The organism is Bradyrhizobium sp. TM102 (genome assembly GCF_009176685.1).
Lineage (GTDB): Bacteria > Pseudomonadota > Alphaproteobacteria > Rhizobiales > Xanthobacteraceae > Bradyrhizobium > Bradyrhizobium ottawaense.
The window spans coordinates 2,560,834-2,618,504 of record NZ_AP021855.1; the positions used below are offsets into that span (position 1 = coordinate 2,560,834).

Annotated in this window: 43 protein-coding genes (1 of these 43 running past the window's edge); 21 read left to right on the forward strand and 22 right to left on the reverse strand. The window is 65.7% G+C overall.

What is annotated here, in order from left to right; translation table 11 throughout:
- Nucleotides 1-52: 52 nt before the first annotated feature.
- The 4 genes from GDN70_RS12025 to GDN70_RS12040 form a co-directional block, all read right to left on the reverse strand.
- Nucleotides 53-685: a hypothetical protein gene (locus tag GDN70_RS12025; protein WP_028143754.1), complete on the reverse strand. Its 633-nt coding sequence runs from the start codon at nt 683-685 to the stop codon at nt 53-55.
- 8 nt (nt 686-693) lie between these two features.
- Nucleotides 694-2,943, reverse strand: coding sequence for a xanthine dehydrogenase family protein molybdopterin-binding subunit (locus GDN70_RS12030; protein ID WP_244625877.1), 2,250 nt, complete (start codon nt 2,941-2,943; stop codon nt 694-696).
- 10 nt (nt 2,944-2,953) lie between these two features.
- The gene (locus GDN70_RS12035) at nt 2,954-3,418 is read right to left on the reverse strand and encodes a (2Fe-2S)-binding protein (protein WP_152102560.1); all 465 of its coding nucleotides are present in this window, start codon (nt 3,416-3,418) and stop codon (nt 2,954-2,956) included.
- 82 nt (nt 3,419-3,500) lie between these two features.
- Nucleotides 3,501-4,433, reverse strand: coding sequence for a helix-turn-helix domain-containing protein (locus tag GDN70_RS12040; protein WP_028143751.1), 933 nt, complete (start codon nt 4,431-4,433; stop codon nt 3,501-3,503).
- Between the two features lie 338 nt (nt 4,434-4,771).
- On the opposite strand from GDN70_RS12040, the gene GDN70_RS12045 reads away from it, so the two are divergent.
- The 6 genes from GDN70_RS12045 to GDN70_RS12070 all read left to right on the forward strand — a co-directional run bounded on the left by GDN70_RS12045 (nt 4,772) and on the right by GDN70_RS12070 (nt 13,547).
- Nucleotides 4,772-5,527, forward strand: coding sequence for an alpha/beta fold hydrolase (locus GDN70_RS12045; protein ID WP_240536509.1), 756 nt, complete (start codon nt 4,772-4,774; stop codon nt 5,525-5,527).
- 57 nt (nt 5,528-5,584) lie between these two features.
- The gene (locus tag GDN70_RS12050) at nt 5,585-6,598 is read left to right on the forward strand and encodes an aldo/keto reductase (RefSeq protein WP_028143749.1); all 1,014 of its coding nucleotides are present in this window, start codon (nt 5,585-5,587) and stop codon (nt 6,596-6,598) included.
- A 93-nt stretch (nt 6,599-6,691) separates the two neighbouring features.
- Nucleotides 6,692-7,546 (forward strand): VOC family protein, encoded by an 855-nt coding sequence (locus GDN70_RS12055; protein WP_028143748.1) that lies wholly within the window; start codon nt 6,692-6,694, stop codon nt 7,544-7,546.
- A 94-nt stretch (nt 7,547-7,640) separates the two neighbouring features.
- A complete protein-coding gene (locus tag GDN70_RS12060; RefSeq protein ID WP_038974495.1) occupies nt 7,641-8,063 on the forward strand; it encodes a putative quinol monooxygenase in 423 nt (140 codons plus the stop codon).
- 146 nt (nt 8,064-8,209) lie between these two features.
- Complete coding sequence (locus GDN70_RS12065) at nt 8,210-11,089, forward strand: winged helix-turn-helix domain-containing protein (protein ID WP_028143746.1); 2,880 nt, start codon at nt 8,210-8,212, stop codon at nt 11,087-11,089.
- A 136-nt stretch (nt 11,090-11,225) separates the two neighbouring features.
- Nucleotides 11,226-13,547, forward strand: coding sequence for a molybdopterin guanine dinucleotide-containing S/N-oxide reductase (locus tag GDN70_RS12070; RefSeq protein ID WP_038973236.1), 2,322 nt, complete (start codon nt 11,226-11,228; stop codon nt 13,545-13,547).
- Nucleotides 13,548-13,571: 24 nt separating this feature from the next.
- Here GDN70_RS12070 and GDN70_RS12075 read toward each other — a convergent pair whose 3' ends face one another.
- Complete coding sequence (locus tag GDN70_RS12075) at nt 13,572-14,558, reverse strand: helix-turn-helix domain-containing protein (RefSeq protein ID WP_038949646.1); 987 nt, start codon at nt 14,556-14,558, stop codon at nt 13,572-13,574.
- 355 nt (nt 14,559-14,913) lie between these two features.
- Here GDN70_RS12075 and GDN70_RS12080 point away from each other — a divergent pair, with 355 nt between their 5' ends.
- Nucleotides 14,914-17,796 carry a winged helix-turn-helix domain-containing protein gene (locus GDN70_RS12080; protein ID WP_152102561.1) on the forward strand — a complete coding sequence of 961 codons (2,883 nt, stop codon included), beginning with the start codon at nt 14,914-14,916 and terminating at the stop codon, nt 17,794-17,796.
- Between the two features lie 52 nt (nt 17,797-17,848).
- Here GDN70_RS12080 and GDN70_RS12085 read toward each other — a convergent pair whose 3' ends face one another.
- The 3 genes from GDN70_RS12085 to GDN70_RS12095 all read right to left on the reverse strand — a co-directional run bounded on the left by GDN70_RS12085 (nt 17,849) and on the right by GDN70_RS12095 (nt 22,680).
- The gene (locus GDN70_RS12085; protein ID WP_038949644.1) at nt 17,849-18,805 is read right to left on the reverse strand and encodes an alpha/beta fold hydrolase; all 957 of its coding nucleotides are present in this window, start codon (nt 18,803-18,805) and stop codon (nt 17,849-17,851) included.
- Between the two features lie 190 nt (nt 18,806-18,995).
- The gene (locus GDN70_RS12090) at nt 18,996-19,703 is read right to left on the reverse strand and encodes a hypothetical protein (protein WP_038949643.1); all 708 of its coding nucleotides are present in this window, start codon (nt 19,701-19,703) and stop codon (nt 18,996-18,998) included.
- A gap of 118 nt (nt 19,704-19,821) precedes the next feature.
- On the reverse strand, nt 19,822-22,680 hold the full coding sequence (locus GDN70_RS12095) for a winged helix-turn-helix domain-containing protein (RefSeq protein ID WP_028143740.1): 2,859 nt from the start codon (nt 22,678-22,680) through the stop codon (nt 19,822-19,824).
- A 327-nt stretch (nt 22,681-23,007) separates the two neighbouring features.
- On the opposite strand from GDN70_RS12095, the gene GDN70_RS12100 reads away from it, so the two are divergent.
- From GDN70_RS12100 to msrA, 7 genes are all read left to right on the forward strand, one after another.
- A complete protein-coding gene (locus GDN70_RS12100) occupies nt 23,008-23,679 on the forward strand; it encodes a sensor histidine kinase (RefSeq protein WP_028143739.1) in 672 nt (223 codons plus the stop codon).
- A gap of 145 nt (nt 23,680-23,824) precedes the next feature.
- Entirely contained in the window at nt 23,825-24,514 is a 690-nt protein-coding gene (locus tag GDN70_RS12105; protein WP_028143738.1) for a VOC family protein, read from the forward strand.
- A gap of 244 nt (nt 24,515-24,758) precedes the next feature.
- Nucleotides 24,759-26,072: an epoxide hydrolase family protein gene (locus tag GDN70_RS12110; RefSeq protein ID WP_095427004.1), complete on the forward strand. Its 1,314-nt coding sequence runs from the start codon at nt 24,759-24,761 to the stop codon at nt 26,070-26,072.
- A gap of 31 nt (nt 26,073-26,103) precedes the next feature.
- Nucleotides 26,104-26,952 (forward strand): enoyl-CoA hydratase/isomerase family protein, encoded by an 849-nt coding sequence (locus GDN70_RS12115; protein ID WP_038949638.1) that lies wholly within the window; start codon nt 26,104-26,106, stop codon nt 26,950-26,952.
- Nucleotides 26,953-27,061: 109 nt separating this feature from the next.
- The gene (locus GDN70_RS12120) at nt 27,062-27,484 is read left to right on the forward strand and encodes an OsmC family protein (RefSeq protein ID WP_028143735.1); all 423 of its coding nucleotides are present in this window, start codon (nt 27,062-27,064) and stop codon (nt 27,482-27,484) included.
- Nucleotides 27,485-27,505: 21 nt separating this feature from the next.
- Nucleotides 27,506-27,961: a cupin domain-containing protein gene (locus GDN70_RS12125; protein WP_028143734.1), complete on the forward strand. Its 456-nt coding sequence runs from the start codon at nt 27,506-27,508 to the stop codon at nt 27,959-27,961.
- A 29-nt stretch (nt 27,962-27,990) separates the two neighbouring features.
- Nucleotides 27,991-28,506, forward strand: coding sequence for a peptide-methionine (S)-S-oxide reductase MsrA (gene msrA, locus GDN70_RS12130; protein WP_038973227.1), 516 nt, complete (start codon nt 27,991-27,993; stop codon nt 28,504-28,506).
- Between the two features lie 17 nt (nt 28,507-28,523).
- Here the strand turns inward: msrA and GDN70_RS12135 are convergent, their stop codons facing one another.
- The 7 genes from GDN70_RS12135 to GDN70_RS12165 all read right to left on the reverse strand — a co-directional run bounded on the left by GDN70_RS12135 (nt 28,524) and on the right by GDN70_RS12165 (nt 39,521).
- Nucleotides 28,524-31,370 carry a winged helix-turn-helix domain-containing protein gene (locus tag GDN70_RS12135; protein WP_152102562.1) on the reverse strand — a complete coding sequence of 949 codons (2,847 nt, stop codon included), beginning with the start codon at nt 31,368-31,370 and terminating at the stop codon, nt 28,524-28,526.
- A 160-nt stretch (nt 31,371-31,530) separates the two neighbouring features.
- Entirely contained in the window at nt 31,531-32,685 is a 1,155-nt protein-coding gene (locus GDN70_RS12140) for an MFS transporter (protein WP_028143731.1), read from the reverse strand.
- 57 nt (nt 32,686-32,742) lie between these two features.
- Complete coding sequence (locus tag GDN70_RS12145) at nt 32,743-34,074, reverse strand: ATP-binding protein (protein ID WP_050995732.1); 1,332 nt, start codon at nt 34,072-34,074, stop codon at nt 32,743-32,745.
- The gene (locus GDN70_RS12150; RefSeq protein ID WP_152102563.1) at nt 34,071-34,781 is read right to left on the reverse strand and encodes a response regulator; all 711 of its coding nucleotides are present in this window, start codon (nt 34,779-34,781) and stop codon (nt 34,071-34,073) included. The genes GDN70_RS12145 and GDN70_RS12150 overlap by 4 nt, the downstream gene beginning before the upstream one ends.
- A 90-nt stretch (nt 34,782-34,871) precedes the next feature.
- The gene (locus GDN70_RS12155) at nt 34,872-36,833 is read right to left on the reverse strand and encodes a MacB family efflux pump subunit (protein ID WP_038973232.1); all 1,962 of its coding nucleotides are present in this window, start codon (nt 36,831-36,833) and stop codon (nt 34,872-34,874) included.
- A gap of 13 nt (nt 36,834-36,846) precedes the next feature.
- Nucleotides 36,847-38,082: an efflux RND transporter periplasmic adaptor subunit gene (locus GDN70_RS12160; RefSeq protein WP_028143727.1), complete on the reverse strand. Its 1,236-nt coding sequence runs from the start codon at nt 38,080-38,082 to the stop codon at nt 36,847-36,849.
- On the reverse strand, nt 38,079-39,521 hold the full coding sequence (locus tag GDN70_RS12165; RefSeq protein ID WP_240536507.1) for an efflux transporter outer membrane subunit: 1,443 nt from the start codon (nt 39,519-39,521) through the stop codon (nt 38,079-38,081). The genes GDN70_RS12160 and GDN70_RS12165 overlap by 4 nt, the downstream gene beginning before the upstream one ends.
- Before the next feature lie 1,449 nt (nt 39,522-40,970).
- Between GDN70_RS12165 and bamA the strand changes: the two genes are divergently transcribed.
- Nucleotides 40,971-43,484 carry an outer membrane protein assembly factor BamA gene (gene bamA, locus GDN70_RS12180; protein ID WP_038973430.1) on the forward strand — a complete coding sequence of 838 codons (2,514 nt, stop codon included), beginning with the start codon at nt 40,971-40,973 and terminating at the stop codon, nt 43,482-43,484.
- A gap of 58 nt (nt 43,485-43,542) precedes the next feature.
- On the opposite strand, the gene GDN70_RS12185 is transcribed toward bamA, so the two are convergent.
- The 6 genes from GDN70_RS12185 to GDN70_RS12210 all read right to left on the reverse strand — a co-directional run bounded on the left by GDN70_RS12185 (nt 43,543) and on the right by GDN70_RS12210 (nt 49,530).
- Nucleotides 43,543-44,775, reverse strand: a complete 1,233-nt coding sequence (locus GDN70_RS12185; RefSeq protein ID WP_028142740.1) for a Zn-dependent hydrolase — start codon at nt 44,773-44,775, stop codon at nt 43,543-43,545.
- Nucleotides 44,768-45,553 (reverse strand): ABC transporter ATP-binding protein, encoded by a 786-nt coding sequence (locus GDN70_RS12190; RefSeq protein WP_028142739.1) that lies wholly within the window; start codon nt 45,551-45,553, stop codon nt 44,768-44,770. Before GDN70_RS12190 ends, GDN70_RS12185 begins: the two co-directional genes overlap by 8 nt.
- Nucleotides 45,550-46,323: an ABC transporter permease gene (locus tag GDN70_RS12195; RefSeq protein WP_028142738.1), complete on the reverse strand. Its 774-nt coding sequence runs from the start codon at nt 46,321-46,323 to the stop codon at nt 45,550-45,552. The genes GDN70_RS12190 and GDN70_RS12195 overlap by 4 nt, the downstream gene beginning before the upstream one ends.
- A gap of 73 nt (nt 46,324-46,396) precedes the next feature.
- Nucleotides 46,397-47,341 carry an ABC transporter substrate-binding protein gene (locus GDN70_RS12200; protein WP_095427040.1) on the reverse strand — a complete coding sequence of 315 codons (945 nt, stop codon included), beginning with the start codon at nt 47,339-47,341 and terminating at the stop codon, nt 46,397-46,399.
- A 105-nt stretch (nt 47,342-47,446) separates the two neighbouring features.
- Entirely contained in the window at nt 47,447-48,175 is a 729-nt protein-coding gene (gene hutC / locus GDN70_RS12205; protein WP_028142736.1) for a histidine utilization repressor, read from the reverse strand.
- Complete coding sequence (locus tag GDN70_RS12210) at nt 48,172-49,530, reverse strand: formimidoylglutamate deiminase (protein ID WP_038973428.1); 1,359 nt, start codon at nt 49,528-49,530, stop codon at nt 48,172-48,174. Before GDN70_RS12210 ends, hutC begins: the two co-directional genes overlap by 4 nt.
- Before the next feature lie 84 nt (nt 49,531-49,614).
- Between GDN70_RS12210 and hutI the strand changes: the two genes are divergently transcribed.
- From hutI to hutU, 3 genes are read left to right on the forward strand one after another with little or no spacing between them, the layout of a single operon-like run.
- Nucleotides 49,615-50,829, forward strand: a complete 1,215-nt coding sequence (gene hutI, locus GDN70_RS12215) for an imidazolonepropionase (protein WP_152102564.1) — start codon at nt 49,615-49,617, stop codon at nt 50,827-50,829.
- The gene (gene hutH, locus GDN70_RS12220) at nt 50,826-52,385 is read left to right on the forward strand and encodes a histidine ammonia-lyase (protein WP_152102565.1); all 1,560 of its coding nucleotides are present in this window, start codon (nt 50,826-50,828) and stop codon (nt 52,383-52,385) included. The genes hutI and hutH overlap by 4 nt, the downstream gene beginning before the upstream one ends.
- A gap of 12 nt (nt 52,386-52,397) precedes the next feature.
- On the forward strand, nt 52,398-54,068 hold the full coding sequence (gene hutU / locus GDN70_RS12225; RefSeq protein ID WP_152102566.1) for a urocanate hydratase: 1,671 nt from the start codon (nt 52,398-52,400) through the stop codon (nt 54,066-54,068).
- Here the strand turns inward: hutU and GDN70_RS12230 are convergent, their stop codons facing one another.
- On the reverse strand, nt 54,069-54,689 hold the full coding sequence (locus GDN70_RS12230; protein WP_038949244.1) for a TetR/AcrR family transcriptional regulator: 621 nt from the start codon (nt 54,687-54,689) through the stop codon (nt 54,069-54,071).
- A 254-nt stretch (nt 54,690-54,943) separates the two neighbouring features.
- On the opposite strand from GDN70_RS12230, the gene GDN70_RS12235 reads away from it, so the two are divergent.
- The 3 genes in view from GDN70_RS12235 to GDN70_RS12245 are tightly spaced (each overlapping or abutting the next) and all read left to right on the forward strand, a layout consistent with a single transcriptional unit that may run on beyond the window.
- Entirely contained in the window at nt 54,944-55,804 is an 861-nt protein-coding gene (locus GDN70_RS12235; RefSeq protein ID WP_038949243.1) for a xanthine dehydrogenase family protein subunit M, read from the forward strand.
- Nucleotides 55,801-56,325, forward strand: a complete 525-nt coding sequence (locus GDN70_RS12240; protein ID WP_038949242.1) for a (2Fe-2S)-binding protein — start codon at nt 55,801-55,803, stop codon at nt 56,323-56,325. The genes GDN70_RS12235 and GDN70_RS12240 overlap by 4 nt, the downstream gene beginning before the upstream one ends.
- On the forward strand, nt 56,322-57,671 hold the 5' portion of the coding sequence (locus GDN70_RS12245; RefSeq protein WP_152102567.1) for a xanthine dehydrogenase family protein molybdopterin-binding subunit. Its footprint extends 1,026 nt past the window's final position; the window shows 1,350 of its 2,376 coding nt (coding positions 1-1,350); its start codon is at nt 56,322-56,324; its stop codon lies beyond the right edge, outside the window. The genes GDN70_RS12240 and GDN70_RS12245 overlap by 4 nt, the downstream gene beginning before the upstream one ends.

The window sequence follows — 57,671 nt, forward strand, 5'->3', positions numbered from 1 at the left end:
CTCCTCCGGCGTCATCACGCTCGCGTCATCGATGCCGCAAGCAACGAAACCGTCAATTCGGACAGGGTTGCCCCGCCGCTCCCCACATCGCCATGTCCTTGACGTGGTCCTCGAAGGTGCCGGGCGGCGTCGAGCGGCCGGCTCCCGGTGCCCAGCCACGAGGAATGAAACCGTTCAACGAAGCGTCGTGCCGCAAATGGTCGACGAGGCCGGCGGCGTCGCGACCGCCGTTGCGCTTGGGATCCTTCATTTGCGCGCAAATCTCAGCGCCACTCTTGCCGAACCAGATGAAGGCCACTGGGGCGAGCTGCCAGTCGATGCCGGCGCGCGGCGGCGCCGGGGCCGGTTCGTTCGCCTGGGTGGAGGTCATGTGACAGGTCGAGCAGGGGATCGCCTCCGTGCCGATGCGGCTCGCTCCGCCGTGGATGTTCATCCCGTGCACGCGCGGCTTGGTTTCGCCCGCCGGCGTCCATATCGGGATCGCCTTGGCATCGACGTGGCAGTTGGCGCAACGCGGATGGGTCACCACGGCTTCGATCCGCTTCCAGGCCGCCAGTCCCTCGGCGCGGCTGACGCTGCCGGTCGGCAGCGCAGGCCTGGCGGTCTCGTCCTTGGCCGCGACGATCCCGGTGAGGACGGCGATTGATGAGGCGGCGAGAACGACGGCGATCAGAGACCTGTTCATGGCTTGCCTCACACGAAATCGATGAACTTGTTGAACGGCATTTCGCGGATGCGCTTTCCGGTCGCTGCGAAGATCGCATTGGCGAGCGCGGGGGCGGCAGGTGGAACGGGTGGCTCGCCGACACCTCTCACTTTGGGATCGTTCTCGAGCCCGCGGACCTCGATGACGGGACATTGGTAGATCCGCATGGCTTCGTGATGGTTGTAATTGGTCTGCTGCACCGCGCCCTTTGCGTAAGTGAGCTCGCAATTGATGGCATGGCCGAGCCCCCAGACGACGCCGCCTTGCACCTGGTTCTCGAAATTAACGGGATCGATGACCTTGCCGACGTCGACGGCGACCCAGACCCTGTCGATCTTGATGCCTCGGTCCGTCGCCGTCACCTCGACGACTTCGGCCGCCGGCGTCCCGAAGGACTCGACGAATGCGACGCCCCGGCCTCTGCCCTTGCCGAGCGGTCCCTTCCAATCCGACATCTCCGCGACCCTCTCCAGCAGCTTGCGGTAAGTCGGCACGGCGCACATCGCGATCCGCGCTTTCATCGGATCGAGGCCCGCGGCATGGATCAACTCGTCGATGAAGCTCTCGGTGAAGAAGCCGGCGGTAGAGGCGCCGACCGACCGCCACGTCGTGCTCGGCGACAGTCCTTGCGCCTCGTAAGTCGTGGCCCGGAAATTAGGGATGTCGTAGTAGACGTTCCAGAGGCCGGCCGCCAATTGAGCGTCGGGATCCTTCGAGGGGGCACCCGAACGTTCGAGCAGTCCCTTGAGCGGTGCCGTCGAGGCCAATTGCAGATCGGCCGCGACGATCTTGCCCTTGTCGATGCTCCCTCTGTGCCGGGCGATCGCAATCTGCCGCGGAATGTCCTGGAGGAAATCCTCCTCGCGCGAGAACACCAGCTTGATCGGCGTGCCGCGCATCTGGTTCGCGATCTCGGCAAGCACACGGACGTTCTCGTATTCGAGGCGGTGGCCAAAACTCCCACCGGTCCACTGATTGTGGAAGGTGACCTGTTCCGGCTGCTTCAGGCCGATCGCGGTCGCCGCGACATACTGTACGAATTGAGGGCTCTGGTGGCCGACCCAGATCTCCATCCCCTTGTCGGTGACGAGGCCGATCCCGTTGAGCGGCTCGAGCGGCTGATGCGCGACATAGGGCGCGCGATACTCGGCCTCGATGCGCTTTCCCGTCCTCAGGCCAGCTTCGACATCGCCGATCTTGCGCCATTCCTTGCCCAGGAACTCCGGCTTGAACGAGGATTCCAGAACCTTCCAATGGTCGGCCTGCTCGGCGGGATAGACCGAGGGCGCCCACTCGCACGCGATGGCATCGACTGCCTTCATCGCGTACCAGCTGTTCGTGGCAATCACCGCAACGCCATTCTTGATTTCGAGGATCTTCTTGACCCCCGGCATCGATTGCGCCTTGGCCGCGTCATGAGATTTCAGCGGTTGCCCCTTGTTGGGGTTCAGCTTGACGGAGGCGTACAGCATGCCCTCCATCTTCATGTCGATGCCGAACCTCAGCTCGCCCAGAACCTTGGCGCGCACATCAAGGCGCATCATTGGCTTGCCAATCATGCGCCAGGTGGAGGGATCGCGCGTCTGCGCATCGAGCACCGGGGGAATCTTGGCGGCGTCTGCCGCGAGCTCGACGTAGGGAATTTTCGTGCCATCGGGGAGGATCACGTGCCCGGATTGGGTACGGATGTCGGCCACCGCGACGCCCGAACGTTTGGCGGCCGCGGCCTTCAACGTTTCGCGCGCGACCGCGCCGGCCATGCGCAGCTTCTCATAGGTGTCAGGGATCGTGCTCGAGCCGCCCGTCATCTGCAGGCCGGACTTCCGAAGACCTTCGAGCGCCGCGGCGCGACCCGCTTCGGCCGCGGGGCTCTGATCCGAGGCGAGGAACGGCGCCAGCTCTTCCTTGAACCCGGTGTTGAAATAGGCGGGACTGGGACCAGCGAAGCGAACTTCGAACTGCCCGGGATCGAGGTCCATCTCCTCGGCGATCATGATCGGCTGCACCGAGCCGACGCCCTGACCGATGTCGGCGTGCTGGGCGATCAGCGTGATCTTGTCCGGACTGATCTCCACCCAGGGATTGAAGGTCACGGCGTTCGGGCCGAGGCCGGCAGCCAACGGATTGCCATCGGCAGCCGGCGCCGCAGCTTCGGCATTGCTGTAAGCACCGAAGGCGATGCCGCCGGCGAGCGCGGCGGAGCCGAAAACGAAGGCGCGACGCGAAAGGCTCTGCATGTGGCCCATCTCACTTCTCCGCCATCTTGTGCGCGGCAGCCGCGTGGATCGCAGCGCGAATGCGCGGATAGGTGCCGCAGCGGCAGAGATTGCCGGACATCACCTGATTGATCTGCTCGTCCGTCGGTTTGGGGATCTTCGAGAGCAGCGAGATCGCCTGCATGATCTGCCCGGTCTGGCAGTAGCCGCATTGCGGGACCTGATGTTCGATCCAGGCCTGCAACACCGGGTGCTGGTCCCTGTTGGCCAACCCTTCGAGCGTGACGATCGACCTGCCGGCGATCTCGCCGATATGCGACTGGCAGGACCGCACGGCCTTTCCGTCGATGTGGACGGTGCAGGCACCGCATTGCGCGACCCCGCAGCCATATTTGGGACTCGTGATGCCGAGCTCGTCGCGCAACACCCAGAGCAGCGGCATCTCGGGAACGACGTCAACCTGGCGCTTGATCCCGTTCACTGTGAGCTCGATCATGTCGATATGTCCCTCTGGCGGATCTGGTCGGCACGGCAGCATCGCCTCATGGCGAGGCGCAGTATTTCCGAATCCTGCGGCATCATGCGCAATCCCTGCGGAATGGATCGGCGCGATCGGCTTTCATGTCGGGCTGGCCGCAGCACAATTCACGATATTGTCCCGGCGTGAGACTCGCGGCCTTGCGGAACACGCGCGTGAAATTGGCCTGCGAGCCGAAGCCGAACTCCAGTGCAATCTCGACCAGGGCCAAACGGTTGCGCGCGAGCTCCTGCCGGGCGGCCTGGACGCGGCGATCGGTGACGTAGCGATGCGGGGACAGTCCGGTCGCCTCGCGAAACAGCCGGGAAAAATGATAGGGGCTGAGGCAGGCCTGCGCCGCCAGCTCCTCGAGCCTGATGTCGAGGCCCAGGGAGGTCTCGATATAATCCAGCACGCGCTGCAGCCGTCGTGGATCGAGCGAGGGCGACTTTTCCGGCGGGCGCCAGCGGTCGATCGTATAATGTCCGAGAAGATGAGCCGCGAGCGCCACCTGAATTCCTTCCACGAACAGCGCATCGGTCCGCTGGCGGGGACGATGGAGCAGGTCACGCAGCGGCGAGCAGATGTGGAAGAGCACCTGGTCTGCCAGACCGTGAGCATAGGCAATTTCGACCTTTGCCGGATCGATGTCGAAGTCGGCGAGGGCACTCTGGTCCAGCAGCGCCGGCGGCAGGTAGAGATGCAGACATTCCATCCGGTCCGAAAGCTCGAGATGGCTTTCCTGCGTTCCGACGGGCACCAGGTAGCTCATGCCCGGCCGGGCGAGGCTCTTCTGGACTTCGCCATTGCCGGCCCGGCACACCATGCCGCCGCCCGACACGAGCATGACGAGCTCGGTGCAAACGGGAACGGGCGTTTGCTGCCGTCCCGCCTCGAATTTCCGATGTTCGATGCTCAGTGCGGACCAGTTGCTGGTCTCCGCGAGCTTCTCGCTGTTCTGGTATTTCTGATCTCCATGCGTCACGAGCGCCATCAGGACCTCCGCTTCGTTACGACGACTCCCGGCCCCGTATCGCAAGCGAGCGATCATTCCATCCGGTGTAGAGCTGCAGCCCCGGCTGCTGCCACGCCGATGGGAATTTCTCACAAGCGGTAAGAGCGAAGTCCAGAGGCAGCCCGGTTAAAAGAGGTAAAAGGCAAGCAGCGCAAAGACTTGGCGATACGCCCCACGAGCCTCCTAAATTCGATCATGCCGTGAATGAGCAAGATGCGTCCGTCATCGCGCAGGAATCGGAAATACCGCAGTGCTCGCCTGCTCTAGTGAAAGGCTCGTCAACGGCAATGCCGCCGTATCGAGGATCGGAGCCTGTTATGAAGTCGCTTATCTTTACGCTTGCTGCAATGTCGATCGCAACGGCCTCTGCCGCGGTCGCGGCCGAGAGGCCCGTCTCCATCGTCCTCGTCCATGGCGCCTTCGTCGACGGATCGGGCTGGAAGGACACCTACGACATCCTCTCGAAGGCCGGCTATGAAGTGCTCGTCGTCCAGCAGCCGACGATCTCGCTGCGAGACGATGTCGCGGAGACCGAACGCGTGATCGCCAAGGCGCGGCATCCGGTCATTCTCGTCGGTCACTCCTATGGTGGAATGGTCATCACCGAAGCCGGCGACAATCCGAAGGTTCGCAGCCTGGTCTATCTCGCGGCATATGCTCCCGATGTCGGGGAGTCGGTCAGCACGCTGTCGGAAGCACCCGTGCCGCCCGGCGAGCACAAGGGTCCCTTGGTCACTGAAGGCAATTATCTCTTCGTCGAGCGCGATAAATTCCCGACCTCCTTCGCCGCCGGTGTCGACCCGGCCACGACCAGCTTCATGGCTGCGGCGCAATTGCCGTTTGGATTGCAGGCGGTGCAGACCAAGGTCGAGCGCGTGGCCTGGAAGACGAAGCCGACCTATTACATGGTGACGATGGAGGATCACATTATCCCTCCGAGCTTACTGCGCACCATGGCCAAGCGCTCGGGTGCGAAGGTGACGGAGATCAAAAGCAGCCACGCGGTGATGCTGTCGCATCCGCGCGAGGTCGCGGCCTTCATCAGAAGCGCGGATACGTCCGCAGCCGACTGAGATCGACCGCGCCGCGCACGGACTGGTCTTGCCTGTCACACACAAAGGACTCGCAACATGACCCTGAAGGATATTTTGCCGGGAAAACTGGGTTTCGGCGCGGCGCCGCTCGGCAACATGTTTCGCGATATCCCGGAGCAGGAAGCGCTGGCGACGGTGAACGCGGCCTGGGACGACGGCATCCGATATTTCGACACTGCGCCTTTCTATGGCGCAGGGCTCGCGGAGATCCGTATGGGTGCCGCGCTCGCCGCTCGGCCGCGTGGCGACTATGTGATCAGCACCAAGGTCGGCCGCCTCATCCTCGACGAAACCGAGGACGCCGGCGTCCGCGAGCTCGGCGAAAAGGCCGGCGTCTTCCAACATGGACGCCCGAACAAAATCGTGAACGACTATTCCGGCGACGCGACGTTGCGCTCCATCGAAGACAGCCTGAAGCGGCTGGGCACCGACCATGTCGATATCGTCTTCGTGCATGATGTCGCGCAGGATTTCTACGGCGACGAGTGGCTGGCGGTGTTCGAAGGCGCGCGCAAGGGTGCGTTCAGGACGCTTGACCGGTTGCGCGACGAGGGCGTGATCAAGGCCTGGGGGCTCGGCGTCAACCGGGTCGAACCGGTCGAGCTGCTGCTCGCGCTCGAAGATCCGCGCCCCGACGGCTTCCTGCTCGCGGGCCGCTACACACTTCTCGACCATGCCCGCGCGCTGCAGCGGGTGATGCCGATGGTTGCGGAACATGAACTCGCGATCATCGTCGGCGGCCCCTACAGTTCGGGCGCGCTCGTCGGCGGGCCGAATTTCGAATATGCGCCGGCGCCTCCACAGATTCTCGGCAAGGTGGCGCGGATCAAGGCAATCGCCGATCGCTACGGGATCAGCATGAAGGCGGCCGGCTTGCAGTTCGCGCTGGCAAATCCAGTCGTCGCTGCCGTCATTCCAGGTGCGAGCCGTCCGAGCCGCATCGCTGAAGATCGCGCCGCCGTCGAGGAAGCCATACCCGCCGATTTCTGGCGCGAGCTCCGCTCGGCGGGGCTCGTCAATCCCGCAGCTCCGCTTCCGGCGGCCGATTGAGCCGCTTGAGGGCGCGGCAGGTTCATCCGGTCGAGCGAGGCCTCGACCGAAGGATGACACACGCCAAGTCAACCAGCGACCAAGGAGAAAGACATGACAGATCAAGCACACAACGCCGCCGGCATGGGCCGCCGCACCATGCTTCGGACTGCCGGAGCAGCCGTCGTCACGGGCCTCGTGGTCGGCGGTACGGCGACGGATGCGGCTGCAGCGACAGGAGGCGCCGACAGCATGTCCTCAGCCGAGCGCAACGAGGCGCCGCTTGGCGTGCGGCTCCAGGGCGTCCAGCACTTCGGGCTGACGGTCCAGAACATGGAGCGGGCCTACGAGTTCTACACGGGCGTGCTGGGCGGCACAGAGGTTTTCCGTCATGGCGACTTCCAGGGCGACGGGGTGCAGAACACGCTGCTGGCCGACCAGGAGATCGAGGCGAATGCGCGCGGGGTCAATCCACGGACGATCGGCGTCCCGGATCTGCGCAGCGGAGCTCAGAGGCTCGACGTCCGCTTCATCCAGTTCGACAACATGGTGCTCGAGCTGCTGCAATATCGCGAGGCCGACCAGCCCATGGGCAGTTCGAAGAGCTTTGCCGAACCGCTGGAGCACATGAGCCCCGCCTTTCCGCGCATGATGCACATCTGCTTCTATGTTCGCGACGACGTCGACTTCAACAAATTCATCGCCGATCTCGAAGCCGAATCTGCGCGACGCGGCATGACGCAGGTGAGGGCGAACCGCACGGTCCGGGTCATGACCGAGGCTGCACGCAAAGCCGCACCTCAGAGCGCCAACACCAACCGAGTGACCGAGGAGCCCTCGAACGGCTGGGAGCTGATCTATTGCAAGGGTCCCGAAGGCGAGCAGCTCGAGTTCGTCAAGGCGCTCGGCCCCGTCAAGAAGCGTTTCAGCGAGGCCCTGGCGAAACGGCAGCAGACAGTCACACGCTGATCCGCAAGTCCCCGGGCGACGGGGCCGCGGGATCTGTGCCGACAGCCTGCTCGTCCAGTGAAGCGTTCACGACCACAATGTGAAGGAATTCATCATGCCAATCCTCGTCCGTCAGTCGCCGGCTGTCCTGCTTCTCGCGGTCTCGCTATCCATGGCGGCGTCCTCGGCCGTCGCTCAGGAAGCGCCGCGCGTGCACTACCAGGAGATTCCGGAAGGCGCCTATTCGGTCGTGGCGCAGGTGCGAGCAAGGCCCGGGAAGGAAGATGCGCTGCGCGCAGCCACCCTGCCGCTGATTGCCAAGGTCCGCAGCGATCCCAAGAACCTGGTCTATTTTCTCCAGGAGGACCGCGCCAAACCTGGCCGCTTCATCTTCTACGAGGTCTTCGCGAGCCAGGCCGATTTCGACGCGCATAACGCCACTGCTTACGTCCAGGAATGGTTCGCCAAGCTTCCGGAGCTTGCCGAAGGCGGCGTCGAGGTCATGCGGATGGCGATCCTCGACGTGCCCAGGAAATGATCGGAATTCCGCACACGCGGTGTTCTCGCGCATGTCCTGCGGCGAAATGCCCGCCGCAATCGTGCTAATTCAAAAGGGCGCTATTCAACACTTTCGCAGTGCATGATAATTTGCTGGCGATCTCTTCGATCGACTGGCAATGGTCAATGCGGGCTGTCACCGAGACACTGCAGCGGAGCGTAGGCCGACAGGAACTCACATTCTCCTTCGGGCCGTTTCGGCTGATTCCCCGCCGCCAGCTGCTCCTGCTCGACGGGCGCCCCGTCAAACTGGGCGGGCGGGCATTCGAACTCTTGCAGCTGCTGGTGCAGCGTGGCGGCGAACTCGTCAGCAAGGATGAGCTGATGGCGGCCGCCTGGCCGGGCACCTTCCTTCACGACAGCAATCTGAAGGTCAACATGTGGAGCTTGCGTCGCTCGCTGGGTGATACCCAGATCGAGCCGGTCTACATCGCGACCGTGGCGCGGCGTGGCTACAAGTTCATCGCGCAGGTGCAAACCAGCATTGGCGAGATCGAGGACGATCCGGCACTCGCTCAGCCGGTCGCCTTGTCCGGGCCGCCCTTGTTGCGGGGGATCGTCGGTCGCGAGGCCGACATCGCCGACATTGCCGATGTGTTGACCAATACGAGGCACGTCACGCTGGCCGGCCCAGGCGGGGTCGGCAAGACCACGGTCGCCGCTGCGGCAGCACGGCTTTTCGCGCCACAATGCCGGGACGGCGCCTGCTTCGTCGATCTCGCCACGATCTCCGATCCGACGCTGTTCGGCGCGGCGCTGGTCACGGCGCTGGGCATCAGGGGCAATCCGGACAACAGCCTGGCTGCGGTCCTCGATTATCTGCGACCACGGCAGATGCTGCTCATTCTCGACAATTGCGAGCATGTGCTGCCGGCTGCCACGATCTTTGCCGGCAGGTTCCTGGCGGACACCTCGCCGTCCAGGCTACTGGCCACGAGCCGCGAACCGCTTGGGACGGCCACCGAACACGTCGTGCGGCTTGGTTCGCTGCCCTCACCGAGGTCCGGTCTCGACTTGACGGTCGATCAGGCCGTCAGGTTTCCGGCGGTCCAGCTGTTCGTCCGCCGCGCCGCCGAATGGTCGGACTACCAGTTCATCGACGGCGATTGCGAGGCTGTCGCCTCGATCTGCCATTCGCTCGACGGTCTTCCGCTGGCGATCGAATTGGCGGCGGCCCAGATCGGCGCATTCAATCCTCGCGAATTGGTGACGCTGCTTGATCAGAATCTGGGTTTTCGCGCCCCCGGCACCGAGGGCGCACCGCCGCGTCACGAAACCCTCATGGCGACGATCGATTGGAGCTTCAGGCTGTTGTCGCAGAAGGAAGCCGTGCTGTTCAGCTTGCTGTCGGTGTTCAGCGACGCGTTCGAGGTCGAGGACGCGGCTTTCGTGGCGGAGGCCGCCGGGCTCACTCCGGTCGACGTCGTCACCGGCCTCGGCAGTCTCGTCGCCAAATCGCTTGTAAGCGCGCAGACGAGGGGACCGGGCCTTCGCTATCGACTGCTCGACAGCACACGGCGCTACGCGGCCGAGCGGCGCCAGGCCGATCCCGCCTGCGGCCATGCCCTGCACCGTCATGCGTTGCGCGTCCTCGCGCTGTTCGAGCAGTCCGAGGAGGAGTGGAACTGGCGCGAGCCGGCTGATTGGACGCATCGCTACCTTGGCCGTATCGCGGACTTGAGGGCTGCTCTGTCTTGGGCATTCGGCGAGGCGGGAGACCCTGTCCTCGGAATCAGGCTCACGGTCGCGGCGATCACCTTGTGGTCGGAAACCTCCATCCTGTCGGAAGCGCAGGCGCGGTTGAAGCAGGCGCTCGCATTGGCCAAGATTGTGGAATGCGACGACCTGTCGAAGGCAAAGCTCGCCTGTGCCCTCGGATGGAGCCTGTTCTACGCACGCAAGATGTCGAACGAAAACGAGGTTGCCTGGCTCGATGCGATCGCCTTTGCAAGGCGCTCGGGTAACGTCGAGTATCAGCAGCGCGCGCTGGTGGGATTTGCCTTTTACCTGCTGCAGATCGGCCAGGTCCCGCGCGCCATCGCCTATCTCGAGGAGGCCACGGAGCTCGCCGAGCGGGACCGCAACCTGACGGCAACGTCCGAAGCCGATCGGGCATTGGCCTGGGCCCGCGCCTTTGCCGGCGAATTGAGCAAGAGCCGCCCGGTCCTCGATCGCCTCGCGGCGACCTATTCGCTCGCCGCCGGACGTTCGCGCAAGGATGCGAACGAGGTCTATCGGTTCATCACCGTGCGTTTCAATTTGCCCTTCGTTGCGTGGATGCAAGGGCAGCCCGACTATGCGGCAAGGCTCGCGCGCGACGCCGTCGACGCCGCGGATCGCAGCGGTCATTGGGTATCCCAGTCGAATGCGCTCGGGCTCGCCGCGCTCCCGGTCTCGCTCGAGACCGGAAACCTGACCGCGCTCGAGACCTATACGGAGCGGCTGAGGCGCAATCTGCAACGGGAGCGGATCTCGCGTTGGGTTCCCGTCGAGCACTATTTCTCCGCCTGCCTTCGCGATCTGCGTGGCGATCGGCAGGCGGTGGAGGATATTCGAGCCGCGATCGACGAACTGATCGAATGCCGCTTTCTGATGCGGATCGGCAGCTATCTGGCGGTCCTCGCGCGCGCCCATCTGCGGCAGGGGCGAATCGCGGAGGCGCGTGCGGCCATCACGCGGGCGATCGACCACCAGGAGCGTCAGGGCGAGCGCTGGTGCCGCTCGGAACTTCAGCGGGTCGAGGCATCGGTTCTACTGCAGGAAGGGGAGCCGCTGCGTGCCGAAAAGCGGCTGCAGCAGGCGCTCGCCGAAGCGCGCGCCATCGGGGCGGTGACCTTCGAGTTGCGGATCGCCACCGATCTTGCCGCGCACTGGATCGCGACGGGCCGCAGGCCGAAAGCCGTCCGATTGCTGGCTCCCCTTTACGGCGAATTCACCGAAGGCTTTGAAACGCAGGATCTGGTAGCCGCCGCACGCCTGCTGCAGCGCGTGCGAGCCAGCGCCTAGCCGCCGCGGTTAACGCCAAGAGCCAGCACCGCGGGGCAGCCCAGCGTTCCCGTCAACGCTGATCTCGACGACGTCCGGATTGGATCGGTATAGTACCACCCCGATTGCAGGCCGACGCCGGAACAAGGATCAGATGATGGACGATACGATTGGCTTCCCCGATCCCGGTCTCGACCTGTCGGATGGCTTCAAGCCGCACACCTCGCATTGGGGCGTGTTTTCCGCGCGTCAGGGCGCGGCCGGGCTGGAGGTCAGGGCTTATGCGGGCGACCCCGATCCGAACGGCATCATCGACAATTTCCCCGGCGCGCTCCGCCATCAGGCGCGCATTTCCCAGCCGGCGATCCGCCGCGGCTGGCTCGAGCGCGGGCCGGGCCCCGACGATCGCCGCGGCCGCGACGAATTCGTCTCCGTGAGCTGGGAGAAGGCGCTTGACCTCCTCGGCGACGAGCTGTCGCGCATCCGCGATACGCGAGGGCCTGGCGCCGTGTTCGGCGGCTCCTATGGCTGGTCGAGCGCCGGCCGCTTTCATCACGCCCAGAGCCAGGTGCATCGCTTCCTCAACATCGCGATGGGCGGCTATGTGCGCTCGGTCAACACCTATTCCTCCGGCGCGTCCTCGGTGCTGCTGCCGCAGATTCTGGCGGGTTACGAGGACATCACCAAGCGCAATGTCACCTGGGAGCAGATCGCCGAGACCACCGACATCGTGCTGGCCTTCGGCGGCATGGCGCTGAAGAACTCAATGGTGGCCGGCGGCTCCATCAGCAAGCACGTCGAGCGCGGCGCGATGGCAGCGGCGAGCCGGCGCGGCTGCGACTTCATCCTGGTCAGCCCGCTGCGTGACGATCTGCCGGTGGAAGCCGGTGCCGAATGGATGAGCTGCGTGCCCGGCACCGATACCGCGCTGATGCTCGGCATCGTTCACACGCTGGTCAGCGAAGGTCTGCACGATCAGGCCTTCCTCGATCGTTACACCGAGGGTTGGCCGGTCTTCCTGCGCTACCTCACTGGCGAGAGCGACGGGCAGGCCAAGCATGCCGAATGGGCCGCCGCGATCTCAGGCGTCGAGGCGGATACGATCCGCAAGCTCGCGCGCCGGCTCGCCGGAAAGCGCGCGCTGATCACCGTCTCGCATTCGCTGCAGCGCGCCGAGCATGGCGAGCAGCCGGTGTGGATGGGCATGGTGCTGGCGGCGGCGCTCGGCCAGATCGGCCTTCCCGGCGGCGGATACGCCTATTCGCTCGGAGCGATCGGCTATTACGGCCGCCGCGTCAACGACGTGCCGGGGCCGACGCTGGGCCAGGGCCGCAACGGCGTCGCCGATTTCATTCCCGTGGCGCGCATCGCCGACATGCTGCTCAAGCCGGGCAGCACCTATCGCTACAATGGCGAGACGCGGACCTATCCGGACATCCGCATGGTCTACTGGGCCGGCGGCAATCCCTTCCATCACCACCAGGATATCAACCGCCTGCGCAAGGCTTTTGCGAAACTCGATACGTTCGTCGTGCATGAGCTTGCCTGGACCGCCACCGCCCGGCATGCCGACATCGTGCTGCCGTCGACGATGACGCTCGAGCGCGAGGACATCGGCTATTCCACCAACGATCCCTTGATGGTCGCCATGCACCAGATCGCCGAGCCGTTCGGCCTTGCGCGCGACGATTACGATATCTTCGCCGATCTCGCCGACCGTTTGGGGGCCCGCGAACCCTTCACCGAGGGCCGCACCTCGCGGCAATGGCTGGAGCATCTCTACGAGCCGACCCGCGCCTCGCTCGCCAAGCGCGGCCTGGAGGCCCCTCGCTTCGACGAGTTCTGGGCGCGCGGCAGCCTGGTCGTGCCGCAGCAGCCCGATGACGGCGGCCGGCTGCGCCGCTTCCATGAGGATCCCGTCAATCACGCGCTGCCGACGCCGAGCGGGCGCATCGAGATATTTTCGGCCAAGATCGCCGGGCACAACGATGCGGATTGTCCGGGACATCCGGTGTGGCTCGACAAGACCGACATGCCCAAGCCAGGGGCGCCGTGCTTCCTCGTCGCCAACCAGCCGGTGACGCGCCTGCACAGCCAGCTCGATTTCGGCGGGCACTCGCTTGCCGCCAAACATCGCGGCCGCGAGGTCGCGCGGATGAACCCGCGCGATGCGAACGCGCGTGGCATCAAGGACGGCGACATCATCCGCCTGTTCAACGATCGCGGTGCGTGCCTCGCCGCGGTCCACGTCACCGACGGCATCGCGCCCGGCGTGGTGCAGCTTCCGACCGGCGCCTGGTACGATCCGATGGACCCCAAAGACGAGGCGCCGCTCTGCGTTCACGGCAATCCGAACGTGCTCACCCGCGACATCGGGACCTCGTCGTTCGCGCAAGGCTGCACCGGGCAGCTGACGGTGGTCGAGGTGGAGAAGTTCACCGGCAATCTGCCGCCGATCCGCGCATTCGATCCGGTGTAGCCCTCACGTGCGCCCGACGCTGCACTACGCCGCGGCGCTGGCGATCCAGCCGATCTGCGGGGAAGGGCGGCGCCGCGGCGGCGCTTCGACCTCGAGCCGCTCACCCCTGCTGGCGAGGCGCCAGCGTGCCGGTGACTCGCCGCTGATGCGCTTGAACACGGTCGAGAAATGCGCCTGCGTGCTGAAGCCCACGGCAAGAGCGATCTCCGCCAATGGCCGCTCGGTGGTTGCAAGCAGCGTCTTCGCCTGCTCGGTCCTGTGATTGAGCAGATATTCGCGGGGGCGGTAACCCGTCGCTGCGCGGAATTGTGCCGCAAAGTGCATCCGGGACAGGCCGGCGACATTGGCGAGCTCGGACAGGCTGATGCCGCGGTGGAAATGATCGGCGATATATTGCTCGACACGCCGCAGCCGCCATTTCGGCAAGGCGTTGACCCTGACGCGCGGCAACTCCATCCGGGTGAGATGCATCGCCAGGGTCCGGCCGATGCACTGCGTGAAATGCCGGTCTTTGGCATCACTCTGCTCGATCAGCGCCTTGGCAAGTTCGGCCGCGAGCGGATCGCGGAGCAGCACGAGATCATTGAGCCCGTCAGTCGCAACGACATGGGCCGGAAGATGATCCGTGGAGATGTGGACGTGCAGGAAGGCGCATGGCGACTGGAATTGCACGCCGAGAGATTTCGACGGAGCGGTGACATAGAGCGTCCCCGCAGGCATGGTGCCGTCGAAAATGATCTGGCGGTCCCGTGTCAGCTTCGCGCGCGTGGTCTTCAGGGCGATGCCGATGAAATAGCGATCGTCCGGCGTCGTCGTCTCGTGCGACGAGCTGCTCCGCGTGTCCTCCCATCGCGAGATCGTGATGTCCTGGGTCGCGGCGTCCGGAGCGCGATCGATCTGACGCCATTGGCTCTCCCGGGCGATCACCTGCGTCGGGCGAAGAACCTCGTGATCCCGCGAGCCGGCTGGAAAATCGATCCAGGCATGGGCCGCGTGCAAATTGTTCGACATCGCTCGTCCTCTCCTGGCTTTGCCGCGGTTTGCAACGACCGGCAAACGCGCAAACCCAATGCTTTCCATACTCGGAGGATAGGCGTGAGCTGGCCAGGACGCCCGTTAGTGGTGATTAGGATCTGTTAGATTTTGTGCGCGTGCACCAGGTGCGACAGCCCGCCGCAGTCGTTTGATCAAGTCCAATTTGTCGGAGATTTGCCCGGCTGCCGCTGTTTGAGGGGACCTCAAGGAGGATCGCGTGGGGATCGACGTGCCGGTGTGAGATCCGCACAGGGCGTTCGCTGGACCTCGCATCGGTGCCGGGTATAGTCCCTGCGTGTTTCGAGGAAGCCGCCGTCAAGATGAGCAAGATGTGACCGACCTCACGGCAGGACATGGCCCCCGCAGCGGCGGCGCCGGACCGATCCCAGATCTCGATGCCGTCTCGTTCGGGCCGTTCTCGCTGCGCTCGCGGCTGCTGGAGAAGGACGGCGTGCCGGTCAAGCTCGGCAGCCGCGCGATGGATATTTTGCGCCTGCTCGTCAGCCGAGCCGGCGAGGTGGTGCCAAAGAACGAGATTCTCGGCTTCGCGTGGTCCGGACTCTCCGTCGAGGAGATCTCCTTGCGGGTTCATGTCGCGGAGCTGCGCAAGGTGCTCGGCGACGGCAAGGACGGTGTCCGCTACATCACCAACATCCCGAGCCGGGGTTATTGCTTCGTCGCGCCGGTGCAGCGTGGCCCACGCGCTGAGCCGCCTGCGCTCACGTCGCGGCCGGCCGAAAGGGTGACGCCGTCGCCGTCTCTGCCGCATCGCCTGGACCGGATGGTCGGGCGGGACGAAATCGTGGCCGAATTGGCGCCGCGCTTGCTCCGCGATCGCTTCGTCACGCTGCGCGGGCCAGGCGGCATCGGCAAGACCACCATTGCGGTCGCGCTCGCGCATGACCTGTATGATAGGTTCGAGGGCAACGTCCATTTCCTCGAATTCGGTCCGCTGAAGGATGCCGCATTGGTAGCGAGCACGGTTGCCGCCGCGCTGGGCCTCGTCGTGCATCACAACGATCCGAGCGGCAGCATCGTCAATTTCCTGCGCGGGCGGCGGCTGCTTCTCGTTCTCGATAGCTGTGAGCACGTCATCGACGCGGTCGCACGTCTCGCGGAAGACATCCACCGCGAGGCGCCCGGCGTCGCCATCCTCGCCACCAGCCGCGAGCTGCTGTCGGTGGCGGGCGAGCAGGTTTTCGAGCTTGCTCCGCTGCCCGGCCCGCCGCAAGGCACACGCCTCAGCGCCGGCGAGGTGCTGAATTATCCGGCGGCGCGCCTGTTCGTCGACCGCGCCAGTGCGGCGGGGCATCGCGACGACCTCACCGACGAGGATGCCGAAGTCCTGGTGCAGATCTGCGGCAAGCTCGATGGCATCGCGCTCGCGATCGAACTTGCCGCCGCGCGCGTCGGTCTCTACGGGCTGCGCGAGATGGCGGCGCTGCTCGACAGCCGTCTGCAGCTCGAATGGCGCGGGCGGCGAACGGCGCCGCCGCGGCAGCAGACGCTCGGTGCCACGCTCGACTGGAGTTTCGGCCTGATCGGCGAGAACGAGCGCATCGTGTTTCTGCGGCTCGCCGTCTTCGCAGGTCACTTCACCCTGAAGGGCGCCATAGCGGTGGCGGCCGAGGAGGCAACGCCGGAGGATCGCGTCATCGAGGCGCTGGAGCAGCTCGTGGCCAAGTCGCTGGTGTCCTCGCAGCCGGACGGCGCATCGCGGCGCTATCGCCTGCTGGATGCCACGCGTGCCTATGCCATGCAGAAGCTGGCGGATGGCGGTGAGGCCAACACTATCGCGCGCCGTCACGCCTGTTACGTTCAACGCACGCTCGAAGCCGGCCTGACGGCGCAGGGCGGCAGCGGCCAGGTGTCCCGCTCGCAGGAGCGCGCGGGTCTGCTCGCCGATTCCCGCGCGGCGCTGGCCTGGAGCTACGCCCATGATGACGGCGCCGATTTGCGCGTGCCGCTTGCCGGCAGTTGCACGGGGCTGTTCGTCGAGCTCAATTTGCTGAACGAGGCGCGCATCTGGTCCGATCGCGCACTCGCGATGCTCGACGACGCCGATCGTGGCGGCCGATGGGAGCTCGAGCTCCAGTCGACGCTCGGCCACGCCTTCATGTTCACCGAGCGCAACAGCGAGCAGGCGGAAGCGGCGCTCAGGCGCGGGCTGGAGATCGCGCAGGCGCTCGGCGACCATGCCAACACGTTCAGGCTGCTGTCGCGACTGAACATGTTCTACCGCCGGACCGGCGGCTACCGGCATCTGGTGCCGACAGCGCGTCACGCCGAGCGGATCGCGCGCCTGATCGGCGATACCGCGGGCATTGCGGGCAGCAAGGCGCTTCTCGGCGTGTCCTATCACCTCGCCGGCGACCAGGCCGAGGCGCAAGCTCATCTCGACGAGGGCATGCGCGACGACGCCGCGCTGCGGGGCACCCAACCGGGACATTTCGCCTATTCGCGTACGCCGCAAATTCCGCTCGCGCGCGTGTTGTGGCTGCGCGGCTATCCCGATCGCGCGCTCGAATGCGTCCTCCCGCTCGTCGGCGCATCAGCGCCGCGCGACGTGGTCATGCATTGTATCGCGCTGTGCTGGTCCGCCTCGGTGTTCGGTTGGGTCGGCGACTGGTCCGCCGTCGAGACCATGAGCGCTCGGCTGGCCACGCATGCGGGCATGCACGGGCTCGTCCCCTACGAAGCCGTTGCGACCGGCTTTCGGGCGCAGACCATGATTGCCCACGGCGAGGCCATTGGCGGCATCGACCTGTTGCGGAGCGCGCTTCCGCGTCTGCACGCGGATCGCTACGAGCTCTATATGTCGGCGTTCGCCGCGGATCTGTCTTCCGGACTGGTCTCGTTGGGGCGCTTGGCGGAAGGCGCTCAGGTCCTTCACGAAACCATCGACCGCGTCGAGCAGGAAGGCGGCGCCTTCGACATGCCGGAGCTGCTCCGTCTGCGCGGAGAGCTCGAGGCGCAGAGCGGAAAGCTCGACGCGGCCGAGGCCAGCCTTGTTGCGTCGGCAGAGCTCGCCGAGCAACAGGGCGCGCTGTCCTGGCGGCTGCGCACCGAGATGTCGCTGGCGCGGCTACGCGAGCGGCAGGGTGTACGAGATCCGCGCGAACAGCTCGCCAAGACGTACACGCGGTTCTCCGAAGGGTTCGAGACCGCCGATCTCAAGGCCGCACGGCTCATGCTGAATCCGCCTTCCCCCTGATCAAGCCGAACAGCGGCGGCGCCTCCGTAGCGATCCGCCCCGCGGGTTGCTGTCAGCCCTTGTGCCCGTCCAGTCGCGCAAGGAAGCCGCGAACGAGCGCAGCGATTTCGTCGGTGGCTTCATCCAGCGCGAAATGGCCCGCTTCCAGGATGTGAACCTGCGCATCCGGAACGTCGTCGCGATAGGCCGACGCGCCGGCGACCGCGAAGGACGGATCGTATTTGCCCCAGACCACCAGCGTTGGCGGCCGGGTCTTGCGCAACCATTCCTGCCATTCCGGATAGGAGGCGACGTTGGTCCGGTAATCCAGGAACAGCGTGGTCTGGATCTCGGCCTGTCCCGGACGGGTCAGGAAGGCGTATTCGTCGGTCCAGCTATCGGGGTCGTAGCGTTCGGGGTGCGGGCTGGAGCCGAGATGCCGCTGGCGCGTTGCCGCCAGCGAGGTGAAATTGGCCTTGAGCGCCTCGAGCTCGTGGGCCGGATCGGCCCAATATCTGCGACGCGCCTCCCAGAGCGGGCTCAAGCCCTGCTCGTGCGACACGGCATTCTGGATGATGATCCCGCGGACACGTTCGGGATGCGCCAGCGCCATGCGGAAGCCGACCGGGCCGCCATAGTCCTGCATGAACAGGACGTAGTTGCCAAGACCGAGCTTCACCGTAAGCTCGTTCATCACGCCGGCGATGTTGTCGAACGTATAGGTGAAATCGGACGGCGGCGGCGCGCTGCTGTTGCCGAAGCCGGGATAGTCCGGTGCGATCACGTGATATTTGTCGGCGAGCAGCGGCAGCAGGGGCTCCCACATCCGCGACGAGGACGGAAAGCCGTGCAGCAGCAGCACGGTCGGGGCGTCGGCTGGCCCAGCTTCGCGGTAGAATATCTTGAGGTCACGAACATCGACGCTGTGATAGCTGATCGAGCGCCGGCTCGAGCGCAATTCCTGCGCTGAGGCTTGCACGACGGCGCAGGCCATTGCGGCCGAGAGGGCGAGTGTGGCTGGAATGCTCATGTCATTGCTCTTGCACGTGGCGCGAGGGTTTGCGGAAAGTGCTGCGACGCATTCCACGCTTGTGGATGCGTCGCCCGGGTTTCGTTCGAGCACGTCGTGCGTTGCTCGCGAACCCAATCTGCGCTCGAGGCGGGCCGTTGGCTCGTTATGTAATGTTAGACGTTGAGAGCGGCGATATCAGGTGTCGCCGCTATTCGAAGACGGCGTCGAAGATCTCGACGTCCATCAGCACCGGCTTGGCAATCACGGTTCCATCGGGCCGCAATGTCTGCGCGCGCCGAAGTGTCGGCACCAGGATGCCGCCGAAGTTGTCATGAGCCCAGGAAGAATGTGCGACCTTCATCCCGAAGAGATCGTGATCTGTCCGCCGCTGCAGGGCGCTCTCGTCGAAATAGAATATCTGCTCGGGCGCGAGCGTCATCAGGTGAGCCGGGAATCGTGCCCGCAGCCGCCGCCAGGTTTCGGCATTCTCCTGCCAGGGCGACAGCTCCTCGATCACGACATCGGGGTGGGCAAGCAGGAATGGAATCGTCAGATAACTCCAGATCGCGACGCCGCAGAAGAAGACGAGATGCAGTTCATCGGCAAGCGCAGGTGGATCGACCTCGGAGAATGCAAGGCTCGGGTCACGCCAGGACCGCAGGACCTCACCATCCAGGCTCTCGATCGTGATCGCATCCGGTTGAAAGGAGCCGGAGTGCTCACCCCCGGTGATGCCGGTGAAGCGCACCGATTGCGTCCGGGTCGAGCCTTCAGCGGTCACATCCTTGAATTCCCGGGCATGGCCGGCACTGGAGAACAGCGTCCCGCCAACGGAAAGGTGGAGCGTGAACCGGCTCAAGCTGTTCCAGCGGGCCATTCCGCCGCTGGCATCGATTACATCGTCAAGAAGCGCCATGTCCCGCCACATCCACCGTGCAGTGTCTCCACCATGGCGGGGCGCATGCGGCTTGGCGTGTTAGAAGTTGTTAGGAGTTGCGAGCGGGCAGCATGGCAGTATCTCGTTGAAGATACTCTCAATTCAGGGTGCCCAGCAGCTCCCTGGCAGCGATCAGATCGCGGGTCTGGAGGCCCTCCTGGTAGCGCGCAACGAGGGGGTTGAGCAAAGCGCGGACGTCAGCGGCCTTGCCGGCCTGCTCCCAGATGCGGGCGAGGCTGATCGCCCCGCGAAGCTCCCAGCCGACCGCGGATTGACGCCGGGACAGATCGAGCGATCTGCGCAAGGTACTCTCGGCCTCCACAGCGTTGCCCGACCCGGCGAGGATGTCACCCTTGATCCTGAGCATCTCTGGCATGTCGAAGGATTCGCCATGATCGGGAATCTGGGCGATCGCCTCGTTGATCGTCTGCAAGGCCTCGTCGGGCTGGTTCTGGGAGGCGAGACCCTCCGCGAGCGCCGTCGCGAACACCGTTGTCATGATGCGGTGCCGTGTGGCGTACAACGTAGCCTGACTGCGGCGGAGGTGCTCGATACCCCCCGCGACGTCGCCCCGGCGCAGCAGCAGCTCGCCCTTCTGGCCGATGCCGACCGCGTGATAGGGGCCGAGGAAGTGCCGCGCGGAATGGTCGATCAGCCGCTCGATCAGGATTTCGGCACTGGCCCAGTCGCCGACCCAGAGGAACACATAGATCGTCCAGATCAGGGAGATGCCGAGGGTGAGCGGCTGCTCGAGCAACTCGGCCTCGCGAACGGTGTATCTGGCCACCTCGACCGCTCGCTCGGGCCGGCCCGTGAGCCAGAGCCCGCGCGCCAGCGCAACCAGCGCGACGATGCGGTCGTCATAGCCGAGATGCCCGATATTCAGCCGTTGCGAGCCGGGATTGTGCACCATCGCGCTTTCGCAGAACCGAACCGCCTTGTCCTGGTTGCCGATCAGATGATGCGCGACGCCGAGCATCCAATCCACGTTCAGCGTGGCGGCGGAATCATTCAGTTTGCGCGCAACGTCCTCGCCCTGTTCGCCGGTCCCGAGCGCACCGTGGAAATCTCCGACCCTGGTCAGGTAGATGTGCAATCCGCGCAGCAGCCAGAGCTGCCAGTGCAGGTCATTGAGCTGCCGGGCGAGCTCGAGACTGCGCGTGAAGGCCGACCGGACCGCTTCCGTATTGCCTCGCGTGAACATCACGGAGACGCCGAGCGCGGCCTGCAAGGTCATTTCCTGACGGCTGTCCACCGCGCTGGTGTCGAGGGACGCCAGCGCCTGCTGGGTCCATCGGTAGCATTCCGTCAGCAATGTCAGTTCGAGGAAGAACTGCGCCGCCGAGGCCGCCAGATCCACGCCGATCGTCCGGTCGCCGCCGTCCGAAAAGCTGAAGGTCAGCGCGGCCCGGACATTGGGCACATGGTCGGCATAGGGAAGGAAGCCGCCCGCGCTCTGCATGCCCGTGGATTTCAGCGCAATGTCGCGCAGGAAATCGCGGAAATATTCGGCGTGGGCGCGCGCGACGCGGTCCGCTTCGCCATTCTCGACGAGCTTGTCCGCCATGAAGGCCCGGGTGGTGTCGAGCAGGCGATAGCGCAACCGCCGCTCCGCCGGCGAGGTCGCGATCAGGGATTTGGAGAGCAGGTTCGAAATGGCTTCCACACCTTCGCCCTCGCTGATGCCCTGGCAGGATGCGACCGCAAGCGCGGCTTCCAGCGTGAACGGCCCGACGAATACCGACAAGCCGCGCAGGGTCGCGCTCTCGGCCGGCGGCAGCAAATCGTAGCTCCAGGCAAGCGCTGCGCTCAGGGTCTGGTGCCGCGGAATCGCGGTGCGCCGTCCCCGCCACAGCAGCGAGAAGCGGCTGTCCAGCAGCGATGCGGTCCCGGCAATGCCATAGGCGTTGACGCGTCCGGCCGCGAGCTCGATTGCCAGGGCAATGCCGTCCAGCCGCCGGCAGATCTCGGCAACGAGCGGCGCATCCTCCTCGGTGAGCTCGAATTCGCTCAGGCTCTCGGCAATGCGTTCCACGAAGAGCTGGCTTGCGGGATAGGCAAGGATGTCGGCGATGCCGAGGCCTTCGCGCTGCGGCGGGCAATCCAGCGGAAACAGCCGGTGGACGCGCTCACCTTCGGTGCGAAAGGATTCGCGGCTGGTGGCCAGAATATGCAGCTTCGGCGCCTCGCGGACCATGCGCTCGGCCAGAGGGGCGAGCTCATCGAGGATATGCTCGCAACTGTCGAACACCAGCAGCATGCGCCGGCTGCGCAGGACCGTCAGCAGGCTCGGCACGGGATCGTCGGCGTTGACGGTCAGGCCCAGTGCGGCCGCAATCGTGCCGGGAACCAGCCGGACATCCGTCAACGCGCCGAAATCGACGAAGCACACCTGGTCATCGAAGCCGGCAAGCTCGCGATGCGCGACGGCAAGTGCCACCGACGTCTTGCCGATCCCGCCCGGGCCGACGATTGTGACGAAGCGATGCTGGGCAAGCTCGGCCGAGATCTTCTCGACCGCATCGTCCCGCCCGATCATCTTCGCGAGCGGCGCGGGCAGCGAGCGGAGCGAAGCGTCGGGCGGGCTGGTCCGGCTCTCCGAAGGCGCAGCCCGGAGCAGCGGGGCCGCGAAGCAATAGCCGCGTCCGGGGACGTTGATCACGTAGCGGGAGCCTTCGCCGGCATCGTTCAAGGCCTTGTCGTTCAAGGCCTTGCGCAACGTCGTGATGTGGAAACGCAGGCTGCCTTCGTCGACATTCACGTCGGCCCAGATGCGCTTGATCAGCTCCCGCTTGTCAACGACCTCACCCGCACGCTCGGCGAGAAAAATGAGGATGTCGAGCGCACGGCCGCCGAGGTGAAGCGGGACGCCGTCCTTCTCGAGCAGCCGCGACTTCGCGAACAAGCGGAATGGTCCGAAGGCAATGACCGAATCTTGCTCGTTAGTGTCCGGCACGGGCCAATAATTCCAGTGAAAATGCTGAAGTGCAGTCTTGGTCTAACAGAACGAGACGTCCAGTAAACTGGCTGAAAGTGGCGAAATCGCGTGGCGATCATCGCAATCGGCCGATGCGCGAGGAGCGTCGCAAATCTAACTTAAACGCGAATGGTCTAGCGAGCGATCGGGACAATCCGGCAATGCGCTGGACCGCGATGGCGGATCTGGATCTCGGTCGTCGCGACGGTGATCATAACAGAATCTTGCAACGTCTAACGAGCAACGGGCGCAAACAGCATCCAGTATGGCCTTCGAGTTAGACGCAATTTTCAACGGGAGGCTATGATGTCCGCGATCGGCGCTCGGCCGAACGACCACGTCGTTCGATCTCAATTTGTACCTGGTCTCGATGATCAGTCGCGTGATTGGGAGCTCGTGCTGCGGGAATCCCACCATCGCATGAAGAACACGCTGACGCTGCTGGGTGCGTCAGTCCGTCGCGATTTCACGCGCGCGGGCAGGGGCGATATGTCGCTGGCGGTGGACCGGCTCGAGCGGCGCATCGTCGCCTTCGGCAGGCTCTATCAACTCTTGTCTGATCATGACGATCTGCCGGTCGTCTCCACAGCGGCCTTCTTCGAAAGCCTGTGCGAGGCGATCTCCGAGGCTGTGCTGGAACCGGCAGGTATCCGCTGCGAGGCTGCGATCGAAAGCGGCTCATTGCCGGCGGCGCAGCGTCATCGGCTCGCGCTGATGCTGACGGAGCTGGTCACGAATGCGGCAAAGCATGCTTTCCCGAGCAAGAATGGTGCGTTGATCCGCATCGGCCTGGCCCGGCGCGGCGGCGCCTGGCTCTGCACGGTGGCCGACAACGGCATCGGCGCGACCGGTCCGCTCCAGGGCACCGGTAGCCGGATTCTCGAAGGGCTCGCACGCAGCATCCATGCGCGGCTGCAGGGCGAGGCGGGGGAGGGCGGCACCCGGGTCACGATCGTGATGCCGATTGCTGCGGCGTGACCGCGGGGGAAGCTTCCCCCTGCCTCACAACGGCTAGCGGACCCTAACACTCCATAACGGGCAAAGGTCTGTCGTTTGCGCGACAGTCCTGACGTTCAGGGCGGGTGTCGATTCCGGGCCCGCGGCTTGAAACAAGGAGTTGGACATGGCTGTGATCGAGATCAATCGCGAAGCTGAAACCAAGCCCTCGACATCTCGCGGCGTCGATATGAAGCTCGAGGTCCTCGTGATCCCGGTGTCCGATGTCGACCGCGCCAAGGCGTTCTATGCGCGACTCGGCTGGCGACTGGATGCCGATTTCACGTCAGGCGACGACTGGCGCGTGATCCAGTTCACGCCGCCGGGCTCGGCCTGTTCGGTGATCTTCGGCAGGAACGTCACGGCGGCAGCGCCCGGCTCGGCGCGCGGCCTGTATCTGGTCGTCTCCGATCTCGAGGCGGCACGACAGGATCTGCTCGACCGCGGCGTCGAAGTCAGCGCGCCGTTCCACGGTGCCGGCGACGTTCATGCCGGGCCTGACGAGCCCTATCTGTTCGGCAGCGTTCGAGTCAGTGGTGCTGACCCGAAGCGCGGCAGCTATGCTTCATTCGCCGCGTTCAGCGATCCCGACGGCAATGGCTGGCTGTTCCAGGAAGTCACGACACGATTGCCCGGACGCATCGCAGGCGACGGTACGGCATTCGCCTCAGCGACCGATCTGGCCGCAGCGCTGCGTCGCGCGGCGCTGGCGCATGGCGAGCATGAGGCGCGGACCGGCGGGCACGACGAGAACTGGGCGGAATGGTACGCCGACTACATCGTCCGCGAGCAGGCCGGCCAGCCGTTGCCGACTTGAGCTGCCGCGAAAGGCATCTCCGACTTTAGCCGACACGGCGCGCGATGAAATGGTCATCGCGCGCCGTGTCGCATCGCGCGCATGTCATCGTCCTCTTGCGGTGCGCGGACTCGCAACGGCTAACGCAGGCTAACAATCCATAACGAGCAAATTTCCGGGGCCCGCGCCAATCTCTCTGCACACCAACCGACGCGTTGATTTCGAACTCGGTCAGCGTCACCGACCAAAGCAAGGGAGATCCAACATGACCGCGCAAGCACGAACCGAGAGCCTCAATCCCGATCGCCGTCAATTGCTGAGCCAGGCCGCGATGACCGCGGTTGCCGCCAGCGTATCGAGCCTGTTGCCGCTGCATCCGGCCAGGGCCGCCGCAGGCGGCGCCATCCGCCCCTTCCAGATCAACGTGCCCGAGCAGGATCTGCTCGACCTGCGCCGGCGCCTGGCTGCCACGCGCTGGCCGGATCGCGAGATCGTCAATGATCAGTCGCAGGGCGTGCAGCTGACGACGGTGCAACAGCTCGTGCGCTACTGGCAGAGCGACTACGACTGGCGCAAGCTGGAAGCGCGGTTGAACGCCTTGCCGCAATTCGTCACCGAAATCGACGGCGTCGACATTCACTTCATTCACGTCCGCTCGCGGCACGAGAATGCACTGCCGATGATCGTCACGCATGGCTGGCCCGGCTCGATCATCGAGCAGATGAAGATCGTCGGTCCGCTCACCGATCCGACCGCACACGGTGCCAAGGCCGCGGACGCGTTCGACCTTGTGATTCCCTCGCTCCCCGGCCACGGCTTCTCGGGCAAGCCGGCGGTTCTCGGCTGGGATCCCCAGCGCATCGCGCGGGCCTGGGTCGTGTTGATGAAGCGGCTCGGCTACAGCCGCTACGTCGCGCAAGGCGGCGATTGGGGTAATGCCGTGACGGAGCAGATGGCGCTGATCGCGCCGCCGGAATTGCTCGGCATCCACACCAACATGCCCGCGACCGTCCCCGACGACATCGCCAAGGCGCTTCAACCCGGCGGAACGCGCCCGGCGAACCTTTCGGCCGACGAGCGCCTTGCCTACGACCAGCTCGATGATTTCTACAAGCACGGTCTCGGCTACGCGATCGAGATGTCGAACCGGCCGCAGACGCTCAATGGCCTCGTGGATTCGCCCGCGGGCCTCGCGTCCTGGATGCTCGATCACGATGCGCGCAGCGCCGCGATGATCGCGCGCGTGTTCGACGGTCGGACGGAAGGGCTGTCGCGCGACGACGTGGTCGACAATATCACGCTCTATTGGCTCACCAACACCGCGGTCTCCTCGGCCCGCCTGTACTGGGAGAACAAGCTGGTGTTCTTCGCGCCCAAGCACGTGACGATTCCGGTCGCCGTCAGCGTCTTTCCGGACGAGATCTACGCCGCGCCGCGGAGCTGGGCCGAGAGGGCCTACCCCAAGCTGATCCACTACAACCGTCTCGACAAGGGCGGACACTTCGCGGCCTGGGAGCAGCCGGCGCTGTTCTCCGCGGAAGTGCGCACCGCGTTCCGCCCGCTGCGGCAATCGATCTGAGATGCGAACCCACACATCAGGAGTGCAAGACATGAACCGTCCCGAACCCACCTTCACGACCGAACAGATCCACCTCGAGCGCCGCCTGCCGTCCTACTGGCGTGTCACCTTCGACATGCCGCCGGTGAATATTTTCGGCCCGAAGCAGCTGCCGCTGCTGGGCGACATCGTCACCAGGATCGAGACCGATCCGGACGTGAAGGTCGTGGTGTTCGACAGTGCCGTCGAAGGCTTCTTCATCACCCATTACGACTTCCTCGCGCCGCTGGAGGATTCGCTTCGTATTCCGCCGGGGCCGACCGGCCTCGAGGCGCTGCCCGACATGCTGGTGCGCCTCAGCCGCGCGCCGGTCGTCTCCATCGCCTCGATCCGGGGCCGCGCGACCGGTGTCGGCAGCGAGCTCGCGCTCGCGAGCGACATGCGCTTTGCCAGCCGCGAGAAGGCGATCCTGTCGCAATGGGAGGTCGGGGCGGGCCTCGTGCCCGGTGGCGGGCCGATGGCGCGATTGCCGCGCCTGATGGGCCGCGGCCGTGCGCTCGAAGTGCTGCTCGGCGCCGACGACATCCATGGCGATCTCGCCGAACGCTACGGTTACGTCAACCGGTCGTTGCCGGACGCCGAGCTCGATGGTTTCGTCGAGGCACTCGCCATGCGCATCGCCTCATTCGACAAGGAGGCGATCGCCGAGACCAAGCGTCTTGTCGATGTCGCAAGCCTGCCGCCGGACGCCGAAATCAAGCCGGAGTGGGACGCGTTCCTGGCCTCGCTCGGCCGCCCCGCGAGCCAGACCAGGATCAAGGCGCTGATGGCGCGCGGCTTCCACCGCTCCGGGGACGTCGAGAACCGGCTCGGCTTCCACGTCGGACAGATCGGCAGCTAACGGAACCGTTGCGACGCGCGGCCGGTTGGAGCGGCGGCAGGCGGTCACGCCGATGCCGCCTTCCACCGGTACGGAGTAGCGGTGCTGAAATCAAACAAGGAGAATTGAGATGATCCGCAAGGCAACGGCAGTCTGGAAAGGCACCGGTCGCGATGGGACTGGTCATCTGACGAGCGAATCCGGCGTGCTCGCGCAGACACCCTATTCGTTCAAGACCCGCTTCGAGAACGAGAAGGGTACCAATCCCGAGGAGTTGATCGCGGCGGCCCATGCCGGCTGTTTTACGATGGCGCTGGCCTTTGGCCTTCAGATGGCCGGTTTCACGCCGGACGAGCTCTCGACCGAAGCCGCCGTCACGCTCGAGCCCGAAGGCAAGGGCTTCAAGATCAGCAAGTCCGCGCTGACCTTGCGTGCCAAGGTGCCGAACCTCGACGACGCAGGTTTTGCCAAGATCGCCGGCGAGGCCGAGAAGAACTGCCCGGTCTCGAAGGTGCTCAACGCCGCGATCACGCTCGACGCCAAGCTGGGCTGACTGAACGCAGGGAGTGTTGCCATGTCTCGCCAAAATCCGTCTCGCCAACATCAGCCGGATGAGGACAGGTTCCGGGCAATCCTGCCCGAGGATATCGCATGGCAGCCCTTCCCGGCATTTCCGCCGGGTGCGCGATTGGCCGTCATGGTCGGACATCCCGCCGAGCCCGGACCTTACGTGGTCCGGGTCAAGGTGCCCGGCGGCACGAGGTTGATGCCGCACAAGCATCCGGAGGACCGCATCTACACGGTCATGTCGGGCGTGTTCTACATCGGGCTCGGCGAGAGTTTTGACGGCGATAAAGTCAGCGCCTATCCGCCGGGGAGTGTTATCGTGCTGCCTGGCGAGACCTGGCATTTCCATTGGGCGAAGGCCGGCGAGTATGTCACGCAGGTGAGTGCGATCGGGCCGCTGGGCCTCGAATATCACGACGACAAGGATGACCCGCGCTTGCGTGCAGTTGCAGAGCAAAGGTAAGCATCTCGACGAAACCAAGGGAGCATCAAATGACGACGGAGCGCGCAGTTTTGGCCGGAGGCTGCTTCTGGGGCATGCAGGATCTGATCCGCAAGCAACCGGGCGTGATCTCGACACGCGTCGGCTACACCGGCGGTAAGGTGAAGAACGCGACCTACCGCAACCACGAAGGCCACGCCGAGGCGATCGAGATCATGTTCGATCCCGCCAAGACCAGCTACCGGACCATGCTCGAGTTCTTCTTCCAGATCCACGATCCCACCACGCTCGATCGCCAGGGCAATGATCGGGGCACCAGCTATCGCTCCGCGATCTTCTACGCGAGCGACGAGCAGAAGAAGATCGCCGAAGACACCATTGCCGACGTCGAGGCGTCCGGCCTGTGGCCCGGCAAGGTGGTGACCGAGGTCGCGCCCGCAGGCGAGTTCTGGCAGGCCGAGCCCGAGCATCAGGACTATCTCGAACGTTATCCCGACGGCTACACCTGCCACTTCATCCGGCCCGGCTGGAAGCTGCCGCGCCGCGCTGCTGCCGTCGGAGGCTAGATCAAGACGCCGTGCCGTCAGGCCCGCGATCGCGCGATCAGATCGCGGGCCATGCGCATGTCGGCGATATCGGAGCCTTCGGCAAACGTCCCGCAGACGTTGTCGAGAACCACCCGGGCTTCCGCGCCCCGGCCGGCTCCGATCATGGCCCGCGCGAGGCTGGTCGCGCAGCGGAGCTCCCAGAAGCGCGCGCCCTGCTGGGCGGCAATGTCGATGGCCTCGCGAAAGTGCACCTCGGCCTGCTCCGCATGCCGCGCGCTCCTGAGCATCAATTCTCCCTTGATGCGGAGCAGCTCCGGCAGATACCAGCGCTCCTGCCGGTCGTTGCAACGGGTCAGGACGTCTTCGATCACGTCGAGGCCACGGTCGACCTGGTCGGCTTCGAGGAAGCACGCGGCGAGCTCGCCGAGCAGCGGCAGAAAGCGCGGCAGGAAGCGCGCATCGCCGGCGCGGTTGAGCTCTTCCCGCAAAAGCGGCAGGCCGGTGGCGATGTCGCCGCGCCTGGCCACGACCGCGGCGTTGAAGGCGCGTGCCCATAGGCCCCACAGCCGGATCCCGTGGCGCTCGGTGTGTTCGAGCAGTTCGGTGCCGTGGCGCTCGGCGGCATCGAAATCGCCGGACCAGAACGCGATCGGGCAGGCGGCCTGTCCCAGCACGCTGCAGAAGGTCAGCGCATGGCCGTTGGCGCGGCCTTCCTCGATGTTCGTGGCGGCGAGCGCCTGGGCCTGATCGGCGAGCCCCTGAAGCCACAGGATGCGGGCCCGGAAATATTGCGTCGATATCCTGAGATCGAGCGGGAAGATTTTCGGCTTCGCCACCAGCACATGCAGCGAGGCGTTCACCCGGTCGATGCGTTGCCGCGCGTCGTTCTGATCACCCAGATAATGCAACGCGACGGCCATCAGGCGGTCGCCCAGCATGAGATCGGTGCTGTCAGGCGAATTCGCAGCCGCGTTCGCAAAGCGCTCGGCGAGCACGCGGGCCTTGCCGAACTGCCCGTTGTTGAACTGGTCGATGCACAGGCCCCAGAGCGCCCGCAGCCGGAAGTCCTTGTCGTCGAGGCTCTCGGCCAGCTCCAGCGTCGTCTCGAGGATCGGGCGCGCCTCGCGCGCGCGGCCCTCGCCATACATCAGCGACCAGCCGAGTGCCGACAGGAGCTGCATGCGGACGCGGTCGTTGTCGCCGTCGTCTCCGAGCGCCGCCAGTGCCGTTCTGCTGCGCTCGCGGCATTCGGCGAACAGCGACAGACGCACCCACAGGGTGACCGCGGCCGCCGTCAGCGCAACGCCGAGCCGGGTGTCGCCGTCGGGCGCGAAGGCCCAGTCCAGCGCCGCGCGCACATTGTCGAGCTCCCCACCATAGGTGCTGAGCCATTCGGGCAGCGGCGTCGACGCGTCGGCCCCCGCGCGCTCGAAGAAATCGCGAAAATGCTCCGCATGACGCCGCGCGAACTGCCTGGCTTCGCCGAGCTCGTTCAGTTTCCCGAGCGCGTAGGTGCGCGTGGTGTCGAGCAGGCGATAGCGCAGCGTCCGCGAGCCGGATGGCGAGATCAGCGATTTGGTGACCAGGCTGTCGATCGCCTCCAGCGTCTCCGAGGTGCTGAGGCCATCGCCGGACGCGACCGCGGCAGCCGCCTCCGGCGCGAAGGGTCCTGCGAACACCGACAATCGCCGCAAGGTGGCGCTTTCCGCCGGAGGCAGCAGGTCGTAGCTCCAGTCGAGGGCGGCGGCGAGCGTCTGGTGCCGCGGGACGGCCGTGCGCCGTCCCCGCCATTGCAGCGAGAAGCGGCTGTCGAGCAGGGAGGCGGTGCCGGCGATGCCATACGCATTGACACGGCCTGCCGCAAGCTCGATCGCCAGCGCAATGCCGTCGAGGCGCCGGCAGATGCTGGCGACAAGCGGCGCCTCTTCGGCGCTGAGCTGGAACGGCCCGGAGCTCTGCGCGATGCGCTCGACGAAGAGCTGGGCCGCGGGATAGGCGAGAACCTCGGCGACGTCGAGGCCGTCGCGCTCGGGCGGACAATCCAGCGGAAACAGCCGGAAGATCCGCTCGCCTTCGCTTCGGAACGACTCGCGGCTGGTGGCGAGAACACGAAGCTGCGGCGCTTCGCGAACGATGCGCTCGACGAGCGGCGCCAGATTATCCAGCACATGCTCGCAACTGTCGAAGATCAGCAGGGCCGGTCCCGACTTCAGAAACGTCAGCAGGGCCGGCGTCGGATCCTCCGCGCTGACGGTCAGTCCGAGGACGGCGGCGATGCTGGTTGGGACATGGCTCGCATCCCGCAGCGGACCGAAATCGACGAAGAAGACGCGGCCGTCGAAATCCGCCGAGCGGCGATGCCCGACCGTGACGGCGACGGCGGTCTTGCCGATGCCGCCGGGACCGACCAGGGTCATGAAGCGATAGAGCGTCAGGCCGTTCGAAATCTTCTCGATGACCTCCTCGCGTCCGACCATCTTCGCAAGCTGGGCGGGCAGGGAGCGGGGAGGAATGATTTCGGCGGCGGCTGGCGCGACCTGCGAGGGCGCTTGAGCGAACGGGGCGACAAAGCAATAGCCACGGCCAGGTACATTGAGGACATAACGGGCCGATTTTCCGGTATCGCCGAGCACCTTGCGGAGCGCTGCGACATGGAAGCGCAGACTGCCCTCGTCGACATTCACCTCGGCCCAGATGCGCTTGACCAGCTCTCTCTTGTCGACGACTTCTCCGGGGCGCTCGGCAAGCAGGATGAGAATATCGAGCGCGCGGCCGCCGACGTGAAGCGGCTCCCCTTCCTTTTCCAGGAGCCGGGACTTGGGAAACAGCCGAAATGGCCCGAATGAAATGGCCGAGTCTTGGTTGTTATTGTGAGCTGGCACGTGCCATTGCCCCCCGCAACGGGAGTCAAAAGGTATTTTGTTGTGGTCTAGCAGAACGAGGCGTCCAGTAAACTGGCCGAAAGCAGCATGGCTGGCAGACCTGCGCAGATGACTTCAGTCGGCTTTGGCCCCGCCTGAATCATGCTGGAAATGGAAGGGGTTAGGTCGCCGTGGTCTTACCCTTGTCCTTTGTGACGATGTGTGCCGACAGCGTGACCAGACCCATCAGCGCAGCCAGCAGCCAGAACGCCATGGGCAATCCGCCAAAACGTGCGACGAAGCCGACGCCGGCGGGGCCGATGAGGATTCCTGCGTAGCCCGCGGTCGTGATCGCCGCGACCGCAAGCCCCGTGGGCATCACCGTCTGCCGCGCCGCCCGACGGAACAGCACCGGCACGAGATTCGACGCGCCGAGCCCGATCAGCAGGAATCCGCCGATGGCGACCGCTGCAATGGGCGCCGTGAGCAGGACCACGAAACCGGCGATCGCGATGAGGCTGCCCCAAAGCAATGTCGTGCGGTCGCCGATCCGCGCGACGACGGCGTCGCCGCCGAGCCGGCCCGCAGTCATCGCGATCGAGAACACGATATAGCCGGCGCCGCCTTGCGCTTCGGTGACGAGACCTGCACCGATAACGAGCAGGGCGCCCCAATCGAGCATCGCACCTTCGACCAGGAAGGTGATGGCGCCGAGCAGCGCGAGCAGCAGCACCGATCCGTGCGGCAGCACGAACAGCGGGCCCTCCTGCACCTGCACGGAACGAAGCAGGCGCGGCGAGGTCAGGGCCATCGCGAGCAGCATCAGGGCGGAGCAGACCAGCGTGCAGGCGAGCGTTCCGAATTGCAGCGAGAGCAGCGCCGTCATCAGCGCGGATCCGGCAAAACCCCCGATGCTGAACAGGGCGTGGAAGCCGGACATCAGCGGGCGGTGCGCGGCGCGCTCCACCTCCACGGCGTGGATGTTCATGGCGACGTCGATCGAGCCGAGCGCGGCGCCGAATGCGAAAAGCGCCAGCGCCAGCGTTGCGGGCGAAGCCGCAATGGCGAGCAGGGGCAGGACCAGCGCCAGGCCGAACCCGCTGGCAATGATGATCGGCCTGCTGCCGTAGCGCGCGCTCACGATTCCGGTCACCAGCATCGCGATGACCGAGCCGATGCCGAGGCTGAGCAGCAGCAGTCCGAGCACGCCGTCATCGACGCCGAGCCGCGTCTTCGCGAACGGCACCAGCGGCGCCCAGCACGAGATGCCGAAACCCGCGACGAGGAAGGCAAGCCGGGTCGCAAGGCGCGTCGCAGGCCGGTCGGCGGAAGACATGGGAACTCCGGAGAAGCAGAGGCAGGGCGATCGACAAGCCCGAGAAATGCCGCGGCTTTATGTCCGAGGCGCTCCCAAATCGTCGCGGGCAGCCCGCGCGAGCTGCAAGCGGACGCGCAGGCCCTGTGGCGCGTTGTCGAGCAGCTGAAGCGTTCCGCCATGCGCGGTCACGATCGCCTGCGCGATCGACAGACCGAGACCAAATCCTGATGTCTCGTCCATGGTGCGGGCTTCCTCTCCGCGCACAAAGGGCTCCAGCATCGGGGCCTTGCTTTCGTCGGGAATGCCCGGCCCGTCGTCGCAGACGTCGATGACGAGCCGGTCCTCGGCGGTCACCAGCGCGACGTCGATTTGGGTTCCGAATCGCGTTGCGTTCTCGACGAGGTTGGTGACCGCGCGGATGATTTCGTCGGGCCGCAGGACGAAGGCGGCCCTGTCGGGGCCGGAATAGGTCACGGCAAATCCGGAATCCGAAAACTGCTCGCAAACCATCTGAAGCAGTGCCGCGACGTCCACCAGCGTCGGCTTGACCGGGCTTTCGCTGCGCAGGAGCGACAGCACCGATTCGAGCATCGACTGCATCTGGTCGAGGTCGCGCACGGTCTGCGTGCGTTGTGCCGGATCCTCGATATATTCCGAACGGAGCCGCAGACGCGTGATCGGGGTGCGAAGATCATGGCTGATGGCCGCGAGCATGCGGGTTCTGTCGTTCATCAGCGTGGTGATGCGATCGCGCATCCGGTTCAGCGCCCTTGCCGCGGACCTGATCTCCTCCGGTCCGTTTTCCGGCAGCGGCGCGGAGGACCGGCTCAGGCTGAAATCCTCCGCCGCGCGCGCGAAGGCCGACAGCGGCGAGGAGAGCGCGCGGCCGGCCCAGACACCGAGCAGCGTCAGGCTTGCCACGAGGAACAGCAGCGTCGAGGTCCAGAGGCCGCTGACGAAGGCCGGCATCTTGGGCGATCCGATCGTGGCTTCGAGCACGTCGTCGCCCGGAAGGTAGAACCAGACGCGCTCGTCGTCCGCACCGCTGCCGCGAACGAGCTCGGCCCTGACACCAAGCGCAGAGGGGATGGTCAGTGAGGTCCGCATCGATTGCGGCGTGGCGGCGGCGGATACGCTGTCCCGCAATTGGAGCTTGAGCGGCGGAAAGGTCCGGCTGACGCTGTCGAGGACGATCGCGCGCTCGGCCTTCGGCGTGTTGGCGATGATCCGCACGATCAGCTCGATCTGCTCCAGCGGCGTGTCCGCCAGCAGCTTCGGCTGGTTGAGGAGAAAATAGCCGGCGATCAGGACATGGATCAGGACCAGCGATCCCAGGATCAAGGCGGCGATCTGGCCGCTGATCCGCCTGAAGCTGAAGAGCGCGACGAGGTCGGCGGTGCGGCTCATGCTTCCTCCACCCTCGGGGTGAAGACGTACCCGCCGATGCGGACGGTCTTGATCACGGATGCGCCTTCCGCCCGGTCGAGCTTGCGGCGCAGCCGGCTGACCAGCACGTCGATGCTGCGGCCGAGGCTTGCTCCGGCACGACCGCGCGTCATGCTCAGGAGGTTGTCGCGGGTGAGGATGCGGCCGGCCCGCTCGCAGAAGGCCTGCAGCAGATCGAACTCGGCACTGGTCAGGGGCACCTGCGCGCCTTCGGGATCGCGCAATTCGCGCAGGCGAAGATCGATGGTCCAGCCCTGGAACTTGAGACGCGCCGCGGTAGGGCCCGTGAGGCTGCTCGATCGCCGCCGCAGCACGGCGTTGATCCTGGCGAGGAGCTCGCGCGGGTTGAACGGCTTTGGCAGATAGTCGTCGGCGCCCATCTCGAGGCCGAGGATCCGGTCGAGATCCTCGCCCTTCGCGGTGAGGATGATGATCGGCGTCGTGGACTCCATCCGCCGGCGGCGGCAGAGGCTGAGGCCGTCCTCGCCCGGCAGCATCAGGTCGAGCACGATCAGGTCGACCCGCTCGCGGGAGAGATGGCGGTCCATCTCCCTGCCGTTCGCGACCGCGTCGACCGAGAAGTTGTGATCACGCAGATAACGCGAGATGAGGTCGCGGGTCTGCTTGTCGTCCTCGACGATCAGGATGTTCTGGGGGCCGTTGGTCATGATTGAAATCGCATCGGGGTTGCCGATCGTTGGTCGATTTGCGGACGAATGTCTCGCCCGAAGAACTACGGTCATCGTGCAATCCTAAGGTCAGTCGCGGCTCAGTGCCACCACGGGGTCGAGGAAGGCGGCGCGGCGGGCGGGGAAGAAGCCGAAGGCAACCCCGATCCCGGTCGAGGTCAGGAACGCCGCGCCGATCGAGAACGTCGAATAGCTGACCTCGAATCCGGGCACCGCGACGTTGATGGCGACGCCGAGTAGCATGGCGACGAGAATGCCGGCGATGCCGCCGATCGACGAGATCAGGGTCGCTTCCACCAGGAATTGCTGGAGGATATCGCTGCGCCTGGCGCCGACCGCCATGCGCACGCCGATCTCACTGATCCGCTCCGATACGGACACCAGCATGATGTTCATGACACCGATGCCGCCGACGACCAGCGAGATCACCGCGATCGCCGCCACCAGGAACGCCAGCGTCTGTGTCGTGCTGGTGATGGTGCGGCGGATATCGTCGGTGTTGAGGATGACGAAATCCCGGGTGTTGTGCCGCTGCGTCAAGAGCGTGGTCACCGCGTCCTGCGCCAGCGCGGTCGAAACGTCGTCGCTGATCCGCAGCAGGATGCTGCGCAGCGCGCGATCGCCCGTGAACTGGGCCTGCACGGTGGTGTAGGGCAGGTAGACCGACAGGTTCTGGTTCGAGCCGAACCCGCCCTGCTGCTGGGCGATGACGCCGACGATGCGACAGGGCACCTTGCCGAGCCAGATCACGCGGCCGATCCCGGAGGTCTGGTCGTCGGCGAAGAAGGTCTTGCGGGTATTGTCGTCGATGACGGCCTGCCGCTCGATGTTGCGGATCGCGTCGGTATCGAACAGGCGTCCTTTCGCGAGCTTGGCGCCCTTGACCTGGAAATAGCTCTCGCCGACGCCGTTCACCAGCACGTTGGACTCGTTGCCGCGATATCGCACCGTCGTGCTGGTCGACACCGTCGGCGTGACCCCGGCAATGAAATCCTGCCGGCCGAGCGCGCGGGCGTCGCCCAGTACCAGCGTCTTGATCTTGCCGGCGCGGGCGTCGCCAAAGTCCTTGCCCGGAAATACCTCGATCGTGTTGGTGCCGAGGCTCGAAATGTCGGACAGCACCTTGCGCTGGGACGCGTTGCCGAGCGCGACCACCGACGACACCGCGGCGATGCCGATGATGATGCCGAGCATGGTCAGGAAGGCGCGCAGCCGGTGCGCGGCCATCGCAACCAGCGCCATCCGCGAGGCCTCCCGCAGGCGCCGCAAGGCGCCGGACCAGCCGGTGCCGCTGCTCCATGACGTCCGCGACACCGGAACCGCCGGCTCCGACGCGCTTGTCGTCTCCGCGCGGCGATCGGAGGCGATCCTGCCGTCGCGCAGCTCGATGATGCGTTCGGCCCGCGCGGCGACATCGGCATCGTGGGTGACGATGATGATCGTCCGCCCCTCGCGGTGCAGCTCTTTCAGGATCTTCAGGACCTCCTCGCCGCTGCGCCGGTCGAGCGCGCCGGTGGGCTCGTCCGCCAGGATGACCTCGGCGCCGTTGATCAGCGCGCGTGCGATCGAGACACGCTGCTGCTGGCCGCCCGATAGCTGGTTCGGGCGATGGCCGCGCCGGTCGTTGACGCCGAGCCTTGCGAGAAGCTGCTCTGCGCGCGTGCGGCGCTCGCGGGCCTTCATCCCGGCATAGATCGCGGGGATCTCGACATTCTCGCCGGCCGAGAGGTCGCCGAGCAGATGATAGCGCTGGAAGATGAAGCCGAAATGCTCGCGGCGCAGCGCCGCCAGCGCATCGGCATCGAGCTCGGAGACGTTCTTGCCGGCGACGCGATAGGTGCCGGAGGTCGGGCGGTCGAGACAGCCGAGGATGTTGAGCAGCGTCGATTTGCCCGATCCGGACGAGCCGATGATCGCCACCATCTCGCCGGGCCGGATGCTCAGCGAGAAATCGTCGAGCGCGACCACGCTGGTGTCGCCGGCCATGAACTCCCGCCGAACCTTCTCGATCGCGATGATCGGATCGGCCAAATGAGGGATCATGTCAGGGACCTCCGCCTCCCGGCGGGCCGCCGGGCATGCCGCGTGATGCGGTCTGCTCGTTCGCCTCGCCGGTCACGACACGTTCGCCCTCGTCGAGGCCGGACTTGATCTCGACAATGGTGCGATCGTTGAGGCCGGTCTTGACCTCGCGCTCGCGGATGTCACCGGACGCGGCGAGCGTGCGCACCGTGCTGCGGCCGTCGGACTTTCGCATCACCGCGAGCGCCGGGATCACCTTCACGCGCTTGGCCTCGCCGGTGACGATGTGCACCTCCGCGGTCATGTAGGTCCGCAGCGAGAGCTCCTTGTTCGGCACGTTGAAGACGCCGATGTAGTAGATCGCCGTGCTGGTCGAGCTCGACGAGCTCGTGCTCGAAGTCGAGCTGGTGGTGGTCGAGGAGAAGCTGGCGTCGTTCTTGATCGATTCGGGCGCCGGCTCGATCTGCTCGAGCCGGGCCTCATAGCGATGGTCCTGGTCGCCGAGGATGGTGAAGTAGAGCGATTGCCCCGGTCTGACCTTGACGATGTCGGCCTCGGAGATCTCCGCCCGCACCGTCATCGTCGCGAGTTGGCCGAGCACGACGATGGTCGGCGCGGACTGCACCGCGTTGACCGTCTGTCCTTCCTGCACCACGGTGGCGAGGACCGTGCCGTCGATCGGCGCGGTGATGCGGGTGTATTCGAGGTTCACGCGTGACGTCTCGACGCTGGCTTCCGCCCCCACGATCAGGGCTTCGAGGGCGGCGATCTGGGCGCGGGTCTGCCGCACGGTCGAATCCGCGCTGTCGAAGTCGCTTCGCGACGTCGCGCGTTGCGCCAGGGTCGCCTGCTGGCGCGCGAGATTGGCCTCGGCCAGCACCAGCGCGGCCTCCTTCTCGACCTTCTGCGCCCGGTAGTTCTTCAGCGACGCCTCGGAGCTGCGCAGATCGTTCTGCCTGGTGACGGGATCGATCTGAGCGATGACGTCGCCGGCCTTCACCGTGTCGCCGACGCGGACGTTGAGGGCGGTGATCCGGCCTGACACCTGCGCGCCGACCGCGGTCAGCCGCGCCGGCTTCAGCGTGCCGCTGGCGAGCACCTCCTCGCGCAAATCGCTGACGGTGACCGGCGCCGTGATGTAGGACTGCGCCTTGCTCGACGTTCCCGGAAAGCGCGTGGCCGCGACCACGCCGGTCGCCACGACGGCAATAATCGCTGCGGCGATCTTCAGGCGTCTGGCGGTGATGATCTCGGTCACTTCTGCGCCTCCCGGAAGTGAGGTCCCGTGTTGGTGTCCACGATAACAGGCGTCGATACGTCGACCGGATCGGACCAGCCGCCGCCGAGCGCCTTTGCCAGCGCGATGTAATCCTTGGCAGCCGACACCTTGCTCTGGATCAGCGAATCCTCGGCCGAATAGAGCGAACGTTCGGCGTCCAGCACGTCGATGAAGCTGGCGCTGCCGGTCTCGAACAGCGATCGCGACAGCCGTGCGGCTTCGCGGTAGTTCCTGGCCGCCTCCGTCAGCTTGGTGGCGCGCACGCGTTCGCGCGACAACGAGACCAGGGCATTCTCGACGTCCTCGAGCGCGGTGAGCAGGGTCGAATGGAACGTGGCGAACGCCTGGTCGCGTTGCGCCTCCGCAATCCTGACCGTGGCCAGGCGCTTGCCCGCGTCGAACACCGGTACGGTGATCGAGGGGCCGACCGACCAGCTGACGCTCGAATATTTGGCGAGATCGCCGGCCCGCAGCGCAGAGGTGCCGACCGAGCCGGTCAACGACACCGCCGGATAGCGGTCGGCCTCCGCGGCGCCGATCTTGGCGGTCGCCTGCGCCAGCTTGCGCTCGGCACTGGCAATATCGGGACGGCTCATGAGGAGATCGGCGGGCAGTCCCATGGGAAGCGGCATACGCGGCGCCGGCACGGGCGCGGACTGCGCCATCGACGAGGCGACGCCGCCGGGCGGCCGCCCGAGCAGGATTCCGAGCCGGTGAACGTCGGCCGCAAGCGCCGCCTGATAGGTCGGAACGTTGGCTTCTGTGCTTGCGGCCTGCGCGGTGGCCTTGGCGAGATCGACGGCGTTGCCGCTGCCGGCCTCGTATTTGCTGCGGGTGAGCTTTTCGGTGTCGCGCTGCGAGACCGCGGTCCGCTGCGCCAGCGCGATCCGGGCCTGATAGCCGCGCGCCTCGACGTAATAGGCGGCGACGTCGCCGATCAGCGTGACGAGGCTGTCGCGTAGATCCTCCTCGGCGGATTGCGCACCATGCGCCGCGGCCTCGATGCTCCGCTGCGTGCCGCCGAACAGGTCGAGCTCCCAGCTCGAATCGAAGCTTGCCTGGTGAAGTGAGTAGGGCGCACTGTCGACGAGGACGGACGAGGAGCCGGCACTGGACTTGTTGCTGGTCACCGAGGCCGTGCCGCTCACGGACGGAAACAGGCCTGCCGTCGTCTGTTGCAGCGTGGCGCGCGCCTCGCGCACGGCCGCTTTCGCCTTCGCGACATCAGGGTTGGCTTCGATGGCCTCCTCGATCAGCCGGCTGAGCAGGGGATCGCGCAAGCGCAGCCACCAGCGGTCGAGCTTGCCGGCGTCCCGATGCGGGGCGGTGTTGGTGCTCCAGTGCGAGGGCAAGGCGAGCTTGGGCGGGCCGGCATAATCCGGGCCGACCGCGCAGCCGGCCAGGGCGCTGCCCAGCATCAGCGCAACGCAGGCTGATCCGGCGCGCGACATGGGGCTGCGCAACGGGGCGGGCTTCGGACGATGCGTCTCCTTGGCCGTTGGCAGGGGACTTGCGGCGAACGAGTACGACGGCATCAAATCGGCTGAAATCCACTGACCTCGGCTCGGAGGGAGCTCATGGCCCTCAGGGGCAGGACGAGGCAGCCGCCACTAGCCGGCCGATCGTGGCCTTTCGGCAGCGGGAATGTTGCTGAATGTAAACAGGTATTGCAGGACGTCTCGGCGCTGCCGAAGCGGTGATGTCCCGCAGCCCGGATGGAGCGAAAGCGTAAATCCGGACTGCTCGCCCGGCATTTTGCACCGTCCCGGATTCCGCTAGCGCTCCATCCGGGTTACGCGACCCGCCTGTGTCGCCGCGTGTCAATCCGCTCCGTTAAAAATATTCCACTTTACCGAAATTCGGTTTCGACGTATGTGTCGTCCATCCCGGCTTGACCTTGAGGGGCGATCGCGCGTCGTCACGTTTCGCGAGCCGGGTTGCGGTGGACGCGGCAGCGTCGGCACGAAAAGGTAGCGGGCAGGGCGGGTCGTCCCTGTGAGCCCGAAACCGCGTGCGGACGAGCGACGCTGAACGCGTACGGCAAAACCGTGTGGTCCTGGCCGTCGTTGCTACGGTCAAGCTTCCGCGGAGGTGCGAGCGAGCCCAACCGGGCAGACTGCATCATCCAATTCGCGGGGCGAGGGAGGCCAGAAGGAAAGTTCGGCTCCCGGGAGAGCACGGCATAAGCCGTCCGACCACCGCGCAGGGAAGGCCGAGTGTTCGGCACCACCTGTATGCTGCTGTGCGGTTCTTTCTGCGTGTGCATTTCGCGCAGCGGACCGCGGGTGCGAGCTGGCACCCGGCCTTCCCTGCGCCCTCTTGGATTGGAGGGTGGAGAGTTGAAGCAAAGCTCGGGCGAAATCCGCCGCGAGGCCGCGAAGGTGTGTTTGCGAGCTGAGCTGCGTGCCACAAACTCGATATCGTAGGGTGGGCAAAGCGCAGCGTGCCCACCATCCTCGCACCGCAATTGAATTGGTGGGCACGGCGCTGTGCGCCTTTGCCCACCCTACGACACTGCACGCTGGGATGTGCATTGGAGCATCGCAATGACGGTGGAGAGACCGGGCGCCGCACTCCGCTCTCGTGCCCCGGCTCTGCAGCGCAGCGCTCCCGGCGATGCGAAGCATCGTCCGGTGCGGTGCGCTGCAGAGCCGGGGCCCATCTCGCCGCGTCTCGCCGTGTTGCCCTGGGTCCCGGCGCTGCGCCGCAACGCTGCGCGTTGCAGCTTGTCCGGGACATGAACGCCGCGGCGCGACCGGCCGCCCGCACGAAATTCAACGCGTAGAAACAATGCGGAAATCTCAAAGCCACACCGCGGCCACAGGGCTCCCGTCTTCAGGGCATGTGAAGTGCTGCTGAGGTGTGGAATGCCGTTTTTGCGGACCTGGCTGATCGCCGTGGCGATGAGTGCTGTATCGATTGCGAGTTCGCTTCCGCTTGCACTGCTGCCGCAGCCGGCGGCCGCGCAGGCGGCGGAGACGATCGTCGTCGAAGGCAATCGCCGGGTGGAGGCCGAGACGGTCCGCTCCTACTTCAGGCCGGGCCCCGGCGGGCGTCTCGATCAATCCGCCATCGACGACGGGCTCAAGGCGCTCATCACGACGGGCCTGTTTCAGGATGTGAAGATCAGCCAGGCGGGCGGCCGCATCGTGGTGTCGGTGGTGGAGAATGCCGTGATCGGCCGCATCGCCTTCGAGGGCAACAAGAAGATCAAGGACGAGCAGCTCTCGGCGGAAATCCAGTCCAAGCCGCGCGGGACGTTCTCGCGCGCGCTGGTGCAATCCGACACCCTGCGCATTGCCGAAATCTACCGGCGCTCCGGCCGCTACGACGTCCGCGTTACCCCTGAAATCATCGAGCTGCCGAACAACCGTGTCGATCTCGTCTTCACGGTCGAGGAGGGCGCCAAGACCTCGGTGAAGTCGGTCGAGTTCGTCGGCAACAGCGCCTTCTCGGCCTCCCGCCTGCGCGACGTCATCAAGACGCGCGAGAGCAATTTGCTCAGCTTCCTCGGCAGCAACGACATCTACGACCCCGATCGCGTCGAGGCCGACCGCGACCTGATTCGCCGCTTCTACCTCAAGAACGGATTCGCCGACGTCCAGGTCGTGGCCGCGCTCACCGAATACGATCCGGATAAGAAGGGCTTTCTGGTCACCTTCAAGATCGAGGAAGGTGCCCAATATCGCATCGGCTCCGTCGATTTCCGCTCCGGCATTCCCAATTTCGACGCGGGCTCGCTCCGCAGCTATTCGCGCGTCAGTGCCGGCTCGCTCTACAACGTCGAATTGGTCGAGAAGTCGACCGAAGAGATGCAGATCGAGGCCTCGCGCCGCGGCTATGCCTTTGCCGTGGTCCGGCCCGGCGGCAACCGCAATTTCGAGGCGCACACCGTCTCCGTCGTGTTCAACGTCGACGAAGGCCCGCGGAGCTATATCGAGCGCATCAACCTGCGCGGCAACACCCGCACGCGCGATTACGTGATCCGCCGCGAATTCGATCTCTCCGAGGGCGATGCCTACAACCGCGCGCTGGTCGACCGCGCCGAGCGGCGGCTGAAGAACCTCGACTACTTCAAGAGCGTCAAGATCGTCACCGAGCCCGGCTCCTCCAGCGACCGCGTGGTCCTGATCGTCGACATGGAGGAGAAATCGACCGGCGACTTCTCGATCTCGGGCGGCTACTCCACCACCGACGGAGCACTCGCCGAAGTCTCGATCTCCGAGCGCAACCTGCTCGGCCGCGGTCTCTACGGCAAGGCCTCGGTCAGCTATGGCCAGTATTCACGCGGCATATCGCTGTCCTTCGTCGAGCCCTATCTGCTCGACTACCGGATGGCGCTGGGGTTCGACACATATTGGAAGCAGCAGAAGTCGAACAGCTATACGAGCTACGGCGTGACCACGCTCGGCTTCTCTCCGCGCATTGGCCTTGCATTGCGCGAGGACCTTTCGCTCCAGCTCCGCTATTCGCTCTATCAGCAGAGCATCACGCTCGCCAGCGCCTACAACAATTGCAACAACAACGCGTCCAACGCCTCGCTGGCCTACAACCCGACGCCGTCCTACATCCAGAACGTCCTGGGCGGCGTCGACCCGACCAACTCCACGAGCTCGGGGGTCTATGGCTACGGCTGCTACGGCGACGGCGAGTCGAGCCTGCCGGTCCGGAAAGAACTGGCGAACGGCGCGACCTGGACCTCCGCGCTCGGCTACACGTTGAGCTACAACACACTCGACAACACCAAGAACCCGACGGACGGATTGCTGGTCGACTTCCGGCAGGATTTCGCCGGGGTCGGCGGCGACGTCACCTATTTGAAGACCGCGCTGGACGCCAAATACTACACGCCGCTCGTCTCCGAGATCGTCAGCGTGATCCATCTCCAGGGCGGCCTCCTCGGCAAGCTCGGCGATCAGGACCTGCGCATGCTGGATCACTTCCAGATGGGCCCGAGCCTGGTGCGCGGCTTCGCTTCGAACGGTATCGGTCCACGCGACATCACCTATTGGAGCCTCGGCGCCAGTGGCGATGCGCTCGGTGGCACGAAATATTGGGGCGCGTCCGCGGAATTGCAGATGCCGTTCTGGTTCCTGCCGAAGGAGGTCGGCCTGAAGGGCGCGGTCTATGCCGACGCCGGATCGCTCTGGGGCTATCAGGGGCCGACCTCGTGGTCGGCCACGGGCGAAGTCAACACCAAGGCGTGCCCGACCTGCGGATTGCAATATGACGACGGCAACACGGTGCGGTCGTCGGTCGGCGTCGGCCTGATCTGGGCCTCCCCGTTCGGGCCGCTGCGCTTCGACTACGCCGTGCCGATCACGAAGGGCAAATATGACGTCGTCCAGGAGTTCAGGTTCGGAGGAGGGACGTCGTTCTAGAGCATGATCCGGAAAAGTGTGGCGCGGTTTTCCGAAAGATCATGCCCAAAAAAGGGCGTCAGCCCGCAAGAATCCGCCGGCAGGCTTCGACGTACACCTCCGCGCCGGTGACGATATCGGCGTCGGCGGTGTCTTCAGTCCAGTGATGGCTGATGCCGCCGATCGAAGGCACGAACAGCATGGCGGCGGGCATGACGGTTGCCAGCATCTGCGCGTCGTGGCCGGCGCCGCTGGGCATGCGAATGGATCGTCCACCGGCCAGCGCCTTGCTCGCGGCGTCGATTGCGTCCTGAAAGCTGGGATTCATCATGGCAGGCGCACCGGTGCGAATCTTCTCGACGGTCACGGTGCAGGGACCGTTCGCGCTGGCCTCGTCCGCCATTGTTCGCAGCAACTGCTCCAGCCGGGCAATGACGGCCGGATCGTCATCGCGGATCTGGAACAGCATCTCCGCTCCACCCGGAATGATGCTCGGCGCGCCGGGATCGAGCGTGATGCGCCCGGTGGTCCAGACCGTGCGCGGACCGCAGGTGTCAGGAAAACGCTGGTCGATCGCGACGCAGAATTTGGCCAGCGCCAGCCCGGCATCCTTGCGCACGGCCATGCGCGTCGTCCCGGCGTGATTCTGTTCACCGGTGAAATTGATACGGTATTGCCAGATGCCGACGATGGAGGTGACGACGCCGATCGCGAGCTTGCCGCTTTCGAGCGTGTCGCCCTGTTCGATATGGGCCTCGAGATATCCGACGTGGCGGCCCGGCTCGACGCCGAGGCGCTCGCGACCGGAGAGCCCGATCTCGGCGAGGGCATCGCGCATGGTGCGGCCGCTGGTGCGGTCGCGCGCGGCGTCGATCTCGGCTTCAGTCACCTGGCCGACATAGGAACGCGAGCCGAGGAAGCTGCCGAAATGCCCTTCCTCGTCGCACCAGGCGACGACTTCGACGGCGCCTTTGACGGTCGGATCGGCATTGAGCACGCGCGCCGCCTCGAGCGCATAGACGACGCCGAGCGGGCCATCGAGCCAGCCGGCGTAGTTCTGGCTCTCCAGATGCGAGCCAGCCAGCAGTTTCGGCCCGGACTTGGCGCTGGTGCCGAACACATTGCCGATGCCGTCGATCGCAGCGGTAAGACCGGCGCCGGGCAGCTTCTGAACCAGCCAATCCAGCGACTCCTTATGCGGCTCGGAGAAGGTCGGCTTGTGCACGCCGGTCTTGTAGGTGCCGATGGCACGGAGTGCGTTGAGGTCGGCGAGGACGCGCTGGCCATCGGCGCGCGGCTTGGTGTCAGGCATGCTCAGTAACCTTCAGCGCCTCGGTGCGGATCTCCTCGACCAGCCGTTCCTTGAGCTGGACGAATTCCGGCGTGGTCTTGATCTTGTAGGAGCGCGGATGGGGCAGGTCCACTGTGATCTCGGCCTTGATACGGCCGGGGCGCGCGCTCATGACGATGACGCGGCTGCCGAGGAAGATGGCTTCCTCGATGTCGTGGGTCACGAACAACACGGTCTTCTGGTCGCGCTCCCAGATCCCGAGCAGCATCTCCTGCATCAATGCGCGGGTCTGGTTATCCAGCGCGCCGAAGGGCTCGTCGAGCAGCAGGATCTTGGGATCGTTGGCAAGCGCGCGGGCAATCGCCGTGCGCTGCTGCATGCCGCCGGAGAGTTGCTTGGGCCAGTGATTCTCGAAGCCGGACAATCCGACCTGGCGGATGAAGGCGTCGGCGATCCTGTAGCGTTCGTCCTGCGACACGCCGCGCTCGCGCAGGCCGAAGGCGATGTTCTCGCGCACGGTGAGCCAGGGAAACAGCGTGTAGGATTGGAACACCATGCCCCGATCCGCGCCGGGGCCGGTGACCTCGCGCCCGTCGAGCGTGACGCGGCCGCTGGTCGGACGGTCGAGGCCCGCGACGATGCGCAGCAGCGTGGACTTGCCGCAGCCGGAAGGGCCGAGGATGGTGACGAAATCGTTGTTGCCGATGACGAGATCGGTCGGCTCCAGCGCCCTGGTCGGCGCGTTGCCGTGGCGCGCGGGGAAGGTGCGCGAGACCTGTTCGACCTTGAGGATCGTCATGCGAGCCTCCACGGAAACAGCCAGGCGTTGAACGCCTTGAACATGAAGTCCGAGAGCAGGCCGATCAGCCCGATCACGATGATGCCGAAGATGATCTGTCCGGTGTTGAGCAGCGCCTGGCTGTCGGTGATCATGTGACCGATGCCGGAGGACGAGCCGATCAGCTCGGCGACGATGACATAGGTCCAGGCCCAGCCGAGCACCAGCCGCAGGATCTCTGCGATCTCGGGTGCGGAGGAGGGCAGCAGCACGCGGCGGATGATGCCGCGGTCGCGGGCCCCCAACGTATAGGCCGCCTCGACCAGATCGCGCCGCGTTGCGCCGACGGTCACGGCGACCATCAGGATGACCTGGAATACCGAGCCGATGAAGATGACGAGGAGCTTCTGCAGTTCGCCGATGCCGGCCCACAGGATCAGAAGCGGAATAAACGCGGAGGCGGGCAGATAGCGCGCGAAGGAGACGAACGGTTCGAGGAAGGCTTCGACCGGCTTGTAGGCGCCCATGAGAACGCCGAGCGGCACTGCGATGATCGCTGCGAGCGCAAAGCCGCCGACGACGCGCCAGATCGTCATGCCGATGTCGAACACAAACCCCTGCTTGGCCAAGAGGTCATAGCCTTCCTGCACCATGGTCAGCGGGTTGGCGAGAAAGGTCTTCGACACATAGCCGCCGAAGGTCGCCCACGACCAGAGGGCGACGAACACCACGAAGAACGCAAGGCCGTAGGCCACGCGCTGCTTCGATGTAACAGGGTCCAGGGGACGCATCAAACTGTCTATCCGGGCGATGAAGAGAAATGCCGGCCCCGCCGCAAGACGGGACCGGCAGCGCTAGAAGAAGTTACTTGATGAAGCTGGCGTCGAAGAGATCCTCGACCTTTGGTGCGGCCTTGATGATGCCGATCTCGAGCAGCAGCTCGGCAGCCTCCTTGTTGAAGGTCAGGAAGTCGCCGGCGAAGAACTTCTGGTTCGCGGCCTTGTCCTGCCAGCGCAGATATTTCGCCGAGTTGCCGAATTGCTCGCCGCTCTGCTTCACGTCGGCGCCCATGATCTCGTAGGCCTTGGCCTGGTCCTTGGCGATCATGTCGAGCGCCTCGAAATAGCTGTCGGCGAGCGCCTTGGCGGCCTTGGGATTCTCCGTCAGGAATTTCGGCGTGCAGCCGAAGGTGTCCATGACCATCGGATAGTCCAGCGTGGTGGCGATGATCTTGCCCTTGTCGGGCGCGGCGCGCACGGTCGAGAGGTAAGGCTCATAGGTCATCGCCGCATCGTTCTGGCCGGAGACGAAGGCCTGCGCGGCGGCGGCCGGCTCGAGGTTGACGACGGTGACGTCCTTCACGGTGAGGCCGTTCTTCTTGAGCATCCAGGCCAGCGCGAAATAAGGCGAGGTGCCGGGCGCGGAGGCGGCGACGGTCTTGCCCTTCAGGTCCTTGATCGCGGCGACGTCGTTGCGCACGGCCATGCCGTCGGCGCCAAAGCTCTTGTCGAGCTGGAAGATCTGCTTGGTCGCAACGCCGTTGGCGTTCCAGGAGATCCAGGTCTCGACCGTGGTCGCCGCACACTGGATGTCGCCGGACGCGATCGCGAGGTGGCGGTCCTTCTGCGGAATTTTCTTGATGGTGACGTCGAGACCGTTCTTCTTGAAGATGCCAGCCTCCTTCGCCAGCGTCAGCGGCGCGAAGCCGGTCCACCCGGAGATGCCGATTCCGACCTTGACGTCGTCGGCGAGCACGGGAGTGGAGGCCGAAAGAGCAATGATTGTCGCAAATATCGTCGAACTACGCATGATTGTCGTCCTCTTGCCGATCGATGGATTGACGTCCTGTTGATCATTGTCGGTCCAGATGGACCGTTGCCCGAAGCGTTGCACGATTTGTGCCGACATATCCTCTCAGCCTCCCTTGAATCGCGCGACAAGGCGGTGAGAGTCACCGGGATAGAGCAGGCGCACGGCAGTGATGGTGCGTGCGCTGCGCCAGGTGTAGCGGTCGATCACGAGGCAGGGCGCGCCGACGGCGATCGCGAGCGCATCCGCCGTGCGATCGTCGGCGACGATGGCGCTGATGGTGTGCTCGGCCTCCGTCCACGGGACATGATGAAGCAGCCACGACCCCGGCGGTTCGCGCGCGAAATCCGCGGTTGCGGCCTCCGGCACCGAGGACAGATCAATCAGCCTGTCCTCGACCGCAAAAGGCACTTTGTCGGCGCTGTGCCGGCAGGTAATCGCGACCACCTTGCCGGCCTTTTTCACGCCGAGACGGTCACGGTCGGCGGCAGTCGCAGCCCGCAGCTTGCGACCGATCAACTCGTAGCCGTAGCCGCGCCCCAGTGCGGTGATCTCGGCGCGGATGTCGGCGATCTTGAGCACGGCCGACTGATGCTGCGGCCGGCGCACGAAAGAGCCGGCCCGCCGCCGCCGCTCGATCAAATCGGCCTGCGCGAGTTCCGACAACGCCTTGTTGACGGTCATGCGCGAGCAGCCGTAACGGGCCACCAGCTCATGCTCGAACGGAATGCGATGCCCCGGCGGCCATTCGCCGGTCAGGATGCGCGTCTCGATGTCGGCGCGGATGCGCTTATAGAGCGTCGGCTTGTCGGCGGCATCGGTCGCAAGGCTCATGCGAGGAGCCTCCGCGCCGTCGCGTTGAAGCGTTCGCGCGCCCCCTGACGCAATTTGTGCCGGCCGCCTTCGACGACCTTGTGGCCGCCGGCCCAGACGCAATCGATCGCGCCACTGCTCGCGGCAAAGATCCAGCCGTCGATGGCTGCGTCGCCGGCGCGTCCCGATAGCGAAGGATGCGCCGTGTCGAGCGTGACGATGTCGGCCCGCGCGCCCGCGGCGAGGCCGACTGTCGGCTGTGCCAGCGCTTGCGCGCCGCCCGCAAGAGCATGGTCGAATAATGTACGACCGGTGGAACGGCCCGCGCCGCTGGAGAGCACGTTGCGCTCGCGATGCTTCAGCCGCTGGCCATATTCGAGCTGGCGCAATTCGTCGGCGACCCCGACCAGGACGTTGGAATCAGTGCCCACGCCGAACGCACCGCCGGCGCCGAGAAATTCGCGCGCCGGAAAGGTGCCATCGCCGAGACTCGCTTCGGTGACAGGGCAGAGGCCCGCCACCGCCCCGGTCTTCGCGAACGCGGCGACTTCCTCGTCCGTCGTGTGAGTCGCGTGGATAAGGCACCAGCGCCGGTCGAGGGGCGCGTGCTCCAGCAGCCATTGCACCGGGCGCCGTCCCGACCAGGCAAGGCAGTCCTCGACTTCCTTCACCTGCTCGGCGGCGTGGATATGCACCGGCCCGCCGTCGGCAAGCGGAATGATCGCCGCAAGCTCGTGTGGCGTCACCGCGCGCAGGCTGTGCGGCGCGATGCCGATATTGGCGTCGGGCAATGCGCTGATCGCCTTGCGCGACGCAGCCATCAATGCCGCGAACTGATCGACCGAGCAGATGAAGCGGCGTTGGCCGTCATGAGGCGCTGCGCCGCCGAAGGAGCCGTGCGCATAGAAACTCGGCAGCAGCGTCAGGGCAATGCCGGAGGCTTCGGCTGCCTGCGCGATGCGCGCGGCCGTCTCGGCGGGATCGGCATAGTGCGAGCCGTCGCGATCGTGGTGCAGATAATGGAATTCACCGACGCGGGTAAATCCCTGTTCGAGCATCTCGACATAGAGGAGAGTCGCAACGGCGGCGACGTCATCGGGCGTCATTGCGAGGGCGAAGCGATACATCGTCTCGCGCCAGGTCCAGAACGTGTCGGTGGAATTGCCGCGCAGCTCAGCAAGGCCCGCCATGCCGCGCTGGAACGCGTGACTGTGCAGGCTCGCAAGTCCCGGAAGCGCGATGGCGTGGCGCTCGTCGCCGGCCGCCGGCTGCACACCCGCGGACACCGCCGCGATCGCGCCGGCGGTGATCACCACCTGCACGTCATTGGCCCAGCCCGAGGGCAGGAGCGCGGAGGCGAAATGCAGTCGGGTCATGATTACACGCCGGCTGGACAGAACGGTCCCACGATTATATGTCTAGACATATAAGTCAAGCATCCCACGCGAAGGGACCGTTGCATGGCAGAGCGCTTCGACCGGATCTGGCACAATGCCCGGCTTGCCACGATGGGGGCCGACCGGCCCGATCTCGGCGAGATCGGGCGGGGCCTGATCGCCGCGCGCGGCGGACGTATCGCCTATGCCGGTGCGCAGGCCGATTTTCCGGCGGATGCCGATGCGGCGGAACGGACCGATTGCGAGGGACGCTGGATCACGCCCGGCCTCGTCGACTGCCACACCCATCTCGTCTATGGCGGCAACCGCGCGCACGAGTTCGAGCTGCGCCTGAAGGGCGCGAGCTACGAGGAGATCGCGCGCGCCGGCGGCGGCATCGTCTCCACGGTGGCGGCGACCCGCAAGGCGAGCGAGGCCGATCTCGTCGCGAGTGCGTTGCCGCGGCTCGATGCGCTGATCGGCGAGGGCGCAACCACGGTCGAGGTCAAGTCGGGCTACGGCCTCGACACCGAGACCGAGATGCGACAGCTCGCGGCCGCGCGCAGCATCAGTCGCCAGCGGCCGGTTGCGATCCGCACCTCCTTCCTCGGGGCGCATGCCCTGCCGGTGGAGGCGGAGGGTGACAAGGATCGCTATATCGATCTCGTCTGCAAGGAGATGCTGCCAGCCGTTGCGAAGGCCGGTCTTGCCGACGCCGTCGATGCCTTCATGGAGGGCATCGCGTTCTCGGCGGAGCAGACTGCGCGGGTGTTCGAGACGGCGAGGGAGCTGGGGCTGCCGGTCAAGCTTCATGCCGACCAGCTGTCGAACCTCGGCGGTGCTGCGCTCGCTGCAAGATTCTCGGCGCTGTCGGCCGATCATCTCGAGCATACCGACGAAGCCGGCGCCGCCGCGATGGCGAAGGCCGGCACGGTGGCGGTGCTGCTGCCCGGCGCATTCTACTTCATCCGCGAGACGCAGAAGCCGCCGGTCGAGGCGTTCCGCAGCCACGGCGTTTCCATGGCGCTCGCGACCGATTGCAATCCCGGCAGCTCACCGCTGACCTCGCTCCTGCTCACGATGAACATGGGCGCGACCCTGTTCCGGATGACGGTCGCCGAATGCCTCGCCGGAATCACCCGCGAGGGCGCGCGGGCGCTGGGCGTGCTCGATGAAACCGGCACGCTGGAAGCCGGGAAATGGTGCGACCTCGCGATCTGGGACATCGAGCGTCCAGCCGAGCTTGTTTATCGCATCGGCTTCAATCCGCTGCATCGCCGGGTGTGGAGGGGCCAGTGACGGAGCAGGGCACCGCGATCGTCGTCAAGCCGGGAGCGGTCAGCCTCGACGATCTCGCGCGCGTGCTGGAAGGCGCTTCCGTCGTGCTCGATCCGTCGTTCTGGCCACGCGTCGAGGCGGCAGCCGAAATCGTTGCAAGGGCCGCGCAAGCCGACGCTCCCGTCTATGGCATCAACACCGGCTTCGGGAAGCTCGCCTCGAAGCGCATTCCGCCCGGTCAGACCGCGCTGCTCCAGCGCAATCTGATCGTGTCGCATTGCTGCGGCGTCGGCCCAGCCACGCCCGAGCCGATCGTGCGGCTGATGATGGCGTTGAAGATCGTCTCGCTCGGGCGCGGCGCTTCCGGCGTGCGCCGCGCGGTAATCGAGCAGTTGCAGGCCATGCTAGCGCGGGGCGTCACGCCGCTGGTGCCGCAGCAGGGCTCGGTCGGCGCCTCCGGCGATCTTGCGCCGCTCGCGCACATGACGGCGGTGATGATCGGTGAGGGGCAGGCGATCGTCGACGGGAAAACCGTGTCCGGCGGTGAAGCGCTCGCCGCGGCCGGCCTCGCGCCGCTGACGCTCGGCCCCAAGGAGGGGCTCGCGCTGATCAACGGCACGCAATTCTCGACCGCCTACGCTATTGCCGGCGTGCTGCGCGCCTTCGGTCTGGCTCGCGCTGCGCTCGTCACCGGCGCATTGTCGGTCGATGCGGCGATGGCCTCGACGGCGCCGTTCCGTCCCGAAATCCAGGCGCTGCGCGGTCATGCCGGGCAGATCGCCGCGGCCGCAACGTTGATGGCGCTGCTGGATGGCAGCGACATTCGTCTGTCGCATCTCGAAGGCGACGAGCGCGTGCAGGACCCATATTGCCTGCGCTGCCAGCCGCAGGTTGCAGGCGCCGCACTCGACCTGATCACGCAGGCCGCGCGCACATTGATTGTCGAAGCCAACGCCGTCACCGACAATCCGCTGGTGCTGGTCGAAACCGGCGAGATCGTTTCCGGCGGCAATTTTCACGCCGAGCCTGTGGCCTTTGCCGCCGACGCGCTCGCGCTGGCGCTGTCGGAAATCGGCGCGATCAGCGAGCGGCGCATTGCGACGCTGGTCGATCCCGCCCTGAATTTCGGCCTGCCGCCGTTCCTCACCCCAGATCCCGGCATCAATTCCGGCTTCATGATCGCCGAGGTGACGGCCGCCGCGCTCTATGCTGAGAACAAGCAGCGCGCGGCAGCCTGCTCGATCGATTCGACGCCGACCAGCGCCAACCAGGAGGACCATGTCTCGATGGCCGCACACGCCGCGCGCCGCCTGTGCGACATGGCCGACAATCTCGCCGCCATCCTCGGCATCGAGCTCCTGGTTGCCGCCCAAGGCATCACGCTGCGCGCGCCGCATGCGACCAGCGCGCCGCTCGTTGCTGTCATCGCCGCATTGCGCGAGCAGGTGCCGGCGCTCGGTGCGGACCGCTACATGGCCGGCGATCTCGCCAGGGCCGCTGCACTGATCGAGGCCGATGCGCTGCCGAGCGTGGCGCTCACCATGCTTCCAACTGACCCATTTCCGCGACTTGCCTAAAGAGGTGCCCGCATGAACCGCCGACTGGACAATGACCGCACCATCCGTGCGCCCCGCGGCAGCGACATCAGCGCCAAGAGCTGGCTGACGGAAGCGCCGCTGCGCATGCTCATGAACAACCTCGATCCTGATGTCGCGGAGCGCCCGAGCGAGCTCGTGGTCTATGGCGGCATCGGCCGCGCCGCGCGCGACTGGGAGAGCTTTGACCGGATCGTTGCGGCCTTACGCAAGCTCGAAGCCGACCAGACGCTGCTGGTCCAGTCCGGCAAGCCGGTCGGCGTGTTCCGCACCCATGCCGATGCGCCGCGCGTGCTGATCGCGAACTCCAACATCGTGCCGCATTGGGCAACGCTCGACCATTTCAACGAGCTCGATCGCCAGGGCCTGATGATGTACGGCCAGATGACCGCGGGGTCCTGGATCTATATCGGCAGCCAGGGCATCGTGCAGGGCACCTACGAGACCTTCGTTGAGGTCGGCCGCCGCCATTATGGCGGCAGCCTTGCCGGCAAATGGATTCTCACCGCTGGCCTCGGTGGCATGGGCGGTGCGCAGCCGCTGGCCGCGACCATGGCCGGCGCTTCGATGCTCGCGGTGGAATGCCAGCCGAGCCGCATCGAGATGCGGCTGCGCACCGGCTATCTCGATCGCCAGGCCGCAACGCTCGACGAGGCGCTGGCGATCATGGTAGAGGCCGCCAAGACGAAGAAGGCGATCTCGGTCGGCCTGCTCGGCAATGCCGCGGAGATCTTCCCGGAGCTGGTGCGCCGCGGCGTCAAGCCCGACATCGTCACCGACCAGACCAGCGCGCATGATCCGATCAACGGGTATTTGCCCAAGGGCTGGACGCTCGCCGAGTGGGAAGCCAAGCGCGGCTCCGATCCGAAGGGGGTCGAGCGTGCATCGAAGACGTCGATGGTCGAGCATGTCCAGGCGATGCTGGATTTCCATGCGCAGGGCATTCCGACGCTCGATTACGGCAACAACATCCGCCAGATGGCGCAGGACATGGGCCTGAAGAACGCCTTCGATTTTCCCGGCTTCGTGCCGGCCTATATCCGCCCGCTGTTCTGCCGCGGCGTCGGGCCGTTCCGCTGGGCTGCGCTGTCGGGCGATCCCGAGGACATCTTCAAGACCGACGCCAAGGTGAAGGAGCTGATGCCCGACGACAAGCATCTGCACAATTGGCTCGACATGGCCAAGGAGCGCATCAAGTTCCAGGGGCTGCCGGCTCGGATCTGCTGGGTTGGCCTCGGTGACCGCCATCGCCTCGGCCTTGCCTTCAACGAGATGGTGGCACGCGGCGAGCTCAAGGCGCCGATCGTGATCGGCCGCGATCATCTCGACAGCGGCTCGGTGGCAAGCCCCAACCGCGAGACCGAAGCGATGAAGGACGGCTCGGACGCGGTGTCCGACTGGCCTCTGCTGAACGCGCTGCTCAATTGCGCCAGTGGCGCGACCTGGGTGTCGCTGCATCATGGCGGCGGCGTCGGCATCGGCTATTCCCAGCATGCCGGCATGGTGATCGTGGCCGACGGCACGCCGGAAGCGGCCAAGCGGATCGAGCGTGTGCTCTGGAACGATCCGGCGACCGGCGTCATGCGCCATGCCGACGCGGGTTACGAGACCGCGATCGACTGCGCCCGTGACAAGGGGCTCGATCTGCCGAGCCTTGCGAAGTAGCTAGCTGCTCGCCAGCAGCTTCGGCATCGTCGTCTTCGCGCCATCCATGAAGGTCTGGACGGCGTCCCGGACGATGGCGTCGAGATCGGGCGGGATCGGCGTCTCGTAGATGAATTTTCGGATGGCGAGATAGAAGATGCGGCCGTGCAGGCCCCAGAACAGCTCGGTCTCGCGCTCACCCAATGAGTGAGCTTTCGAGTCGGGCAGTTTGAGCTCGTGGCGCAGTTCGGCCGCCGCCGGTTCGATGATCTCGCGGCGGACGATGTCGAGATAGCGGCTGGTGATGCCGAATGACTTCATGCCGGAGAACACGAAGATCCGTACCCAATTGTATTCGAACACGCGTTCGACATAGTCGAGATAAAAGCGTGTGAGCCTTGCTTCGAGTGACAACGAACGGTCGCGGATCATCGGTCCCCAATCGGGCGACCAGCGGCTGAGATAGACCTCCTGGTAGACTCGCTCGATCAGCGCTTCCTTGCTCGGGAAGTGGCGGTAGATCGCCGAATGCGTGATGCCCATGCGCTTGGCGAGCTCGCGGGTCTGACCCTCGAAGCCGCGCTCGGCGAAGAAGCGGATGGCCTCGTCCACGATCGCGCGCTCGCGGTCGGCCGCGCGCATGTTGCGACGCTTTGGCGCGGACTTGCTGCCTGTCTCGGTCCGCTTGCGGACCGGTCGCCTCAAAGTTTTCTGCGCTCTTCGGGCCATCTCGTCGCTGAATCAACGTAACCCTGTCTTCATAACCCAAGGTGCTTTTGTGACCAAATGGTCATTTCCTGTTGACCGATCTCGGGAGCCGTGTCAGGATTTTGAGACCAGATGGTTACAAATCTGACATCCCGGCTGATGAGCCGATGGATATCGAGGAAACGGCAGTGAAGGCGCGGGCTTTCAGCTATTTTCGGGCTGCGACGATCGACCAGGCGCTGGATGCTCACGCACGCGCCGGGGACGATGCGCGTTTCATCGCCGGCGGCCAGAGCCTGGTGCCGGCGCTGTCGCTGCGGCTGCAGGCGCCGCGGCTGCTGATCGACATTACGCATATCGACGAACTGTGCGGCGTCAGGCGTGAAGGTGACAGCTTGCGCATCGGTGCGCTGACGCGCCACTGCGAAATGCTGAGCGAGCCGCTGATCGCCGAGTTCGCGCCGCTGCTGCACGCTGCGGCACCGTTCGTCGCCCATCCCGCGATCCGCAACCGCGGCACGCTCGGCGGCAGCGTCGCACTGGCCGACCCCGCCTCCGAATTTCCGGCGATGACCTTGGCGCTGGATGCCGAGATCGAGATCGCCGGGCCCTCAGGCCGCCGGCGCGTCAAGGCCGACGACTTCTTCATCGACCTGTTCGAGACGGCGCTACAGCCCGGCGAGCTGATCACCGCGATCTACGTTCCGCTGTTCAGGGCGGATCAGCGCTTTGCGTTCGACGAGCTGGCGCGGCGGCGCGGGGATTACGCGCTGGTCGGTTGCGGCATCCTCGCGACCTGCACCGGGGAGCGCATTGACGACATCCGCATCTCCTTCTTCTCCGTCGGCAACACGCCGACACGGGCCAAAGGGGCGGAAACAATTTTGATCGGCGCGAGCCTGGATGCGGCATGCATCGCTTCCGCGCAAGGCGCGCTCGAAGGCGATCTCGCGCCGCCCGAGAGCGACGAGGTGCCGCCGGCGATGCGGCTGCATCTCGCCCGCGTATTGCTTGGCCGTCTGCTCGGACGTCTCGGTGAGGGAGCATGAGCGGCTTCGACGACAGCCTGCTGAACGAGGCGGACGAGACGGTGCGAGTCCGCCTCGTCGTCAACGGACGCAAGGTCGCCTGCGAGGTCGCGCCGCGCGAGACGCTGGTCGATTGCCTGCGCGACAGGCTCGAGCTGACGGGCACGCATGCCGGCTGCGAGATGGGCGCTTGCGGTGCCTGCCTGGTGCAGCTCGACGGCCGCGCCGTGCATTCCTGCCTGATGTTTGCGGTGCAGGCTGATGGCGGCAGGATCGACACGATCGAGGGGCTCAGCGAGAGCGGCCTGCTCGCCGATCTCCAGGCCGAATTTCATCGCCGCAATGCGCTGCAATGCGGCTTTTGCACGCCGGGCATGCTGATCAACGCCAACGAGCTGCTCTCGCAGACGGCGCAGCCGAGCCGCGACGAGATCCGCGACGCGCTGTCGGGCAATTACTGCCGCTGCACCGGCTATGAAGCGATCGTCGATGCCATCGACGCGGTGGCCAAAGCGCGCAGCGCACGCGGAGGCGCAGCATGAGCGCGCCGCTGACCTCGCTCGATCGGCCCAACTCCTATATCGGCCGTTCCGTGCCGCGGCCGAACGCCAAGCGGCTGTTGGCCGGGCGGGGACGTTATGTCAGCGACCTCCGTCTGCCGCGTATGCTCTTCGCCGCGTTCCTGCGTAGCCCGCATGCGCATGCGAAGATCGTCGCGATCAAGACCGAGCAGGCGCGTGCAATCGAAGGCGTGCATCTCGTCGCCACCGGCGCCGATCTCGCCAGGATCTGCACGCCCTGGACTGGCACGCTCGATCATTTCAAGGGCATGACCTCCGCACCGCAATTGCCGCTGCCGCTCGATCGCGTGGTCTGGGCCGGACAGGCGGTGGTCGCCGTCGTTGCCGAGAGCCGGACGATCGCCGAAGATGCGCTGGAGCTGATCGAGGTCGACTACGAGGACCTTCCCGTCGTCGTCGACATCGACGGCGCACGCGAGGCCGGCGGTCCGCTGGTCAATCCCGGCAGCGCCAACAACACCTGCTTCCGCAGCCAGCTCGACAACGGCGCTGTCGATGACGCCTTTGCGCATGCGGCTCATGTGGTGGAGGAGGAGTTCTCCTTCGGCCGCCATACCGCAGTGACGCTGGAGCCGCGTGCCATCGTTGCGGATTACGATCCGTCCGCGGGCACGCTCACCGTGCATCACGGCACGCAGACGCCGTACCAGTTCCAGGATCTCTACTCCCGCCACTACGGCATCCCGGAGGCGGGCGTCCGCGTCATCGCGACGGACATCGGCGGCTCCTTCGGGATGAAGCTGCATGTCTATCACGAGGACATGGCGGTGGTCGGTCTCTCGATCCTGCTCGGCCGTCCCGTGAAGTACGTTGCCGATCGCATGGAGTCCTTCGTCTCCGACATCCACGCGCGCGACCACCGCGTCCGCGCCCGCATGGCGCTCGATGCCAGGGGCGAGATCCTGGCGATGGACGTGCTGGATCTGACCGCGATCGGCGCGTTCTCGACCTATCCGCGCACCAGCGTGGTCGAGGGCAACCAGGTCATTCGCCTGATCGGCGCGCCCTATCGCTTCAAAAATTACCGCGCCACGCTGGAGGTGATCTTCCAGAACAAGGTGCAGACCAGCCAGTATCGCGCCGTCGGCCATCCCATCGCCTGCGCGGTGACCGAGCGTCTTGTCGACATGGCAGCAGGCAAGATCGGCCTCGATCCCTTCGCCATCCGTGCGCGGAACGTCATCCCGGATAATGCCTATCCGCAAACCTCGCCGACCGGCTACCGTTTCGAGGCGCTGTCGCATCAGGCGTGCCTGAAGCGCCTGCACGAGATGATGGACTATGACGGCTTGCGTGCCGAGCAGGCG

Bases quoted from the DNA above. Each gene is read 5' to 3' on its own strand.
- GDN70_RS12025 (WP_028143754.1), bottom strand. From the start codon at position 685: ATGAACAGGTCTCTGATCGCCGTCGTTCTCGCCGCCTCATCAATCGCC.
- GDN70_RS12030 (WP_244625877.1), bottom strand. From the start codon at position 2,943: ATGCAGAGCCTTTCGCGTCGCGCCTTCGTTTTCGGCTCCGCCGCGCTC.
- GDN70_RS12035 (WP_152102560.1), bottom strand. From the start codon at position 3,418: ATGATCGAGCTCACAGTGAACGGGATCAAGCGCCAGGTTGACGTCGTT.
- GDN70_RS12040 (WP_028143751.1), bottom strand. From the start codon at position 4,433: ATGGCGCTCGTGACGCATGGAGATCAGAAATACCAGAACAGCGAGAAG.
- GDN70_RS12045 (WP_240536509.1), top strand. From the start codon at position 4,772: ATGAAGTCGCTTATCTTTACGCTTGCTGCAATGTCGATCGCAACGGCC.
- GDN70_RS12050 (WP_028143749.1), top strand. From the start codon at position 5,585: ATGACCCTGAAGGATATTTTGCCGGGAAAACTGGGTTTCGGCGCGGCG.
- GDN70_RS12055 (WP_028143748.1), top strand. From the start codon at position 6,692: ATGACAGATCAAGCACACAACGCCGCCGGCATGGGCCGCCGCACCATG.
- GDN70_RS12060 (WP_038974495.1), top strand. From the start codon at position 7,641: ATGCCAATCCTCGTCCGTCAGTCGCCGGCTGTCCTGCTTCTCGCGGTC.
- GDN70_RS12065 (WP_028143746.1), top strand. From the start codon at position 8,210: ATGCGGGCTGTCACCGAGACACTGCAGCGGAGCGTAGGCCGACAGGAA.
- GDN70_RS12070 (WP_038973236.1), top strand. From the start codon at position 11,226: ATGGACGATACGATTGGCTTCCCCGATCCCGGTCTCGACCTGTCGGAT.
- GDN70_RS12075 (WP_038949646.1), bottom strand. From the start codon at position 14,558: ATGTCGAACAATTTGCACGCGGCCCATGCCTGGATCGATTTTCCAGCC.
- GDN70_RS12085 (WP_038949644.1), bottom strand. From the start codon at position 18,805: ATGAGCATTCCAGCCACACTCGCCCTCTCGGCCGCAATGGCCTGCGCC.
- GDN70_RS12090 (WP_038949643.1), bottom strand. From the start codon at position 19,703: ATGGCGCTTCTTGACGATGTAATCGATGCCAGCGGCGGAATGGCCCGC.
- GDN70_RS12100 (WP_028143739.1), top strand. From the start codon at position 23,008: ATGTCCGCGATCGGCGCTCGGCCGAACGACCACGTCGTTCGATCTCAA.
- GDN70_RS12105 (WP_028143738.1), top strand. From the start codon at position 23,825: ATGGCTGTGATCGAGATCAATCGCGAAGCTGAAACCAAGCCCTCGACA.
- GDN70_RS12110 (WP_095427004.1), top strand. From the start codon at position 24,759: ATGACCGCGCAAGCACGAACCGAGAGCCTCAATCCCGATCGCCGTCAA.
- GDN70_RS12115 (WP_038949638.1), top strand. From the start codon at position 26,104: ATGAACCGTCCCGAACCCACCTTCACGACCGAACAGATCCACCTCGAG.
- GDN70_RS12120 (WP_028143735.1), top strand. From the start codon at position 27,062: ATGATCCGCAAGGCAACGGCAGTCTGGAAAGGCACCGGTCGCGATGGG.
- GDN70_RS12125 (WP_028143734.1), top strand. From the start codon at position 27,506: ATGTCTCGCCAAAATCCGTCTCGCCAACATCAGCCGGATGAGGACAGG.
- msrA (WP_038973227.1), top strand. From the start codon at position 27,991: ATGACGACGGAGCGCGCAGTTTTGGCCGGAGGCTGCTTCTGGGGCATG.
- GDN70_RS12140 (WP_028143731.1), bottom strand. From the start codon at position 32,685: ATGTCTTCCGCCGACCGGCCTGCGACGCGCCTTGCGACCCGGCTTGCC.
- GDN70_RS12145 (WP_050995732.1), bottom strand. From the start codon at position 34,074: ATGAGCCGCACCGCCGACCTCGTCGCGCTCTTCAGCTTCAGGCGGATC.
- GDN70_RS12150 (WP_152102563.1), bottom strand. From the start codon at position 34,781: ATGACCAACGGCCCCCAGAACATCCTGATCGTCGAGGACGACAAGCAG.
- GDN70_RS12165 (WP_240536507.1), bottom strand. From the start codon at position 39,521: ATGCTGGGCAGCGCCCTGGCCGGCTGCGCGGTCGGCCCGGATTATGCC.
- bamA (WP_038973430.1), top strand. From the start codon at position 40,971: ATGCCGTTTTTGCGGACCTGGCTGATCGCCGTGGCGATGAGTGCTGTA.
- GDN70_RS12185 (WP_028142740.1), bottom strand. From the start codon at position 44,775: ATGCCTGACACCAAGCCGCGCGCCGATGGCCAGCGCGTCCTCGCCGAC.
- GDN70_RS12190 (WP_028142739.1), bottom strand. From the start codon at position 45,553: ATGACGATCCTCAAGGTCGAACAGGTCTCGCGCACCTTCCCCGCGCGC.
- GDN70_RS12195 (WP_028142738.1), bottom strand. From the start codon at position 46,323: ATGCGTCCCCTGGACCCTGTTACATCGAAGCAGCGCGTGGCCTACGGC.
- GDN70_RS12200 (WP_095427040.1), bottom strand. From the start codon at position 47,341: ATGCGTAGTTCGACGATATTTGCGACAATCATTGCTCTTTCGGCCTCC.
- hutC (WP_028142736.1), bottom strand. From the start codon at position 48,175: ATGAGCCTTGCGACCGATGCCGCCGACAAGCCGACGCTCTATAAGCGC.
- GDN70_RS12210 (WP_038973428.1), bottom strand. From the start codon at position 49,530: ATGACCCGACTGCATTTCGCCTCCGCGCTCCTGCCCTCGGGCTGGGCC.
- hutI (WP_152102564.1), top strand. From the start codon at position 49,615: ATGGCAGAGCGCTTCGACCGGATCTGGCACAATGCCCGGCTTGCCACG.
- hutU (WP_152102566.1), top strand. From the start codon at position 52,398: ATGAACCGCCGACTGGACAATGACCGCACCATCCGTGCGCCCCGCGGC.
- GDN70_RS12230 (WP_038949244.1), bottom strand. From the start codon at position 54,689: ATGCGCGCGGCCGACCGCGAGCGCGCGATCGTGGACGAGGCCATCCGC.
- GDN70_RS12240 (WP_038949242.1), top strand. From the start codon at position 55,801: ATGAGCGGCTTCGACGACAGCCTGCTGAACGAGGCGGACGAGACGGTG.